The sequence below is a fragment of the uncultured Acinetobacter sp. genome (genome assembly GCF_947624825.1).
GTDB lineage: Bacteria > Pseudomonadota > Gammaproteobacteria > Pseudomonadales > Moraxellaceae > Acinetobacter.
This window is the reverse complement of sequence record NZ_CANQLZ010000002.1, coordinates 1-57,671: the sequence shown is the minus strand read 5'-3', so window position 1 is coordinate 57,671 and position 57,671 is coordinate 1. Positions and strand designations below refer to the sequence as shown.

The following is a 57,671-nucleotide window of genomic DNA, read 5'->3' as shown; positions in this document are numbered from 1 at the left end:
AATAAATATGGGGAAGATGGGCTTAAAGAAAATCTCTATACCTTGCAGCAAACTGAATCCTTCCAAATGGATATGGTCAATGTGTCCTATCAATGCATGAAGGAATAACCATGAGAACACTTGCTGGCATCATCTGCATCATTGCAGTGATTTGCTTTTTAGGTTTGCCATTTATTGGCTTCATGATCGTTATGGGACTATTTATTGCATTGGCAAAATATGCAATTGGGGGAAAGTAAATGAATTCAAATATTAAGACATGGGTGATTAGTAGCTACTTGGTGATTGGTTTTTTCTTTGCCATCTATCAACACTTTTGGGGGCAGTATAACTACAAGCCATTTACTTACAATTTGGGGCAAGGCTTAGTGTGGCCTGCGGTAATGTTTCCAGTCATCGGTAAAATTGTAGGAGGTATCTTGATCCTATTATTCATTTGGTTCGTCGTTATTCGACCTAAGTTATAACGGAGTGCAATCATGAAAAAAATACTTTTTACAGTAGCACTTTCAACTTTACTGCTCGCGTGTAGTCAAAACAATCAGCCAACTCAACAAAGTGCTACAGATCAAGCTGAACACAGCTCATCCAATACTGCTACACAAAAGGAGCAATCTAAATATGCTCCATATAGCAAGGAAGAGGTTGAAGCCAAGGTACAAGCCTTAACTCAGATTGTAGAAAATGATACCGAGTATTTGCCTGCTGCGGTCAAACAAGCTCAGTCATTTCTTGAGAGTTGGGAAAAATATCCTGAAGCGCTCAAATCCATGATGGAGTCAGATCTTGATCCAAACAATGCTGAATATAGCAATCATATTCCTATGGAAATGGAACAGCCTGCATTATCTGTTCGTGCTCAAATTACCAGTCGTGAGTCTCAATCTGCATTTAATGTACAAGGGGCAATTGAATATATTCTAGAAATTCAGTCGACCAACGATCAACCTTTTATTTTACAAGGTATGAGTATTAATCGTGGTCGTTGTGGTTATTACACCGCAGATTTCCATAGCAAGATGCCTGTGCAAATGAGCTATAGCTCTACAGTATCGTATTTACTGAAATGCCGTGGTGATCAAGTCCTTGAAGCTGAATTGACAACCGATCAAGGCAATGTGAGTTTGTCTTTTTGATGTTAGGAAATATAAAATAGAGAACATGGCATTCGCAGTGTTCTCTATTAAAAATTCAATATTTATAAACCTCTTCGGTTTTTCGAATCGATCACACCTTTACCAAAACTACGCATGTTTGACTTATCTTTTCCTCTCGGATGCTGCTGCTCTTTTTCACAATTCACTAGATAAGGGGTAGCATAATTAAGAAAGTTAAAAACTTCATGCTCAACATCACGATGAATCATACCAATGCCTAATGTTCCCATCGCTTTATATGTATCCATATAGTCGGAATGGTTACAGTTAAAAATATAACCACATCCATGTGTAATCTGCTCCCAGCACTTACCTACCCACTCCCCTAACTCATAGCCTTCTTGATGTTTATTGCCATCGTACATAAGCAATAAATGGCAGTGATAGCCTTTGCTTACTCCATGCTCTAATGCCCACGCATAACCATACAAATCACTAAAGCAAGTATCCTGATCTGCGATACGCCGATGTAATGTTTCTAGCGCTTTATTGAACACTTGGATGTTGTATAAGGCTTGATATTCTTTCTTGATAGATAAATCCACTCGAACCACCAGTGTTCTCGCATAATGATGAATGAGTGTGGATGTATAATCAAAAAGGCTATGCTGATTCTTTAATTCACGTTGTTGAAAATCTATCAGTTGTTGTTTTACACAGCCAGATAATGACTGGATGTAAGTCAAAATATGCCAGACGGTCATCTCATCCAAACAGACTATACAATCGTAGTCTGCCTGTGGCATTAGACTGAGTGTGTGATCAACGATGTTCACCACCTCAATGAATATCTGCACAGTATTGCAATAGAAAAAATTAGCGTTATAGATTGGCTTAAATGACTGAACTAATTTTTGTAGGTCTATCATAAAGTTTTGATAATATAGATCATAACTACCCAAGCATACCTCTTGAATGAAATGGTCTACTGCTGCCAATACTTCTGCTTCATGGTAAAGCTGATCATATTTAATATTCTGGTACATTTGGATTCTCTCTCGAAACATAAGGTTCATATCTAAGAGAGAGATGTAAAATTTTACTGATCATGATTCTCTAGCAGGATGTTGTGGTCATCCTGCTTAGCTGAATAGGTTCATAGACGTTGGAACATACTATAGGGTTAGTTCTGAATATTTTAACACTGTGTCATTGATACATGATGTATAGCCCATACTCAAATGGGCTATACCGAGCTAAGTGAATCACAGTACCCACCTAACTAGATAAGATATTGTTTATGTTTAATATATTATCTATATATTACTTATAGTTAATAATATATATTACCTGTTAAGCAAGTCATTCTGATCTGACTATTACACCGCAACCCCATACAGCGAGAACAACGAAAATATGGGAATGTTGCAGAAGCTAAAGTTACGCCTTAGTTTTGATTTTATTTCTAGAAATAGTAAAGTGATCTAAAGCTAGGCAGTTCTCAGGGAGCAAGCCAAAATCCTGTAGTTCTTTGAGGCTCGGTTGAATGGATTCACTAAAAAAATGATTACGCCTTTCATCCTGAAAAAGTGCTTGCTTAGATACAAATGCAAGGTTGTTATCTAAAGTAATTTTGGTAAATTGATTCGAGATTTGACTTGGAAATGGCATAAAAATACAAATATATTGTGTTTGCTTCGCATGACGAGGAACAATACAAAATTGACTGAATTGTTCTTTTAAGCCTAAATACGTTAAAAATGGATAAAGCTGATTCTTCGCGATCAAGGTCATCATCAGACCTAACATTGATAAAAGAGTACTGTTACTCCGAGCAATACGATCAGACGTTTCAAATGAATTATCTTCAGCAAATTTCAACAAAGCATTCAATTGTAAGCGACCTGACATTTTTTTCAAATCATGTAAATCTACGTAATCTCCACATCTAGATAATGCCTGAGCTCTAGAGAGATTATTGTAAATCTGGGCACACCATTGTTCTAAATGGCACTGAAGAAATCCAAATAAAGAAACCACCCCATTCAAATGTGTCTTTGAATTTTTTTGTGGAAAAAACTCAATTAAATCTCTAAGCCATTGACTGCTTTCATGAGCATTTGGCATCTCAAGAAGAAGTGACAATAGATGTATAATAAATCGATATTCAAACCGTTCATGTTCAGATATTGAAGAATCTTCCTTAACCATCTCAATCGTCAATCTCTTTGTAGCATTGATCAACTCTGGCACTCTTATGAAAAGGTTTACATAAATCTGATAAGCATCGTTAATCGTTAAAATACTTGTTAATGTAGCTTTTTTGCTCTCTAAAAATTGCAATAAACTTGCAACCTGCTGCACCTCAAAGGAGTGTGGTTCTGGATATTGAATTATAAAATACCGTCCATAGGTTGCTTCTTCCTGCCAGATTTCATGAGATAAATTCAGCATATAAAATGGATTAGATACTCTTAAAATTTTACTGGATAGCACACCATCAACTCTTACTCTGATCACCCCCTGAATCTCTAATATCTTGATGCATCTAAAAATTGCATCTTTAGACATACCTGTTTTGTGCTTTAATTCGTGTATTCCACACTTATTGGTAATTCCATATTGATTACTATTTCTAACCAATACCATAAGCACTAAAGCGGACTTAAAATCCAAGATCCCCGACAATCTAGATGATGTATGTTGCAAATGGTGCATATAAAAATCATCTAGTCTGTTTTCAACAAGATTTTGAAAAAGCCCTATAAGAGGGAAATTATCTGCTCTTGCTGTTTGACGAAACCACTGTTCTAATTTCAGTGGTTTAATTTTTTTTGCATTCATACAAGCTAAGAATAGGCTGTAATCGATATAACTCTTTTTTTCAGAAGTTAGCCCATCTTTTCCTTGGATTAAAATTCTGTGGGCTTCCAACTCAGTAATACATTCCTTAATTTTTTTTTCATTGATATGAAAGGTCGTTGCCATTTTTTTTATGGATGGAACAGCTTCTCCCAATTTCAGTTCAGCTATGAGTTTAAGTAATAGCCACCTTGCTTGAGGACTTAAAGCAATCGGTGAATAGTCATGAATCAGCAAAAAAAATGCAATCTTAGATTCAGATGAATTCATTCTATTTCCCCTAATTTTGCCCACGGCTCTAGCCAATAAAAGTCAGTACTTAAGCAAAAGACACTACTATTAATATTATATTTAATATTAACTTAAAATTTTATTTAACATTAATATAATATTAAGTTAATATCAATCAAGTCAATAATTTCCTACAGACAAGAATATGGCAAGACCCTACGAGCACCTTTCTATCTGGATTCAAAATGATCGAGAGCTTAAAGAAGAATTCATACTACAGAATAAGAATGAGTGGCTTAAAAATTATCCCAATGAATTTTATGTTTCAGTGACTCAGCACAATAATTTAGGTCCATATGCTGAAGTAGCTGTACTAAGCACAAAGGAAGTAATGACCATTTCAAAACGGTTATATGAAATCATTCGTAAAAAATTCAGAGAGTTTAAATACCGGAAAAATCACAAATCAAAGGGGCATTTGCAAGCAAGAATAAGTAAGAACACCAAATTAAAGTTAGAGAACATCAAAAGAAAGCTGGAACACGCAAATGCCTCTACAACACTTGAGCATATGATTAAAAATTTTGATGAAGACAAATTTAAACTAAAATTGCAGGTTGAAGATTTACAAGAACAACTTAAAGTGGCAAAAAGTAATGAAGCATTACTTACAAAACGGTCAGAAAATACATTAAAAATGCAGCAAGCTTATGACAACCAAATTCAAGAGTATTTATTCAACCAATGTGTGGCTATTACACTAAAACTGAAAATGCTTGATCAATACATTTCCTTTAAAGAGGATATTGATAGCATCTACGAGTCTTTTGATAAAATTGAAAAAGAAGCAGCACAAGCTGAAATTATTACTAAACTAAAATCTAGACTTGAAGATAAAATGCTCAACATCAAAGCTTCTTTGAAACCAACCTCTGATGAAGTAGTCCCACTTAATGTAAGTACCGACCTAGACTCTCATAAAAATACTACCATCTCCACTAAGCCTTCAAGTTATGCAAAAGGTTTATCAACTCACCATGACTCCCCTGTCTCTGAGAATCCACCTAAAGACCTCTCTGATACTGAGCACCCCACCATAAAAAGTAATGCTGGATCTTCACATTTACGTGAAGATCAATTGAATCCATTCAAAAAAAAATACTAAGAATTGATCAAAGTATTATTTCCGACAAGATAGTAGGCTGAGTTCGGAGCTCATGAATGATGGTTTCAGCAATGTATCCACCACTATAAGGCATCTTATACCCAAACTTTTCCATCTCTTTAGAAGGGTATTTTGCTTTCAGTATCTGATTAAGATTGTTAAGTTCGAGCTGTAATTTTTCTATTTTTTTCGCAATTGATGCTGGCTTTCTTCGCAGGCCATCAGACTGAGCTTTAGCGTACAACCGCTTACTCTCCTGCTCTAATTCACTGAGCATTTTTTGCTTAAGCACAAGTTCAGACTGAAGCCATTCAATATCGTAAACCTCAAAAGCTTTGACCAGATCATCAAGCACAAAATGAACAGCTTGATTCAAATTAACCCATTTGCCACGACTCGCCACCTGCTCTCTTAAAGTGCGATATAAAATTTCCCGTCTTGGATATAAATGCTTGTCGTAACGAGCTTTGACTGCAATAATTGCCTTTGCACTTTTGGCAATTGTACGGTTCTGAATAAACTCCACCCCACCAAGCATTTGCACATAAGCAATTAAAATATCTGAATATTGCCTTTGGAAAATTTTGGCAGGCAAGTTATTCACCTCAAGTCTTAATGTATTTATCTGCATTAAAAGCTGTGCAATCTGGAATGGCTTGAAAGGGATTGAAACCACATCCCCCATCATTTCTAAATGAAAAGCTGACTGCTCACTCAATGGGAAATCATTCTGCTGCATTCTTTTTATGATTTTTTCTTTTTGATCAATATATGATTGATTCTCCGTTTCTATTAATTCATTATCCAATTCACACTGATAGTAGTAACAAAAGTTTAACCATATATCCTGCTCAAGCTGCTCTAACCTTGATAATTTTTTGTCAATCATAATTTATTAAAATACAGATAATTGCATAGCATAATACTACTATATTTCTAGATATGCGTACTGCTCTATTTTAAACATTTTCTAAATTTTATAGTTACCCCATCAATGAACTGATCTAATAGTTTTAACATTATAGGTTGATTTCCAGCCAATATTTAAGGTTAAAAAATTAGTTCTTTTATCTAATTGCGATAATCACAAAAGGATCAAAGATATGGGCTACTTAACATCTAAAGAAATTCGCCACAAACTCAAAAATTGCTCTGCATCGACTTTATGGCGTTACCAACAACCTAATCAAAAAATGTTCGAGCAACCAATGCCTCAACCTATTAAGAAATGCGCTGGCTCTACTAGCCTTTGGGATGAAGAAACGTTTAACGAATGGCTAATCAAATATTTCAATAACAACCAAATGAGTAATCTGTCTAGCTAGACAGATTACTTAATTTTTTCCACCATTTTTTATAAGCCTTCGACATCTCTTTTTGATAATCATAATAGTCATATGTCCCCTGTTCCCCAGGCATCACATGACCAACCATCAGTTCCGCAACATCCCTACTTGTAAACGCACTGAAATTTGTCCTTGCTGTACGCCGTAAATCATGCATAGACCAATGATCCATTTCAATTTTATAATTCTTCCTTGCAAATTGCATGAAGTTATAAGGGGTATCTGTTGGCCCACTACGCCCCATTGGCTCTTTGCCATTTTCATGTGGGAAAATGTATTCAGAATTACTCAAATCCATTGCAGACTGAAGCCACGGTTTGATCTCATCAATAATAGGTCGAACAATGTCCCCTTTACTTTCTCCTGTCTTATGATTTTCATACGGTACTGTCCATGTATTTTTACTAAAATCAAAATCTGATTTCCGTGCAAGCCTCAACTCACTATATCGATTACCATAAAACAAACATAACTTGAGAAATAAAACATTCCTTAATGATGTTCTAGACTCATCACAAATTTTAAAAATTAAAGACAACTCATCATCTTGTAATACTCGAACAGTTTTATTTTTCTTAATATTTAAGTCACGCTTTCCAGTGATATGTCTTATGGGATTTTGCTCAATTAATTTTCGATTAATCCCCCAATCCAAACACTGCTTTGTATTCGTAAGAATGCGATCAGTAATTGATGGCGACTGTTTAAATTGCTCTTCTAGTAAATCTAACCACATGTGTAATGTAATTTGCTCGGCAGGGATTTCCCCCAACTTAGGAAAAACATATAGTTCAAATGATCTTAAATATTGATCTGCATTTTTTTTGTTTGGAATACTATATTTCGTATGCCACTCACGAAATAACGCTTCAAAAGTTATAGCCTCTGTGATCTTGTGAAGTTCTACTTTTTTATGAATACGTGGGTCATGTCCCTTTTCTAAAATTGCTTTCATTTTCTGCAATTCAATACGAGCTTCTTTAAGGCTCATATTTGGATAGGTTCCCAAGTCTAAACGAGCTTGCTTATCGTTATATCGAAAACGCATCTGAAAAGTGAGTTTTCCTTTTTGCGATACACGAACGCTCAATCCATCTTGATCAGACTCTGTATGTATAGCTGAACGTTCACGATCTAGATTCTTCTTAAGCCACGTATCTGTTAAAGGCATTTTACTCCACCTGTGTACATATTTTTTTTCAAATAGAAAATTCTAGAAAATGTGTACACACATATGTACACAAACATACTGACTAGACTTGAAATCTATTGAATGGGGTTGAAAGATATACCAGATAAAGAATATCAATATTTTTATATTTTTACATCACTTACAATGCTTTTATTATTATATTTGAAATAGGTTGAATGGGCTTAAATAGATATCAAATATTTGGGTGGGAAATAATCGCGAAAGTACGACGCTGAGCGACTTGTGCCGCTAATTCATCTGTAAAGCTCATGGAAATACACCTACTGCAAGATGTGCAGTGCAAAGATCAGAGTTGATCAAATAGATAAAAATTAGCGATATTGTAGCCGAATCGGTCTGCTTGTTCTATTGTCTTTTCTTGCACTTCAAACAACAGCCGATTCACACACCTCTTTTTAATCTTGCCAAGGCGTTGGACAATCGGGGAGCACTAAACTGCCTGAGGCCTCTTTACGAATATGCGTTGCAGCATCGTCTTGATCTTCATACCAACATTTTTCATTGTTATGCATAAGGGTAATTTTGCCGGTACCCACTTGTGTGGAATTGGCGGTGGGCGTTGCCACCAAAAGCCAAGTACTTGTACTACTGTTATCTTGATCTAAAGCCACACCATAGACGTCGGTTAAAGTTAAACTGTAATTAGGATTGGACGCAGGAAAATCTGCACCGCCTAATTTACTGATATTCATGTCTTTAAAACTTTGATTGACCAATTTATAACTGGCCAATTGATGCGACAACATCATTAAATGCGCTTGCACTTCAACGCGTTTAGATTTTTGCACATATGTTTGATAGTTAGGAATCGCAATGGCTGCCAAAATAGCAATCACCGCGACTGCTAAAATTAACTCAACAAGCGTAAAACCACGTACTTTCATGCTTACCATTCCTGAGGTTTTTCACCACAATCTGTGGCTGTGGCGACCAGTAAATCTAAACTTGCACACTTTTGACTCCCCGAGGTGAGTAAATAGCTCGGTGATTCACGTAAATAATGCTGTCCATCTTGATACGGTGTTGCAATGAGTTTATAGCCTTGACCAATCACAGATTGCTGTAAATCTTTATGGGTATTGCTATCTAAAATTTGCACTTTATAACGGTATTTTTCAGCCGTGGCATCTTTAGGTAAATACACCACTCCGGCTTCAGTCTCATATTCTGCAATAAATCCTGCATAATTAAGTTGGCGCCCACGGTAACTTTCTAAACGCTCCGAGAGCATTAACAGCTCAGCTTGTGCTTTGGCTTGGTAACTACGTGCAATGTAACGTTCATAGCTTGGGATAGCAATTGCAGCAAAAATTGCCACAATCACCACCACAGCCATCAGTTCAATTAAGGTAAATCCGTGCTGGGCTTTCATTCAATCACCATTCAAACCAGCGAGTCGGCTTAATCACACGGGCTTGAGAATATTGCTTTAAGCGCTGTTCGGTTAATTGAGGATTATCTTCATCACATTTACCCACACAAGCTTCTTCAGTAGCGGTAATCGGTCCAATTAAGCTTGAGGTACGATTACTGTCCCCTGTTGCACCTAAAGTCGGCCCTGTAATGCCTTGATAATCTTGCTTGACATAAGCGGCGCAATCACCAAATGGCGCACAGACGCGGTGAATAGTGGATAAACCTTGTACCCCACCACCACAGGTATTGGCCACATTATTTAAAGTGGCTTTTGGATCGTATAAGTTGATATATAAGTCACTTGCAATCAGTTGCGATTCTTCAAAAGATTTGGCAAATTTTTCTTGATTGGTATCTGCAACCGAATTGAGCTCAAATGCCCAACCACGATATTGACCTGCTACACGCCCCATATTGGCACGAATTTGGTCATTGTTCATGTTGCCACCACCCCAACTTAGACTGGTTACACCACGACCCAATAAGCCACGCGCTGCCATGTTATTTTCAGTGGCTTCAACACTTAAACCTACATCTTGTGCAAAGCTTGGTTTTTCAAGACCATTCATGGCTGCATCGTAATCAAACACGCCATACAACTTATTACGCGCTTGAGTGGTTTCAAGTGGGAAACTACGGTTACCTGAACCTGCTGTAATTAACACAAAACGTGATTGTCCTGCGTCAAACACAGCCGTGGTCAAACGATCATAAAAACGAGGTACAAAACTTGGACGATTAAGACGCTCGTTTTCGCTGTCGATGCTTGCCTCACGCAAGTTGGCAATACGCTGAACACGAATGGCTAAATTGTTTTTTTGAGTTAAACTAATTTGATTGACGTTGTTTAAGTCAACACGGAAAATTTGGCCACCAAGGTCAGCAAAATAAATCATATCTGCCAAGCCATCAGCATCGTAATCACGCACTACAGGCTGACCAACAACGCTGTATAACACTTGTGACTGCTCGGTTTTTTTATGCGCTTCACGAATACCTGTAGTATTGGCACTGGTCATCCAAATCAATTCGCCTGTTTCGGCATCAACCACATATAAAGCATTACCTTTAGTGGCTGTGGTGGTCGGTTCTACAAACTTACCTGCCTCTTCTTCATACACACTGGCGTCATAACCACCACCAAAAATGAGAACTTTACGACGTTCACCACCTACACGTAATTCAGTCACTGTCGGTTTTGACCAAATTTGTCCCATACGTGAAAATTCTGACAAGCCCGGATGCAAATGGAATAAAAGCTCTGGATTGGTTGGATTTATAATATTCAAACCATACAATGCCTCGCCGCCCATACGTAAACCACCATAAATATTTAAACGGTCAGCTTGATACTGTGCGGTGGTTTGGTTATTGGCATTTGCCACTTTTACCTTAAAGGTATTGTCGGCAGTCCACGGCGCATCTACCCCATAGGCAATACCGGTTTTGTTTTCAGCAACAATCCCTTTGGAGTATTCTTGAGCCAATGTGTCATATTGATTTTCTATAATCTCTTTAGGCACAAAAACTGATTTTTCTTCACCGGTTTTTGCATCAACAATATGCAAGCCACCTTCCATTGAGCCATAAACTACATACTCATTACGCCCATTGAGCACGGTTTTGCCATTTGGGTCGAGTTTGGCTTCTTGGGTCACCAATAATGGCGTTGAATGAACCACCCCGCCTAAATAACGATAAGGACTCTGTGGGGTTTGCGTGACTTTTTCAATATCACTTTTTGATAAAGTCAATTTAATGCCTTCAGGCAATGCCACTGGATAGCCCAAATAGTTGAGCAAAGCATAACGCTGACGGATACTTAAATCTTCAATTTCTTCGGTGAAAATCCCTTTGGTTAGGTTGTCTTTTGTAACCTGCTTAATGTCACCTTCATCCATAATAAACACACGGCGCTCAGCACTTGGTTTACTTGGGTCAGTGTCCTGGGTTTGCATAGATGGCACAGGAATTTTTTGCCACGCGCCACCACTATTCACCAATGAATGATCCACATCTGTTTGCTGCGACCATAAATCTTTGGCAGCCGGGTTAATCACTTGCTGATTATTTACAATGTTATAAATTGGGTTTTTACTGGTATCTTTTAAAGTACCATCCACAATATTGTATTTTTTAAGGTTACCCGCCCATGTACGCAGACTGCTGTCTTCTTGTGGCATGACCATTGGGAAGAAACCTGTGGTCATCAGCTGAGTTTGATCAAGTGGATCACGGGGTACAGAAATCGAACCTAAACTCGATGGGGTAAAATCAACTTTAAGTGTTTCTACAAACTCAACAATACTGTTGGCAATATCATCTGAATTAGTAGCTTGATAGAAACCACCTTCGCCATAGCCATAGCCTTTACTGCCCCACTTACAGGCATTTTTTACATCTTCGTTGCTGGTTGAGTCGCAATCATAACTGCCATCTGGTTTTCTGCTTAAACCTTCAAAGGTCGAACCAAAGCCCACCACCGCTGTTTTAATGCTTACGCCCGCAGGGTTTAACGCTTTGTTATTGAGTTTTTTGGCATACTCACCAATATATTCCCAACCGCCAGTTTCACCTGTAAATAGATTTGACTGTAATTTTGGTGATTTTAAAATATTGTTGGTTGGCTTAGTTTTAAATGCATGGGCTGAGGTCAGCGAATGGTTCATAATCGCTTGTGCCATGGCATCTTTGGTGGAGTTTGGCGCACCATCGGTTAAGAAATAAATCCCGTTGCCATCACAGCTATTTTCAGAAGCACCAGCAATATAGGTATTACTTTGATCTGATTTTTTTGCACTTGCCACTGAATAACGGAAACCACCTACCATATTGTCGGTGTACGAGGTTGCTGCGCTTTGTTCAATCAATGCAAATGGGTTGGTACGATAAGAAACCAAACCATTGGAACCACCTGCATAACCACTCCATACTGTACCCACAATCGGCTCAATATCGAGTGGCTCGTTATCCACTTTCATCCAACCGCCGTAACGCCAGCCCACAGGTAATTTTCTAAAGACATCCCATGCCTCATTAAAATCATCGGTCCATTGCATAAAGCTTTCTTGGCTTGTGACACGGCTCCACCCAGATGCTTGCGTGTTGTCTGGACGGTAAACCCCTTTATCAATGGTGCCTTTAGCGAGCGTCTTTTGACCAGAATCATAGCTTGGCCAGTTATTGACACATTGCTTCACGTTTTTATATTTTGCACCAAGTGCTGTAGTTAACTCTGGACCTAGCTCCACACAAATAAAGTAAACCTGTTCCTCCCCTTTTTGCATCACCATATAACCATCGTACATGTAGTCTATTTTAGTGAGCTTATTATGGGTGTCATCCACACCTGTGCCTGTGCCCATCATATAAGCACCAGATTCAGCATAAGCATGCGCAGTTGGTGTACCACTTGATGATTTATAGACGTTAGGATAATTAATACTTGAGAGTTTTAAATTGCTATTGGCTGTGCCATCTTCATTGCTGATGGTATCAAGTGACTTAAACTGGGCAATCGCTTTGGCCAAATCTTTACGATGTTCAGGTGTTAAAGGTGCATTAGGCACCAGAACTGTACCTGAGTGACCATCCACTAATTTATTGTTGGCTTCTGAGACATTAATTTCAGTTTTTGAAGAAAAATGCCCCAAACCCATGACAATTTTGTCGTTGAGTTTTTGACTGGCCAACAAAGGTAAAATGGCATCTTTTAGACGTGATAGACGGTCATATTGGGTAACTCCGTTTTTGGTACAGCCACGCATGTAATAAGGAATCGTTTCACCATCAATCACCACAGTTTTATAGATGGCTGTTTTGTTATACGTTGGACTACCCCATTTAGTGTCTTTTAAATTATAGGTCCACTCTTTAAAATTGGTCGTGCTCGTACGATTAGCATGATATTCCGCCACCGATGTACGGTCACATAAGGCACTATCTACATCACCTGGGCTACCAAACACATTATCCTTTGGCATCACCAAAGAGCTAATCCCCATACTACCTGAAGTATCAAGCATTAAGAAAATTGAGGTCTTACCCTGTTGATTGCCTTTATAAATACTTAAGTCACTGGCGTAAGTTGGCACAATTGCTACGGGCAGCAAGGCCATGAATTTGACAAGCGGTTTTAATTTCATGATTTTCTTCCCCAACCCGATTAGCGCTTTGTCTCAGACAAACGCACAACATACTCTGCTAACTGTGTATTAAGCGGCACGCCCAATTGATTTAAACATTCGTGTACTGTTTCCACTTTCACTTGTGAAGGATTAATCGCAGGATCAGCACGATTTTTAAGTAAAGTGTCATCCATCATTCGCTCTTGTAAGCAGACTTTAATTTCATCCATACTCACACCTGAAGCCAAAGCGGGTGCAAATGATGTGACAATAACGCGTACACGCTTGGTTTCCACATTCACGTCTTTCAAGTCACTATTTTTAGTGGTTAAATCAAAACGTCCCATTTCCACAGTTGGGTCATCTGGACTCACCACTGCCACTTGTGTAACCACCGCTTTACGACTAATTGAGAACATGGTTTCAGGGTCACATACTGCATTAATATCACCGGATAAAGCCCCACTAACACCCTTGGCTTGAGCAATATTCAAACGCTCAATAATACGAAATTCTGATAAATCAAAAAACGAGCCTTTGCCTGCATTATTGCCCACTTGTGTAGGTTTAAAGCAAAACTGTAATTCTCGACCTTGGTTACCTGCCAATAAAACTTGGCCCACAGGGGTACTGGCTAAACTATTGGCCTCATTTGATTTAAAGTTTTTTTCAAAATGATCCAACGCCACGTCGGAAGTTTGCATTAACAAAGTTTGTACCTGCGCATTGGTGGCAAGTTTTAAGCTAAAAATACTTTGTTGAATGGCATACACCCCAATCACACTAATCAGCAGCAATAAAATCAACACCATAACAAGGGTGGCACCATGTTGTTTATTCATTGAATGACATCCCCCAAACCACCATTACGCAGTGCAATTGTGGTGCTATAAATTTGTCGCATAAACTTATCATCAGGTACAGCAAGGTTTTTATCTAAAACTTGATACTGACGTTGTGTTGAACTTGGTACTTTTTCAGATGAACGCACCAACCACGCTAAATTCACCCCAATAATCGCAGGTCGTGCAGTTTGATTTTCATTCAAAGCTAAAGCGTTATACGCTGCTACATCTAGTGTGCCTGTACGTTGATTTTGATGACGAACCATGAGTTGCACACGCATATATTCAACATGTCTGGCAATCAAATGTCCTTCACTTGAGCCATAATCGCCCATTAAAGTTTCGGTGTTTTCAATACTAAAAGAATCTTCTTGGTCATCAAGCAGACGTTGTGGTGTGCTTTCACCTTGAGCAATAAAGACGCTATCAGAACAGTATAAATCAGCGCTTTGATCAGCATTTTTCTTTACATAATACTTTTCAATCACATACCAACCTTTTTTAAGCTCAGTTAAGCTACGGTTGGGGCCGCGCACTTGCCGACCAGTACAGGTACGCATGTCCATAGGCGCTTGATACATCACCACCAATTGATCACTATTGAGCGACCCAAAAGCACTTGGCGTAGTTGCACTACCCGAAACGTAATTTTGCCCTTCAATTGCTGTCTCTTGTACCTTCAAGCCATGTAAATTGCCTTGTAGTGTTTTGGTCACATCAACATATTGGTCTGATAAAACAATCCCACCATATAGGCTTTGATCATTCATGGCACCCCCATTACCATGATTGGCCAAACGAATATTTTTAGTGACATTGTTTAAACCAAATACCCCACTGTCTTGCACGGTGGACGCGGCTTGCTGAATCTGATAATTCACCTGAGCACTTATAAATAATTGCACCGCAACCGCCACTAACAATAAACCAATCGTCAAAGACACCATCAGCTCAATCAGGGTAAAACCTTGTTGCTTAATCATTAGTATGCCTCCAACACTAAACAGTCTGGATCATTGGCATAACGACCTGCATCTAGTGCTACTGCATTGTCTGAACCATTATCATTTAAGCAACGATGCTCAACACTACGCGCTGCAATTACAGGCTGAGTTTCATTCCAAGCAGCAATTAGACATAAACGCTGTTGTTGCGCTGAGGTATTAGGACAAAAATCCACCCCTATTTGAATAGTTTTACTGTTGGCGACTTGCTGCTGTTGATACAAATCTAATTGTGCTTGTTGATCTACATTACAATCTTGTGTGGTCGCGCAACTTGGTAAAGCAGTGGGAATACTCACACGATAGTTGCCACTACTGTTCACCCGAATTTTTTCAGCCAAACCATTGAGTAAAATTAAGGCATCAGAGCGCTTTAAAGCTTCTTCTGTGGCCACAGTGGCACGAACTTGTAACGCCACAAAACCTAAAATGGCCACCGATAAAATCAACATGGCAACCAACACTTCAATTAAACCAACCCCTCGTTGCGCATGTAGATTCATGTACATGCTCCGGCTTGACTTACATCAACATGACCTGGCATATAAACCGTAATGGCATAAGAGCGCTCACCTGCACATAAGGTCAAGGTTTGTTGAGTGGTATAGCCTTGTGAACTAAATAAAAACTCAGTAGAACTGCCTGGCTTTACATAAACTTTTTCATCAAGCTGCAAAGCGTCAATTCTTTGTTGTTTTTGATTGTCATTGAATTGTGCATAACCCTTTAAGCTTTTACCGCACTCAGCTACAGACTCACCCATTTTTGCAATACATAATGCACGTTCACTGTTGGTTAATACCGACTGACTACGTAAATCTTGCAATGCCACTTTGACATCAATCGCCGCTTGTTTGAGTTTTTGATTTTCTAAAGCACTGGCTAACGATGGCGTCGCAATTAAGGTAATGATGGCTAAAATACTGAGCGTTACCATTAATTCAATCAGTGTAAAACCACGTATGTGCTGTGTTGTAAAAATCGCCTTGCTCAATGGTGCCTACCTCAAAGTGCTGCTGCTGGGAGAGAGTTTTTCAGCGCAAGATTATCACAACTCTGATAGTGGCAATACTCGCCATTTTTAAGAGATTGACGCACTGCTTCACATATTTAAAAAATATTGCTATCTGCATAAAATAAAATCATCCTATTTTGCCGATAAATGGTATAAGGAGGCAGATAAAAAACCCGATACAAACACTCTGATTTGTTTTAAATATTTGTTTTTATTTATTATAATCCAAACTAATTTAGTCAACTTTAATATATAAAATATCTAAAGATATAGCTTTAAACGATGCGTGCAAATATTGCTCAATTAGATTAAAAAGTTCAATCGGGCCGAAAAATAGATTGGCATAATTTGCCAATTTATCCCCAAAAAAATATTGTCAAGCAATTGTATAGGATTTTACGAGGGTAGTTTTGGCAATGACATCTGTTCTAATTCTTCAATTGGCATAGGCATACCAAACAAATAGCCTTGTAGCTGCTGTGAACCTAAACGTCTTAAAATATCGGCTTGCTCTTGCTGCTCAACCCCTTCTACAGTCACAATCAAGCCAAGTTTGATCACCAAGCGAATAATACTTTCTAAAATCATTTCTTCTTTGGAGTTTGCTTTTAGATCTAAAAGAAATGCACGATCAATTTTAAGCTCATTAACCGGCAACTTTTTTAAATACAAAAAGCTTGAATGACCTGTACCAAAGTCATCAATAGACAATTGAATGCCCATGCTACGCAACCTTTGGAAGGTTTCAATCGTTGTATCAATGTGATGCATGGCTGTGGTTTCAGTCACTTCAAGCATTAAATGTGCAGGATTGACAGGATATTTTTCAAAAAGCTGCTCTAAGGTGCTCAATAAGTTCTTATGCTCAAATTGAACAGCTGATAAATTCACTGCAATAGGGAAATACTGACGTCCTGCTTGTTCCCAAATTTGAATTTGCTTGAGTGCTTCTTCAATGACCCAATAGCCCATTTGAATGATTAAACCTGTTTGTTCAGCACCACGGATAAACAAATTCGGACCAAGTAAACCCAATTGTGGATGTTGCCAACGAATTAAAGCCTCAACCCCACACACTTGATAGTCGCTGCAGGTAAATTTAGGCTGATAAAATAAGATAAACTGGTGTTCTTCAACCGCTTTATACAATTCATTGACCAAGCGACTTTGGCTTTTAATTTCTTCTGATTGTACGCAATAATTGTAAATAGAATAGGTATTACGCCCTTGAAATTTAGAGGTCAGCATTGCAGCATCGGCGTTCATGAGTAGATCTTGTAGGTTTTGTCCATGTTCAGGATACATGGCAATCCCCATACTGGCAGAAATATGAACCTCTTTCCAAGCAATTAAGAAACGCTCTTGGATGGTTAATAAAATTTGCTCAGCCAAATCAATGGTATGTTCTAAGGTGGCACGTTCTACAATCAGTAAAAACTCATCTCCACCAATACGCAGTAATTTTTCATTGGGTGAGAGTTTGCGGTGAATACGTGCTGTCATCTGAACTAAGAGCTGATCTCCTACATGATGCCCAAAACCATCATTCACAGTCTTAAACTGATCAAGATCAATATAAATAAAGGCAAGCTTATGATGATGATATTGGTGATGACTAAACAAAGTATCGGCATATTCAGTTAAAAAAGAACGATTTGGCAACTTGGTTAAGCTATCTTTTAAAGCTTGACTGACCAATTCTTGATTCAGTTTAAACAGTTGTCGGCTACGCTCTTCTAAACGCTGATCCATGATCGCCACCACAAAAGCAGCCATTAAAATCAAGCTGGTGACAAAGATGACACTAAACAATAAAATGCCTTCTTCTGAGGCGACCACTCCTTCAAATAAGGCATGATCACCAAGATCCCATCGCACGGCTGCCATGCCGGTATAATGCATACCAATAATGGACAATGCCATCATCAAAGCAATTGCAGCTTTAAACAGCAATTTACGCTTAACATTATGTTTGTATTTAAATGACAGCCAAAAGGTTAAACCTGTTCCACTCACTGCAATAAAAATGGAACATAACACCAATAACACGTTGTAACGCGGTTTATAACCTTCAACGATTAACCCCATCATACCGGTATAGTGCATACCTGTAATGGCCAATCCCATGAGGAATGAACCCAATACTAAACGTACTAGAGATAAGCTTGGGCGATTGTTTAACCAAATTGCAAAAGTCGAGGCAACAAAGGCAATAAAGTAAGACAAAATGGTGAGTGGATAATCAAAAGAATAAGGCGCAGGAAAATCGCAGGCGAGCATACCCATAAAGTGCATACACCAAATTGCAGCACCTAAGGTTGCTCCGCTTCCGAGCAAAACAATTTTTTCTAACTCTTTGCGTAAGCCTTTAAATAATAGTTGTTGGATCGAGACGGCAAAATAACAAACGACTAATGCTACAGCCACTGATCCTGCAACCAGACTCAGCTCATAATGGAGATGTACCATCATTGACTTCCATAAGCTTGATTCGTCTAGTCTGCAGTAAAATGCTGCACAAAAAATTTTCCCCAAATGTAGTCAATACTACAAACTTTTTGTTAGACGAATAAGTGTGACTAGAATCTAACACTTCAACGGTGAGGTCAAGTAGCAGCCAACTTGTTATATTCAGGTAATTGTGGTTTTTAAAAGGATATTTTGAGTAATCTATCACAACTATTTAACAAAATTAAAAAAAGTCGACTAAAGTCGACTTTTTAAAAATACATAAATACCACAAATTGGTAATTGATTGTTTATTTTTTCTTCAAACCAACATAGTCTAACAATACATGCGCCGACTCAATCACAAATGCCTCTTCTTCAGGCAGTGCTGGACGTTGGGCTGCCTTCATTTTGGCACGTTGTTCCGATAAGGCATCAATAGACGCTTGATAAGTTTCCCAGTTGGCATACGGTTTTTGACCTGTGGCAACACGGCGGGCATTTTCAGCCGCCAAGGTTTTTTGCTCAAGTTCCAATAATTCAGCACGGCGTTGGTCTAAATCAAGCACGACACTTTTTTTCTCTTCAGCTTTTTTAACCAAGGCTTTACGTTGCTCTAAATACTTAAACTGTGGATCTAGGCTGACGCGTACTTGTGAACTTTTTGCTAGCTGTGCCACATATGGGCGCACCGACCCTTCACGTTTAAACGGTGCTGTACTAATGGTGTCCCATTCAAGTGCATTTTTAGCTTTACGTTCGCCAAATTCTTCACTGTAAATATCCACCAATTGAATATCTGGAATCACGCCTTTATTTTGGGTACTGCCACCGGTAATGCGATAGAACTTACGCTGTGTAAGTGTTGCTTGACCATAAGCTAAGCTATCAAGCTGCACTTGTGCTGTGCCTTTACCTGTGGTTGGGCTACCAATCACAATTCCACGCTCATAATCTTGAATGGCTGCTGAATAAATCTCGCTGGCAGATGCCGAAGCTAAGTTAATCATCACCGCCAAAGGTCCAGCATAGGTTTGGGCACCACCATCGTTGTCTTCAAACACACTGACATTGCCATTACCATCACGAATTTGCACCACAGGTCCAGATTGAACCACTTGACCCAACATACGTGCTACTTCTTCTAATGAACCACCCGGATTATTACGTAAGTCCACAATAATACCGTCAACCTTTTGTGCCGCTAAGGCTTTTAATGCATTGTTAGTATCTTCTGAAACCGAACGATATTGATCACCGGCACGGCGCGCACGATAGTTTAAATAAAACGATGGAATCTCAATCACCCCTAAGGTGTGTTGCTTGCCATCGCGGCTAATGTTCACGGTACGACTACGCACACCGGCATCTTCTTCTTGAATTACATCACGGCTTAGCGTCACCACACGCGCTTGACTTAACGATGCACCCGGACCAAGTAAACGTAAATGGACTTTGGTACCACGTTTACCACGAATTAAGCCCACCACTTCTTTACTTGGCCAGCCAATCACATCCACGATTTTCTCGCCATCTTGACCCACACCAATAATACGATCACCCGATTTGACCTGACCTGATTTGCTGGCAGGACCACCCTCAACAATGGTTTCAATCTTGGTGTAATCTTCGTTGCTACGATCAGGGCGAATGGAGACCCCAATACCTTCTAATTGCAATGAACTTTGACGATTAAGTTCAATCGCATCAAGTGGTGGGAAATAACTACTATGTGGATCATAGCTTAAGGTCATGGCATTTAAGGCTTTGTCTAGCACATCATCGCTTTTTAGACGGCTAATCCGCTCTAACTGACGGGTATAACGCTTGGTTAAGGTCTGCTCAGGCGTTAAATCTTCAGGGCCTGATAAATCTTGCCCATTGGCTAAACTTGGATTCTCTTTTAAGGCTTTTTGTTTGGCCTGTTCTTCTTCACGGTTTAAGGTGAGATTAATTAATTGCGACACCAACATTTTGCGCCAATACGTTTGTTGCTCTGCTTTGGTTTTAAAGAACGGGGCTTTTTCACGGTCAGTATCAATAAAAACATTCTTTTGCTTTAAGTTTTGCGGTTTTTTCAGCTCATCAAGCATAAACTGATAAAACTCAGTTAAACGCTCACGATACAGCGCATGAATGGCATAAGGTGCTGTTAAATCACCTGCCTTTAATGCCATGCCTAAAGTTGCGCCATATTGTTTTTGGTATTTTTCAACTTCTGAGCTTAAAAACAAAGAATGGTCGGCATCTAAACTATCAATATAAAAATCTAAGATACGTTTTGACATTTGGCTGTCTAAACGCTGATTTAAATAATGTTGACGATCCACCAAGGTTGCCAATTGACGCGTCACTAAGGCTTGTTCTTGAGTCGGCTGAATTTGACCTGCGGCCTGAGCGACCGTGGTTGCGTCATTGGCTGCAATTGCTTCACTCACCACATGAGTAAAGAAGAATCCACCCGTTGCAACAGCAACGGCACACGCGATGGTTTGAAGTTTCATAATGTCTAAATTTTTCCTTCTATTGAATCTGGCAAGACCGCAGTGAACTACAACTCATGCTACTTTGTTCAATCTGTGTTTATCGTGTAGTTTTATCATAATGTCTGCTGACAAACTGTAGCAAATCATTGCACAATGCAGCTCTCTTTCCTTGAAAATTCTAACACGGACATCGCTATGATCGGCGCTTTGATGCTTGATATTGCAGGCACCACTTTAAATCTAGAAGATATTCAACTGTTACAACACCCACAGGTGGGTGGCGTGATTTTATTTGGTCGTAATATTCAATCACCCGCTCAAGTTCGTGCCTTAACCGATCATATGCGTCAAATTCGTGCCGATATTTTAATTGCGGTCGATCAAGAAGGCGGTCGTGTCCAACGCCTAAGACAAGGCTTTACTTTGTTGCCTGCCATGGGGCGTTTTGGTGAACTCTACCAAAGCGAACCTGAGCGTGCCTTGAGCCTTTGTGAAGAATGTGGATGGCTCATGGCTACTGAAGTTTTAGCCGTGGGGATTGATTTTAGCTTTGCCCCAGTTTTGGATATTAATGATATTAGTGATGTGATTGGGGATCGTGGTTTTGCCAAAAATCCACAAGCTATTATTGCCCTTGCTCAAGCCTTTTTAAGTGGTATGCAGCGTGCAGGTATGGCAAGCACAGGCAAACATTTTCCCGGTCATGGCTCAGTTAAAGCCGATTCACATGTGGCAGCAGCGATTGATCTGCGTAGTTTAGCCGAGATTAAAGCACACGATATGCAGACCTTTGTGCAGTTAAAAGACCAACTTGATGCTTTAATGCCAGCCCATGTGATTTATCCACAAGTTGATCCAAATCCGGCCGGTTTTTCTGAATTTTGGTTACAACGCATTTTACGTGAACAACTGCAATTTGATGGTGTGCTGTTCTCAGATGATTTAAGCATGCAAGCAGCTTGCGTGGCAGGTGGTGCCGATGCCCGTATTTTAGCGGCACTAAAAGCCGGCTGTGATATGGGTTTGGTGTGTAATGATCGTGCAGCGCAATTACTGGCTTTAGATGCCATTCAAGATTTACCATTGCCCAATCAAGCACGTTTAGAGCGTATGCGTGGCAACATTCCAAGCCTTGAGATTGGTGAAGAACTTAATTTAGGTGAAACGTGGCGTGAAGTACGCGATCGCATCAGTGCATTTAAACAATCATAAGCCAAGCTTTAAACCTGAGCATAGCATGACTATGCTTGGGTTTAATTTAACTGAATGTGTTGCAATAATTTTTTAAGAAACACTTCAATCTCAATCGCTAGACCTGCTACTATCAAAGCGTATTTTTTAACTGATCAAACCGCTATGCAAGATTCTATTGAACATTATATGCAAACGGTAGGACAACAAGCACGCCAAGCATCACGCATGTTAGCGAGTGCGTCTACCCAAAGCAAAAACGCTGCGTTATCCGCAATTTACACGGCGCTTCAAAATGACCAAGCTGCCATTTTAGCAGCCAACCAAATTGACATGACCAAAGCGCGTAACAATAACTTAGATAGTGCTTTACTTGATCGTTTAGAACTTACCCCCGCACGCTTTGATGGCATGTTGCAGGGTTTAAAAGATGTCATTGGCTTAAAAGACCCAATTGGTGAAATCACCGATTTAGCCTATCGTCCATCCGGTATTCAGCTCGGTAAAATGCGCGTACCTTTAGGCGTGGTGGGCATGATTTATGAATCACGTCCTAACGTGACTTTAGAAGCAGCTTCATTGGCGTTAAAATCAAGTAATGCGATTATTTTACGTGGTGGTTCAGAAGCACTTGAATCTAATCAAGCGATTGCCAAAGCCGTGCAACATGGTTTAAAAGCTGCCGGTTTACCTGAGCATGCCGTGCAAGTGATTAATACCACCGACCGTGCTGCGGTGGGTCAATTAATCACCATGAACGAATATGTGGATGTGATTGTACCGCGTGGGGGTAAAGGCTTAATTGAACGTATTACCAATGATGCCCGTATTCCAGTCATTAAACATTTAGATGGCAACTGCCATGTTTTTGTTGAAGCACAAGCCGATTTACAAAAAGCATTACCAATTGCCTTAAATGCCAAAACGCATCGTTATGGCGTATGTAATGCCATGGAAACTTTGTTGGTAGATACCAAAGTAGCTGACGTTTTTTTACCAAGCGTGGCTGAACTGTATGCCCAAAAGCAAGTTGAACTCCGTGGCTGTGCCCAAACGCGTCGCATTTTAGGTGACAGCGTTGTTGCTGCCACAGAAGAAGATTGGTACGAAGAATACCTAGGTCCAATTTTGGCCGTTAAAGTGGTTTCAGGTGTTGATGAAGCGATTGATCACATTAATCAATATGGTTCACATCACACCGATTCAATTATCACTGAAAACTTTAGCACTGCACGTCAATTCTTAGCGCGTGTCGATTCAAGCTCGGTGATGATTAATGCCTCAACGCGTTTTGCCGATGGTTTTGAATATGGCTTAGGTGCTGAAATTGGCATTTCAACCGATAAAATTCATGCCCGTGGTCCTGTCGGTTTAGAGGGTTTAACCTCACAAAAATGGGTGGTGTTTGGCGACGGTCAAATTCGCCAATAAGCCTTAAAAAGAGCCTGCTGTATGCAGGCTTTTTTATGCCTTAAACCGAGGAGATGCTTATGTTTTACAGTTTGGTATTGGTCACTTTTGCTTTGGCACTTGGTTTGTCTTATCTCGTTATGCGTCTGTTTTCGCCATCTATTTACGCGATCTTGGCACGAATTATTCAAGAACCTATTCATGCTGCTTGGGGCAAATACACCTTTTTTGCAGGCTTAGTGGTGGGTACATCCTCAGGCATTCGTATTTATGATATGGAAGCCCCATACATTACGATCGCCAAAGCGAGCAACCCATGATTATTCAACTGACTCAAGAACGTTGGGTACTCGAAATTTACCGTACAGTGGTGGAAACTTTACAAGGTTTAGCATGGATGATGTTGGTGTTTTTTATGGTCGCGTTGTTGGCTTATGTACTGATTAAACGCAATGAGGCGACTCAAAAATAAATTTTTAGTTGGTTTTTGCTTAAAAATAAAACAAATTATAACAATTAAGTCGCTTCACATTTTTTAAAAAAATGGAAAGCTTTAACTAATAAATAATAATTATGATTAGCCAAGGCGTCGATCATCCTTAAGTCTAATCACCTAAAGTCTATCTATGAGTATAAAAACAGCCGTGATACAAATACTCACACGATCAAGAAAGCAGCATTTTTTTGATCATTGGGATGACAACAAGCTAATACTAAAATCGCCAGTCAAGGAATACGCCATGTCCAACGTTCTTATTATCAATTGCGGATCTTCTTCAATTAAATTTGCCTTATTATTAAAAGAGCAAAATTTCCGAATCCATGGCCTTGCTGAAAATTTAGGTACACCTGAAGCACGTATTAAAGGCGTGACCTTAGGCAACCAACCTGTTGACATTAAAATCCCAAATGCAGATCACAAAGAAGCATTAGAAGTGGGTTTATCGCGTCTTGCTAATCACAAACCAGATGCAATTGGTCACCGTATTGTACACGGTGGCACACTTACGCAAGCTGAACTGATCACCGATGATATTGTAAACGTGATTCGTCAAGCAACGCCGCTTGCACCTTTACATAACCCTGCACATTTGGTGGGTATTGAAGCCACTCAACGCTTATTCCCAGATTTGCCACAAGTCGCTGTATTTGATACTGCTTTCCATCAAACCATGCCGGCTCATGCCTATCGCTATGCTGTGCCAAAATTTTTATACACCGAACATAACGTGCGTCGTTATGGTTTCCACGGTACTAGCCATGCTTATGTTTCTGAACGTGGTTCGGAACTTGCAGGCAGCTTTAAACAAGGTGGTTGGTTAACAGCGCACTTAGGTAACGGTAGCTCAACCTGTGCTATTTGGAATGGTGAATCTGTAGATACTTCAATGGGCTTAACGCCACTTGAAGGTTTGGTAATGGGTACGCGTAGTGGCGATGTAGATCCAAGCTTACACCGTTTCTTAGAAGCCAACCTAGGTTGGGATATCTACAAAATTGACAAAATGCTCAACAGCCAATCAGGTTTACTGGGTTTATCAAACTTATCCAATGACATGCGTACTTTGATTGAAGCTTCAGAACAAGGCAATGAAGATGCAACTTTAGCCATTGAAGTATTCTGCTACCGTTTAGCAAAATCTTTAGCTGCTTTAAGCTGTGGTTTACCACGTTTAGACGGTTTATTCTTCACAGGTGGTATTGGCGAAAACTCGGCGTATATCCGTGAAAAAACTTTAGGCTACTTACCACATTTTGGCTTTAACTTAAGCGTTGATGCCAACAACAACTTAAAACGTGGTACTGAAGGCCGTATTGATGCCGGTACAGGCCCACAAATTTGGGTCGTTCCAACCGATGAAGAAGGTCGCATTGCCCAAGAAACTGAAAATGTTGTGAATGGAATCTACACAACAAAAAAGACTGAACAAGATGCAGTAGTGGCTTAAGCCCTACTGTGTCTCGTCACAACCGCAAAGATTGATGATATAACTATGAAAACAATTCTTCTTGTTCCAACCGCTGAAGGTGTAGGTCTTACCTCAGCCTGCTTAGGTTTAGTTTATGCTTTAGAGTGCCAAGGCATTAAAGCTGGTTTTTTAAAAGCCTTTTCTCAAGATGTTACTGCGCAAAATGACAGTAGCACAGCACTTTATCGCCATATTAGCCAAAACCAAACTGTAGAACCCATTGCTTATGCGACCCTCACTTCACGTTTAGCATTGGGTCAAAGCGATGAATTACTGGAAGATGCGGTGAGCTTACATCGTGAAATTGCTAAAAAACACGACATCATTATTGCTGAAGGTTTAGTGCCAAATGGCCGTGATGCTTTTGCGGCACAATTTAATGCGCAATTGGCACAAGCCCTAGATGCCAAAGTGGTGATTGTGTCTAATGCCGATTTAAATCAAGCCAAAGCGACAGCTGAGCAAGTACAAAGCCAACTACGTCATTACGCACTTGAACGTGCTGCAGGCGTATTGTTTATGCGTACCAAAGGTTTAAGTGATGCACAGATTCCTGTGACCTTAGACGCAAGCTTACGTTTAGTCAATGAAACAGCGCAATTTACCCAAGCTTTGCAAAAGACCCATACCCACATAGGTGGTAAAAATCTACCAATTATTGGTTTAGTACCATTTAGTAATACTTTAAGCGTGCCACGTTTATCTGACCTTGCCCAACATATTCAAGCCACATGGCTTAACGCAGGTGAAAACCAACGTCGCGTCTTACATAGCAGTTTAGTGGGTGGCAACATTGGCAATGAACTCAATAAATTTGTGGCAGGTGAATTGATCGTAACAGCGGCTGACCGTGTGGATGTATTATTGGCAAGCCAATTGAGCAATCAAAATGGTACACCACTTGCAGGTATTGTGTTAACAGAACAACAAGCACCAAGCAGCGAGGTCTTAAACTTCTGTCAAAGCCATAAATCAGGTTTACCTATTTTGCATACTGGCTTAACGGCCTATGACACGCTGCAAAAGATTCAGAATTTCTGTAATGAAATTCCACAAGATGACACCACGCGCGCTGAACAAGTCACGCATTTTGTCGGCAGCCATTTAGATCCAGAGTGGATCAATCAATTGGTCAGCAATACGCATAAGCCGCGTTTGTCTCCTTCTGCGTTCCGTCATGAATTGGTACAAAAATCAATTCATGCCAAAAAACGTATTGTACTGCCTGAAGGTGATGAGCCACGTACCATTGAAGCGGCTGCTATTTGTCAATCACGCGGCATTGCCCAATGTGTGTTATTGGCAAAACCTGAACATGTTGCTGAAGTGGCCAAAGCGCGTGGCGTCGAATTACCTGCAGGCTTAGAAATCATTGATCCAGATAGTATTCGTGCAGATTACATCGAGCCAATGGTGGCATTACGTAAAGGCAAATTAGATGCTATTCAGGCCAATGAACAATTACAAGATACCGTGGTGTTAGGCACCATGATGCTTGCACTTGATCATGTCGATGGTTTGGTCTCAGGTGCAGTACATACCACAGCCAATACCGTACGCCCTGCATTCCAGCTGATTAAAACTGCGCCTGAGTATTCACTTGTGTCGTCAGTGTTCTTTATGCTGTTGCCTGATGAAGTGTATGTGTATGGTGACTGTGCGATTAACCCTGCACCAAATGCTGAACAACTGGCTGAAATTGCCATTCAATCGGCTGATTCTGCTAAAGCTTTTGGCATTGAGCCACGTATTGCCATGATTTCATATTCAACCGGTACCTCAGGTGCAGGTGCAGATGTTGAAAAAGTAGCAGAAGCAACACGTATTGCCCAACAACGTCGTCCTGATTTACTCATTGATGGTCCATTGCAATATGATGCAGCATCGGTTGAAAGCGTAGGTCGTTCTAAAGCACCAAATTCAGACGTTGCAGGTCGTGCCAATGTATTTATCTTCCCTGATTTAAATACAGGGAATACCACCTATAAAGCAGTGCAACGCTCAGCCAATGTGGTGAGTGTTGGTCCAATGTTACAAGGTTTAAATAAACCTGTGAATGACTTATCACGTGGTGCTTTGGTGGATGATATTGTGTTTACTATTGCCTTAACTGCGATTCAAGCTGAACAACAAGCAGCGCCGGTTGAAGCATTAGCTGCTGTTTAATCAACATATTTTCTGCATACAACCATCCTATATATGTATAGGGTGGTTTTTTTATTTAATACGTGGGTGGAATGCAATCCGCTAAAGGTGCACAGGGCTGAACGGGAATCGGTGGGGGTTGTGGCGAGGGTGGCGGTTGTTGAGCATACAACGAAACCGTACATAGCAACATTGATATAACAAACAAAAAATTGCGCATCACATCACCTCATCAAGCGAGTTTGCTTAAGATCAGCATAGCGTAAAATGTGGAGAATATAAAAACAAAGGCGATAAAAGAAAATAATTTTTATTATAAAAAAAAGAAGATAAAGCGGGGGCTTAATCTTCTTTTTGACCGTACATCCAAGTTGCAGCGATATAAACACTAAAACCAACAACCATAAGCGCACTAGTAATCATCGAGAATTCAACCATTGATTTGATGGCGCTATTATCTGAAAGTTTTATGACAGTTATATGACAATCAAAAATTAGGGCTTAAAAATAATTCATGATTAAAAACAAAAACTTATTAAAAATCTGATTATTTTTTTGAAGTTTTATGACAAAAACGTGACTTAAATATGACAAAAGACCATACTTTTTAGTTTAAATTTTCATCAATTTTGAGTTTTTAAATCCTGTCATTAAACTTTCGCCCAAAGCCTTGCCAAAATACCCACAGCTTGAAGTTTTTGTCTTATAATTTAGTCCGCTAGCTAACAGCCCGCTCAAGAGATATTTGATATGACAACTATTATCAAGCAAGATGACTTGATCACATCGGTTAAAGATGCGCTTCAGTTTATTTCTTACTATCATCCACAAGACTTCATTCAAGCGATGAGCCGTGCGTATGACCGCGAAGAAAACAAAGCTGCTAAAGATGCAATTGCACAAATCTTAATTAACTCTCGTATGTGTGCAGAAGGCCACCGCCCAATCTGCCAAGATACTGGTATCGTCAACGTATTCGTTGAAGTGGGCATGGACGTTAAATTTGATTTAACCATGAGCCTAGACGATGCAATTAACGAAGGTGTACGTCAAGGTTACCTAGAGAACTCAAACGTATTACGTGCCTCTGTACTTGCTGACCCTGCATTTGGTCGTAAAAATACCAAAGATAACACCCCTGCTGTGATCTACCACAAACTTGTTCCGGGTAACAAAGTCGATATCACTGTAGCAGCAAAAGGTGGTGGTTCAGAAAACAAATCTAAACTTGCCATGCTGAATCCATCTGACTCAATCGTGGATTGGGTATTAAAAACTGTACCAACTATGGGTGCAGGCTGGTGTCCACCAGGTATGTTGGGTATTGGTATTGGTGGTACTGCTGAAAAAGCCATGATGCTTGCTAAAGAAGCATTGATGGAAGAGATCAACATGGACGAGTTACTTCGTCGTGGTCCACAAAGTAAAATGGAAGAGCTTCGTATTGAAATCTTCGAAAAAGTCAACGCGCTTGGTATTGGTGCTCAAGGTCTTGGTGGTTTAACCACAGTTCTTGATATTAAAATCAAAGACTACCCATGTCACGCTGCGGGCAAACCAGTCGGTATGATTCCAAACTGTGCTGCAACGCGTCATGCACACTTCACGCTTGATGGTTCAGGTGTTGCAAATATCATTGCACCAAAACTTGAAGACTATCCTGAAGTGACTTGGGATTCTTCAACATCTAAGCGTGTTGATTTAGACAATATTACCCAAGAAGAAATGAACGCTTGGCAACCAGGCGATACATTATTGCTTAACGGTACCATCTATACAGGTCGTGACGCGGCTCACAAACGTATGGTGGATATGTTAAACAACGGTGAAGAACTTCCTGTAGATCTTAAAGGTAAGTTCATTTACTACGTAGGCCCTGTTGATCCAGTCGGTGACGAAGTTGTAGGTCCTGCAGGCCCAACCACTGCAACACGTATGGATAAATTCACGCGTCAAGTATTAGAAGCGACTGGTCTTTACGGTATGATTGGTAAAGCTGAACGTGGTCCTTCTGCAATCGAAGCAATTAAAGACACGCAAACAACCTATTTAATGGCTGTTGGTGGCGCTGCATACTTAGTATCAAAAGCCATCCGTGAAGCTGAAGTGGTTGCCTTTGCTGATTTAGGTATGGAAGCGATCTACAAGTTTGTTGTAAAAGACATGCCTGTATCTGTGGCGGTTGACGTAAATGGTACATCTGTACACGCAACTGCACCAAAAATTTGGCAAGCTAAAATTGGTAAGATTCCAGTAGTTGATGCTGCTGCGCAATAATTTGCCAAAATAATCAAAAGCACCCTATAGTGAGGGTGCTTTTTTTATTTAAGTCTAATTCACATGAAAAAAATTATTCTAATCTCTACCCTACTGTTGAGCAGTCATTTCACTTTTGCAGCATCTGCAACACCACAACAAGTTGAAAAACTATTTACAGTAACACAAGTAGAATCTTTAACATCACAAACCTTGCGACAGCTTAAACCTCAGTTACAACAACAAGCAGAGATTGCTATCCAATATCGTTTGCAAAAATCACAGCTTAATCCACAAGAACAAGCTGTAGCTCGCCAACTTGCTGAACAAATGTATCAAACCAGCCTTCACAGTATGTCATGGTCAACTTTAAAACCGTTGTATATTCAAGCTTATCAAGACACCTTTAGCACTCAAGAAATTCAAGCCCAAATTAAGTTTTATGAAAGTGAAGTTGGACAATCTATTTTAAATAAAAGTCCCGCATTGGCATTGCGTATGAGTCAAATCACCAATCAGCGTTTAGCTGAATTACTCAAGCAAGCTGGACAAGATTTTGCCCCAATTGAACAACAACTAAAGCAACTTGAGAAAAAATAGCCAAAAAAAACGTGCCAAATGGCACGTTTTTTTCACTGTTGAATTAAGCCGTTTTATTGACCAATTTAAGATCAGTTTTTGCTTCTTCAACAATATCTGCTTTGGCTTGACGCTCTGCTTTAAATTCAGGTTTAGCACCTTCATTAATTACAGCCGCCGTCACCACAACTGTACCTACACCGTCTTGGCTTGGTAAGTCGTACATGGTTTCAAGTAGTACGTTTTCTAAAATAGAACGTAAACCACGAGCACCTGTATTACGCTCTAAGGCTTTTTTGGCCACTGCACGTAACGCATCTTCATCAAAGACTAAATCGACATCTTCCATCTCGAATAAATATTCGTATTGACGGGTCAAGGCATTTTTAGGCTCAGTCAAAATTTGCAATAAAGCATCTAAATCTAATTCATCTAAGGTTGCAATGACTGGCAAACGACCAATGAACTCTGGAATAAGACCAAATTTCACTAAGTCAGTTGCTTCAACTTGACGGAACAAATCAGACAGCTTTTTGGTTTCATCTTTTTTACGCACTTCTGCAGTAAAGCCAATGCCACCTTTTTCTTGACGCTGCTGTACAATTTTCTCAAGACCTGAGAACGCACCACCACAAATAAATAAGATGTTTGAGGTATCTACCTGAATAAACTCTTGTTGTGGATGTTTACGCCCACCTTGTGGTGGAATTGAAGCCACTGTACCTTCAATCATTTTTAACAGGGCTTGCTGTACGCCCTCACCAGACACATCACGAGTGATAGAAGGATTTTCTGATTTACGGGTAATTTTGTCGATTTCATCGATGTAGATAATGCCTTTTTCAGCTTTTTCTACATCATAATCGGCTTTTTGTAACAGCTTTTGCACGATGTTTTCAACATCTTCACCCACATAACCAGCTTCGGTTAAGGTGGTGGCATCTGCCATTGCAAAGGGTACATCCAGTAAACGCGCTAAGGTTTGTGCCAGCAAGGTTTTACCTGAACCAGTCGGTCCTACAAGCAAGATATTACTTTTGGCAATTTCTACCCCATCTTGACGTTTTTGACCGTTATGGGTCACTTTTAAACGCTTGTAATGGTTGTATACCGCAACAGATAAAGTTTTCTTGGCTACATCTTGCCCAATCACATATTGATCAAGCGCCGCACGAATTTCATGTGGTTTTGGTAACGGTTTTGCCGCCCAATCCCCAGCATCCACTTGTTGGCTGGTTTGTACGAGGTCTAAGCATACGTCGACACATTCATTACAGATGTATGCGTCCTCGCCTGCAATCAGTTTCCCGACTTCAGACTGCGTTTTACCGCAAAATGAACAATGCTTTTGTCCTTGAGGATGTTCGGACATATTCACTCCAATATCTAAAAGGGAAAAACTTAAGGACGTTTAGATAATACTGCGTCCACTAAGCCGTATTCTTTCGCTTGCTCAGCTGTCATAAAGTTATCACGATCGGTGTCGCGTGCAACTTTTTCATAGTCTTGACCGCTGTGTTCCGCCATTAAGCGGTTTAAGCGTTCTTTAATAAATAAAATTTCACGGGCATGAATTTCAATATCAGATGCTTGACCACGGAAACCACCCAATGGTTGATGAATCATCACACGGGCATTTTCTAAGCAATAACGCTTACCCTTCGCACCTGCATTGAGTAAAAATGCACCCATAGATGCAGCTTGACCCATACAATAGGTGACCACATCAGGCTTGATAAATTGCATGGTGTCGTAAATTGCCATACCTGCAGTCACTGAACCGCCCGGAGAGTTGATATATAAATGAATATCTTTGTCTGGGTTTTCAGCTTCTAAAAACAACATTTGCGCCACAATTAAGTTCGCCATATTGTCTTCAACTTCACCGGTCATAAAAATGACACGCTCACGTAATAAACGTGAATAAATATCAAAAGAACGTTCACCACGCGATGACTGTTCTACCACCATTGGGACTAAGGCGTTATCAATAGTTGGAACGTACATAAGTTTAATTATTCCTAAAATTTTTTGTGACTGCACTCATAGTCACAATATGAGGGATAATTCATTAAATTGCAAAAGATTCACAAATAAATCATTGCGGTTTTTTGCATAAGTTTTGTGAAGAACACAAAGCCTCGAAATATAAAAAAAAAGGCGCTATCAGCGCCTTTTTTCTTGATCTAGCAATTAGCCTTGTTGACGAGCTTGCTGCTCTTTTAACAAGTCTTCATAGCTTACAGTTGTTTCAGTCACTTGAGCCGCAGCTAAAATGTAATCTACAACTTGATCTTCTAAAACAACAGCTTCGATTTGCGCGCGTTGTTGTTTGTCGTTGTTGAAGTATTCAATCACTTCAGTTGGATCTTCGTAAGAAGATGCCATGTCAGCGATATACGCTTCTACACGAGCAGGATCAACTTCAATTTTCGCATCAGCCAATACTTTGCTGACTAATACGCCAAGTTTCACTGATTTTTCAGCTTGCTCTTTGAAAAGGTCATCCGGAAGCATGCTTGAATCAAATGCTTTCGCGCCTTGAGCACCAAACTGTTGTGTGAACTGTTGGATCATTTGTTGACGTTGACGCTCGATTTCTTGCGTTAACATTGCTTCTGGAACTTCGATTTCGTTAGCTGCAACAAGTGCATCAAAAGTTGCACCTTTCACTTGGTTACGAAGACCGTTTGTTACTTCGCGTTCCATGTTTTTACGCACGTCAGCTTTAAGTTTTTCAACGCCTTCTTCTTCAGATACGCCAAATACTTTTAAGAATTCAGCATCAATTTCTGGAAGCTTTTGTTTTTCAACTTGCTTTAAAGTAATTTTGAACTGTGCAGTTTTACCTGCAAGGTTTGCAGCTTGGTAGTCTTCAGGGAAAGTAACATCAATTACTTTCTCTTCGCCTTTCTTCATACCAACGATGCCGTCTTCGAAGCCCGGGATCATACGACCTGAACCTAAAACTAGTTTGAAGTCTTCAGAAGAACCGCCTTCAAATTTTTCGCCGTCGATTGAACCTTCAAAGTCAAACGTCACTTGCATGTCTTTTTTCGCCATGCCTTTAGTGTCTGCCCAACCTGCGCGTTGCTTTTGTAGGTTTTCGATCATTTGATCAACGTCTTTGTCGTTTACAGTTGTCGCTTTACGCTCAACCGCTAAACCTTCGAACTTCACCTCAACTTCTGGGTAAACTTCAACTGTTGCTTCGTATACAAGCGCGTCGTCTTTCATTTCAGTTTTTTCAATGTTTGGCATACCAACAGCATTGATTTTTTCTTGCTGAATCGCTTCAAACACGGTGTCACGGATAATGTCGTTTACGACTTCTTGGTAGATACCCGCGCCATATTCACGACGTACAACGTTTACAGGCACTTTACCTTGACGGAAGCCGTTGATCTTTACAGTTTTGGCAGTGCGTTTCAAGCGAGCTTCAAATTGCTCGTTAATACGGCTCGTCGGTACAGATACATTTAAACGACGGGCAACGCCCGAAACCGCTTCAGAAGTTACTTGCATGGCTTCCTCGATATTTTAGTGAAAGGTTTAAAAAAAGTGCCATATTATATGACAACAATTCAATATATACAAAACCACATTTTTCAGGGGTAATTTTTCTTTTTTATTGGGGTAATTTATCTATATTCAAGTCAACGCTGTTATTTAATCTTGATATTTTTGTGTATTATTTATTGCAAATGATAATTATTATTAATAGTATTAGCACCAATATTTGATACCACGTACTCAAAACTATTCTAATACAGCCATAAATACGGAAATTGAGAGCTATGCATCCCTTCAGATTACGCCCGCTAAGTCTTGCGCTTTTGACCATCAGCACATCTGTGTTTGTGCATGCTTCACCCACCCAACTTGACACCATCGTGGTGTCTGCTGCCGGTTATGAACAAAAAATTACCGATGCCCCTGCTAGTATTTCAGTCATCACCCAAGAGCAGCTGACCAAAAAGCCATACATGACTTTATTAGATGCGGTACGCGAATTAGAAGGGGTTGATATTGGGGAAACCAATGACAAAACCGGTCAAGGCTCAATTTCAATGCGTGGTATGGGCAGTGACTACACCTTAATTTTGGTAGATGGCAAACGCCAAAATAACCACGGCGATATTTATCCCAACAGTTTTAGCGGTAATCAGTTTAACCATATTCCACCACTTGATGCCATTGAACGGATTGAAGTGATTCGTGGGCCTGCCTCAACGCTTTATGGTGCCGATGCCATGGGTGGTGTGATTAATATTATTACCAAAAAAGTCACTGACACATGGACAGGCTCGGTGACCCATAGCCGTACTTTTGAAGAAAATGATGCATTTGGTGAAGATCAAACCATCGACTTTAATGTGATGGGACCTTTAATTAAGGATAAATTAGGCTTAACTGTACGTGGTAGCCTGTATGAACGTGATGAATCCAATCCAAGTTATGCCCCTGTAACTGATCCTAGTGGTGTCGTGCATACACGTGGCTTAGGTTTTGGCGGTGGTGGACGTACCGTAAACAATGACAATATGTCTTATGGTGCACGTTTGTCATGGAACATTAACCCCAATCAAAGCCTATGGGCTGATATAGATCGCTCGCGCCAAGAATATGACAACGACCAAGCACAATTGGGAACCTTAGATAGTATTGACAGCATTTGGCGTCAAAAATGTAGTCTTGATAAACCTTGTGATCGTGCCGATCCACGCGTAGGTTATCAAGCCGAACAACGCTTCACACGTGACACATGGTCTTTAACTCATGAAGGTGATTGGGATATTGGCAAAAGCTTTGTGTCTTTAGCCCATGTTAAAACCAATAATCATGGTCGTACCCTGCCGTTTACTGTAGCAGAACGTCAGCATTTATTAGACATGCTCAATGCCACCAATGATTATGCAGGTTTAAGCGAAGAACAACGTAAAACCATTGCAGCCGCGACATTCCTGCCGCGTCCTGAACGCACCTTACAAAGTGAGCAATACACCCTAGATGCCAACATTAAACTACCTTTTCAATGGGCAGGTGAACACAATGTCATTTTAGGTACACAAGTGATTCAAGGTGAACTCACCGATGGTGTATTTGGGATGGAATCAGGAAAACCAACACAATCACAAGAGCATAATATGTGGTCTTTATTTGCCGAAGACACTTGGCAAATCACGCAGCCATTTGCCTTAACCACAGGCTTACGCTATGACAATCACGAAATCTTTGGTGATCAACTCAGTCCGCGCTTATATGGCGTTTATGACATCAATGATGCCTTAACCATTAAAGGTGGTGTGAGTACCGGCTATAAAACACCTAAAACCACGCAACTGTATGAAGGAGTTGTCGGTTTTGGTGGACAAGGCACTACACCAAACTTTGGTAACCCCGATTTAAAACCTGAAACCAGTATCAGTTCAGAATTAGCAGCCTACTGGCAGCATCCAGCCGGTCATCATTTGAATGCCACGATTTTCCATAATATTTTTGAAGATAAAATTAGCTCGCAACCGTGTGGTGGTACATCAGGTCTAGTCTGTGCCAATACAGGTGAATACGCAGAGCTTGGTTATTCTTCAGCCAACCGCACCACCAATATTGATGAAGTCATTATTCAAGGGGTTGAGGTTGCCGGCAAGTGGCAAATGCTTGATCAAGTGTCTTTACGTGCCAACTATACTTATACTGACAGCGAGCAAAAAAGTGGCGTGAATAAGGGCCGTCCTTATGGTAATGCAGCCAAGCACATGGCCAATGCCACTTTAGATTGGATTGCCAATGATGCTGTCAATTTATTCTTAACCACAGAATATCGTGGTGATCGTTTCCGTCAAATGGATACCACCACCAATCAAGCCTTATATTATAAAAATGCAACCGTGCTGCATTTAGGAGGTTCATATAAAATCAATGATACTTTTACCCTGAATGCACGGGTAAATAACCTATTGGATGAAGACTTTACCAGCTACAGCACCACCTTTAAGCCCAATAACGATGGCAGCTATACACCAAGCTATCTTGATGACTATAACAACAAAGAAAAATCACGCAGTTATTGGTTAAGTTTAAATACCAAATTCTAAAACTTAAATAAAAAACCTAGCCCTCAACTTAGAGGGCTAGATACAAATATTGCAAATCATTTCAAAGGATTGTTAAGTATAAAATAGATAAAATTCAGATTCATAACTCAAAAAAATCACTCACGATCGTTTTTTTAAACTCAAAATCAGATTGTAGTTGAGAACTTTAATCATTATTATTCCACATAACGCTGTTAGGCTGTCCATGTTTGGAATTTCATATGAGTCAATTTACATTAAAACCACTCACTCTTGCCGTGTTGGCAGTTGCCTCAGGTACTGCTTTTGCCAATACCGCAGATGCTCCACATCAACTGTCTACCATTGTGGTGTCAGCAGCAGGTTTTGAACAAGATATTAAAAATGCCCCTGCTTCTATTAGTGTCATCACTCAAGAAGATATTGAAAAGAAAAATGCGACCAGCATTGCTGATCTCTTGGCTGATGTTCCGGGAATTGATGTTAGAAATGGCGTGGGTAAGACCGGTGGTTTAAATGTCAGCATTCGTGGTATGGATGCTGCTGATACCCTGATTTTAATTGATGGACGTCGCCAAACCACAGCAAGTGATGCCATTATGCCTAATGGTTTTTCAGAAGCTGCAACCAGCTTTATGCCACCGTTATCGGCGATTGAACGTATTGAAGTGATTCGTGGTCCAATGTCTACCCTTTATGGTTCAGATGCAATGGGTGGTGTCATTAACATCATCACTAAAAAAGTATCTGACACATGGAATGGTAACATTACCGTAAGTGGTAATGTCATGGACAGCGGAGCTGAAGCTGATTCTTGGAAAACTAGCTTTTTACTCAATGGTCCATTAATTGACGATAAATTAGGGGTACAACTGCGTGGTAGCTACTACGATCGTGGTGAATCTGAGCGTATTGGCAAAGGTACTGCACGCGATCCACGCCCAACCAGCGCCGAAAACTATGATGTCGGTGCCAAACTCACCTATAAAATAGACAACCAAAACTCACTTTGGGTCGATGGTTTCCAGTCGGTACAAAATTACGATAACTCTGACAACCGTTTAGGCAGTCAAGATACAGCAAAAAAAGCAAACGGTTATGCCGATGAACTTGAATTCTCGCGTGACCAAATTGCCGTAGGTCATGAAGGTGACTATGACTTTGGACGTTGGAAAACCTACTTAAGCCATTCACAAACACAAACTCAAGGACGTACTTTACCAACAGAGGCCTTTCCTGTAGGCAGTACCGATCCGCTTATTGGTAGCAAGCGTGTCCTTAAAAGCACAGATTTAGTCTTAGACAGCCAAATTGTTTCACAAATTGCCAATCATAAAGTGACCGGTGGTTTTGAGTTTAAAAAGCAAGAAATTGAAGACAATATTGCCCAACACATCACCAATAAAGACAGCTTTGATAAAGATTCATGGTCAATCTATGCTGAAGATGAATGGCGTCTATTAGATACTCTCAGCCTCACTTTTGGTGGTCGTTATGAAGATCATGCAGGCTTTGGTGGTCACTTTAGTCCACGTGCTTATTTAGTTTGGAATACCAATGACATATTAACTGTAAAAGGCGGTATCACCACAGGCTACAAAGCACCATCAGCCAAAGCGCTCGAAAATGGTTTGATTGACATGAGTGGTCAGGGGGAAACTTATGTGTTTGGTAACCCAAACCTGAAACCTGAAAAGTCAACCAACTATGAGCTTGGTTTTAACTTACAACCAACCGATCAACTCAACTTCTCGGCCACTGCATTTTATAACCAAATTGAAGATGCAATTGTCAACACTGACATTTCAGGTCAATCCACTTGCCCTGTAGAAGAATGCTCACAAGACATGAACGCCAATGAAGCCAAAGTTTATGGTGCAGAAGCGGCATTACAGTATACAATTTTGCCAGAGTGGGATCTTAAAGCTGCATACACTTACACAAAAAGTGAAATTACCGATGGCAACAATGAAGGGTTGTACTACAACAACAATCCAAGAGATGCTTTTAATTTAACATCTACTTGGCATGTTAATCCTGCTATGGATATTTGGTTACAGCATGAATATAAGTCAAGCCGCACGCGCTTTACCAGCACTCCAACTGCAGGCGACAACCTAGAAGTCTATAAACTGTATGGCAACAAATTTGCTGGCTACAACTTATTTAATCTAGGTTCAAGTTATTCAGTCAATGATCAATTACGTTTTAATATGGCAATCAACAACCTATTAGATAAAGACTTTACTGAAAATAAAACCTCAAATGGTGTGGTGGGTTATAAATATCTATCAACAGGTCGTAGCACCTCAGGTACATATTTAGCGGGTCGTAACTATTGGTTGTCTGTGTCTTATGACTTCTAATTTTAACTGACTTAAAAAAACCTGATTTCGATCAGGTTTTTTTATATGCTTTACATATAAGCAGTATCTATGACAAATTAACCCAAGATTATAGGTATAATACAGCCACCACTGTTGATGCTTGATTGACTACGAACAAAAACTCAATACTGAAATAAAAATGGTTTTTTTGATGATCTTGCAAAAATTAATCATTATTTAAACAAGATCATGAAAATATTTTCCAAATTAAGTCTTATATAAGAAAATCTTTTTTAACATAAGACTAAAATCCATAGAAAAAGCAAAAACTTTTCGGTTTAACTCGATTAAACTTTAAGTTATAGATTTATAAGGCATAAAAAAGGCAAGTGCCCCAAGTAAAGTCAACTCAATACTTTACTTGACAGGTTAAGCCTTGCACTTGTAACCAAGACCAATAGACACAATCTATATTCTAAAGCCCATTACATTTTAAGCAGCGTAATGGAACTTGTACGAGGAGTTATCTCATGATGTTGGCTGATCCAAGTAAAAAATACCGTCGCATGTATCAACGTGTTGATCTACCTGACCGTCAATGGCCAAATAACGAAATTACACAAGCGCCAATTTGGATGAGCACCGACTTACGTGACGGCAACCAAGCGATCTTTGAGCCAATGGACATTGAAAAGAAATTTAAAATGTTCCAAATGTTGGTGAAAATTGGCTTTAAACATATTGAGATTGGCTTTCCCTCGGCATCACAAATTGACTTTGACTTCACACGTAAATTAATTGAAGAAGGTCATATTCCAGATGACGTGTATATTGAAGTGTTGGTACAAGCGCGTGACCATTTGATTCAACGCACTTTTGAAGCATTACAGGGTGCTAAACGTGCCATTGTGCATATTTATAACTCAAACTCACCGACCTTCCGTCAAAAAGTATTGAATGTAGATATTGCCGGTGCAAAAAATCTAGCCATTAATGCTGCAACTAAAGTCAAAGAATATGCAGCCAAACAGCCTGAAACTGAGTTTATCTTCCAATATTCACCGGAATGTTTTTCTGCAACTGAATTAGAAGTTGCCAAAGACGTGTGTGATGCAGTGACTGAAATTTGGGGAGCAAGCCCTGAAAATAAAGTGATCTTAAACTTACCAGCAACTGTGGAAGTATCAGGTCCAAACGTATATGCCGACCAAGTTGAATGGATGCATCGTAATTTACAACGTCGTGATGGCGTGATTATTTCGGTACATTGTCATAACGACCGTGGCTGTGGTATTGCAGCGTCTGAACTTGCCATTATGGCAGGTGCTGACCGTGTAGAAGGTTGTGTGTTTGGTAATGGCGAGCGTACCGGTAACGTGGATGTTGCAGCCATTGCTTTAAACATGTATACCCAAGGTGTAGCGCCAAAGCTTGATTTTTCCAATATCAATGAAATTATTGCAACCGTTGAAGAATGTACTGGATTACCTGTACACCCTCGTCATCCGTATGCGGGCGATTTAGTCTTTACTGCATTTTCTGGCTCACACCAAGATGCCATTAAAAAAGGCTTTGAGTTACAAAAGAATGAAGAAATTTGGGATATGCCTTATTTGCCAATCGACCCGAAAGATTTAGGTCGTGACTATGATGCGGTGATTCGTGTCAACTCTCAATCGGGTAAAGGCGGTATTGCATACTTGTTAGAAGCCAATTACAACGTGACCTTGCCACGTCGTTTGCAAATTGAATTCTCGCAAGTGGTGCAACAAGTTGCTGATGACGAAGGCATTGAAGTCAGCGCGCAACAGATTTGGAATTTATTTCAAAAGACCTATGTGGCGACTAAAGATGCGCATTATTCAGCCAAGAATTACCGTTTGCATGATGAAAATGGCAAACAAGTCATTGAGCTTGATATTGAGGTTAATGGTCAAACGCAGCAAATTCGTGGTGAAGGCAATGGTCCAATCTCTGCCATTTTAAATGCTCTTCAATTGCCAATTGATGTTTTAAACTACGAAGAGCGCAGTATTAGTGCAGGTGCAGATGCCAAAGCTTTAGCATTGGTTGAATTACAAGTACAAGGTACGGGTAAATCTGCTTTTGGTGCAGGTGTGCATGACAATATTGTCACTTCATCAATTGAAGCGATTATTGCTTGTACCAATCGTTTGATTGAACAAGGTGTGTTAAGCACTGATCAAGTGATTGCTGCTGCGGTTTAAAAGCACAATAACAAAGCACTTTATACAAGGATACCCTCGGTGGTATCCTTTTCTACGTTTACTCCAAAGATTTAAGGCGAATTATTCCCGTGTCTTTCCCAGCTGACTCCGTGGGTCTTGTGATTCCACAAAAGTTCTCTTTTGACGAGCCGTTAGAGCTTGAATGTGGTCGAGTATTGCCGCGTTTTGATTTAATGGTCGAAACCTATGGCACACTCAATGCCGATCAATCGAATGCTATTTTGATCTGTCATGCCTTATCTGGGCATCACCATGCAGCGGGTTATCATCACGAAGATGACAAAAAGCCGGGCTGGTGGGATGCTTGTATTGGGCCCAATAAAGCCATTGATACCAATGAATTCTTTGTGGTGGCGCTTAATAATATTGGTGGCTGTCATGGCTCAACTGGGCCTACATCCCCCAACCCTGAAAATGACAATCGCCCTTATGGCCCTGATTTTCCATTGGTCACAGTACGTGATTGGGTGAAAACTCAAGCCATGCTTTCTGACCGCTTAGGTATTGCTCAGTGGTACGCGATTATTGGCGGCTCTTTAGGTGGCATGCAGGCGCTACAATGGAGCGTGGATTACCCAGATCGTCTGCAAAAATGCGTGATTATTGCCAGTGCGCCAAAACTATCGGCACAAAATATTGCCTTTAACGAAGTGGCACGTCAGTCGATTTTATCTGACCCTGACTTTTATGATGGGCGCTATTTAGAAAATGATAGTTACCCAAAACGTGGCTTAATTTTAGCGCGTATGGTTGGTCATATTACCTATTTGTCTGAAGAAGCCATGAAACAAAAATTTGGCCGTGACTTAAAGTCGGGCAAATTTATGTATGGTTTTGATGTGGAATTCCAAGTCGAAAGTTATTTACGCTATCAAGGCGAGCAATTTAGCCGTAATTTTGATGCCAATACCTATTTAATTATGACCAAAGCCTTAGATTACTTTGATCCTGCGCGTGAATATGAGCAATCTTTAGTCAAAGCCATGGCTGAACCAAAATGTCAGTTTTTGTTGGTCTCGTTTACCACCGATTGGCGCTTTACTCCTGCACGTTCACAAGAAATTGTTGATGCTTTAATTTGCAATAACAAACCGGTGAGCTATTTAGATATTGATGCCGAACAAGGTCACGACTCATTCTTGTTCCCAATTCCTTTGTACGTCAAATCATTACGGGCGTTTTTAGGTGGTAAAGAACATCTTCAAGCAACCAAGGAGAGCGTGTAATGCGTATTGATCAACAGCTTGCCGAAAAGTGGATTAAACCCGGCTCACGCGTTTTAGATTTAGGTTGTGGTGAAGGTGAATTACTCGAGCATATGAGCAAAAAACACAATATCCGCGCTTATGGTCTCGAAATTGATCAAGAAAAGATTGCAATTGCCATCAGTCGTGGCTTAAATATTATTCAGCAAGATTTAAATCTTGGTTTAAGTCGGTTTGCAGATCAATCTTTTGATTACGTGGTCATGGCACAGGCTTTGCAAGCAGTAGATGCACCAGATGTTTTATTGCGTGACATGGTACGGGTAGGTAAACAAGCCATTATTACCTTTCCCAACTTTGCCCATTGGAAGACCCGTTCTTTCTTGGCCTTAAAAGGGAAAATGCCGGTTTCTGATGCACTGCCATACATGTGGTACAACACACCAAACATTCACTTATGTACCTTCCGTGACTTTGAAGCGTTGTGTGAAGAAAATAATATTCGAATTATCAATCGACTCGCCGTAAATGGGGATCAACAAGGTAGTTTACTCAGTAAACATATCCCAAACTTGTTTGGTGAAGTCGCAATTTATCGGGTGAGCGCTCTATGAAAAAAATATTAATTAGTGGTTTATTTTTAGGATTATTTAGTCTGCAAGTACAAGCTGACTATGTTGCACCAAATAACTCAATTTCCAATCAAGCTGCACGTTATTCAGTCATGGATATTCAAAACTTAAGCCAAGCTGCCAAATCAGGTCAAGCTGGTGCACAGTTTTATTTAGGCACTAAATATGAATATGGCAAAGATGTAAAGCAAGATGTAAAACAAGCCTTTAGTTGGTACAAACTTGCTGCAGATCAAGGTTTAGCATCAGCGCAACTTAATGTAGGACGTATGTTGATTGATGGTCAAGGTACCTCAAGAAATGAAGCTTTAGGTCGTCAGTATTTAGAAAAAGCTGCAAGCCGCGGCGATAACCGTGCCAGTTTTAATTTAGCCCTGTTAGATGAAAAAAAGCGTAACTTTGTTGGGGCTTATCAGTGGTATGAACTCTCAACCCGTGACGGTATGCTTGATAATAAAGTCATTAGCCTCTCAGAAGGTAAAAAGACAGCACTTGCTGCTAACTTAACCCAAGAGCAAATTCGTCAAGCACGCGATCGTGCTGATCAATGGATTCAGGGTTTATAAAACACAAGCACCTTCGGGTGCTTTTTTATTGCTGAGATAAAATCAGTTACACTAGGAAAAATCTAAATTCTATGAGTAACTTTATGTCTAACAATGCATGGCTATCACAAAGCACTTTGGTTTTAGCCAGTAACAATAAAGGCAAAATTGCTGAGTTTGAAAATATGTTTCACCAACTCAACTTGCCTGTAGAAGTGGTGCCACAAGGTCAGCTTAATATTGAAGATGCGATTGAAGATGGTTTAAGTTTTGTCGAAAATGCCATTATTAAGGCGCGTCATGCGGCACGTATTTCAGGCAAACCTGCTATTGCTGATGACTCAGGGCTATGTGTACCGATATTAGGCGGTGCACCGGGCATTTACTCAGCACGCTATGCAGGCGCACACGGCGATGATACAGCCAACAATACCAAGCTTTTAGCCGATCTTGTGCCCTTACGCCAACCCAATCAGCCTATTCAAGGTATGTTTGTTTGTGTTTTAGCTTTGGTTGAACATGCTGATGATCCATTACCTAAAATTTTCCAAGGGCTTTGGCATGGCGAAATTTTAGAACAAGCTCGTGGTGACAATGGTTTTGGCTATGATCCGCTCTTTTGGTTGCCTGAACTTGGCTGCTCAAGTGCCGATTTATCCAAAATAGACAAAAATAAAATCAGCCATCGTGGTCAAGCCATGCAATTATTACGCGAATCGCTACGCTAATATTTTAGGCTGTGCTATTCAGAGTGCAGCCTAATTTCTTTTCTTAATAACAATTTTAAGCTTATTTTTTTATTTGTGTATTGAACACCATTAACCTGCACAGGCTTATGCCCTGACTCAAAACTGCAATATAAACGTCACCACCTTGTCATATAGAACTGTTGATATAGGCAACATTACAAACGAAGAGAAAAAAGATGGCTGGTTTATCAATTTGGCATGTCCTTATTTTTGCGATTGTGGTGTTGTTATTGTTTGGCACATCAAAACTTAAAAACCTCGGTAAAGATGTGGGTGGTGCTGTCAAAGATTTTAAAAAATCAATTCGTGAAGATGAGAAAACTCAAACTCAACTTAGCGAACCACGCACCTTAGAACATAGCGCCCAAAATTTAGATTCTATTCATAAAAATTAATTTGGATGTCTTGTCATGCTCAATATTGGAATGGCGGAGTTGCTGCTATTCGGCATCATTGCATTATTGGTGCTCGGGCCAGATAAATTACCGCAAGCTGCGCGTTTTGCTGGTAAAACTTACGCCAAAATTAAACGTTTAATCAGTAATGTACAAAACGATATTGATCGTGAGTTACGTTTATCTGAGCTGCGTGAACAAATGCAGCAAGAGATGAAAAAAATTCAGGAACTTGAAGCGAAAATGCAGATACAAATGCAGACGCTTGAACAACAAAAGGTCAATCTTATTGAGCCTGAAGTCGCTGTGCTAGAAAAACAGTCACCAGCTACCGCTTATGTACCTTACGAAAAACCAATACTCGCTGTACCGCTGCAAACTAAAAAGCTCGCTAGCCCTGTCTACAAGGTGGCCGTATGAACACACACTCACAGCCACTTAAAGATGCTGAACAACTTCAAGAAATGCCGATTACTAAACACTTAATTGTGCTACGTCGGCATTTATTTAAAATTGTGGGTCTGTTGTTGGTATTGTTTTTTTGCTTATTGCCCTTTGCTAATGAAACGTATCAACTCATGTCTGAGCCACTGCGTGCGCAAATGCCCACCACATCATCAATGATTGCAACCGATGTGACGGCTACCTTTATGGCACCATTCAAGCTCAATTTCTTTGTAGCACTGATGCTTGCTATGCCATTTATCATTTATCAGTTATGGGACTTTGTACGCCCAGCACTTTATGCTAAAGAAAAGCGCTTAGCGTTGCCTTTGTTGGTCAGTAGTATTGTGCTGTTTTATAGTGGTATTGCCTTTGCTTATTTTGTAGCACTGCCTTCAATCTTGCATTTTTTTATGAGTGTGGCGCCCGAAACAGTCGCACCTATGACCGATATTAATAGCTACTTGAGTTTCTGTTTAAAGCTATTTTTAGTCTTTGGCTTAACCTTTGAAATTCCAATTGTCACCTTAATTTTAATTTTAATTGGTGTAGTCACCACCGAACAATTGGCAGCCAATCGACGCTTTATTATTGTGGGTTGTTTTTTTGTGGCGATGTTTGCAACACCACCTGATGCCCTCTCTATGATTATGCTTGCCATTCCAATGTGGATGTTGTTTGAGTTGGGTTTACTGGCCGGAAAAATATTAGAAAAACGTAATTAAAACAAAAATTTAATAAATTAAAGAGCAGTTTTATCTGCTCTTTTTTTATTTCATCAGATTGCAATAAACCCTTCAATATTTTGTCATATTCGCACTTTAATGTGGTGCTCAACCATTCAAATACCGACGCACTTAATCGCTAGGAAAATAATATGTCTGAACAAATGCCTTTTAATGATGATTACGACAGCAATACTTCAGGAAATGCTGAATTTTTAGATCTGTTTAATAAAAAGATCAGTCGCCGTGAACTCATTACTAAAACTGCAGGTGGTGCTGTTGCCATCACTTTAGCAACAACATTAACAGGCTGTAGTGATGACAATGATTCAGCATCAATTGTTGATGATTCTGTTTTTGATGAAAGTAAACTACCATCATCATTACAGTTTAAAGCTGTAGATAAAAACACTTTAAATGCATTTAGCGTACCTGAAGGCTATGAAGCGCGTGTGCTTTACGCAATGGGCGACCCAATTGCACCAAACTTAGCAGAATGGGACGACAACAATGTTCCATCGGGCGCGTCATTTACCAAACGTTCGGGCGAATGCCATGATGGCATGACTTTCTTTGGTATGAAAAACGAGCGCTATGATGCCAATGAATCGACTGAAGGTTTATTGGTGATGAACCATGAATACATCAGCAATGCACGTTTAATACATCCTGCAAATAATACGGTAGGTCAACCAATCCGTGGCGAAGATGATGTAATCCGTGAAATCAACGCACATGGCGTATCTATTGTACATATTGTGAAAAATCCAACCACACAAGTGGTGGAAATTAACCGTAATTCACCGTTTAACCGTCGTATTACTGCTGCAACGCCAATTAATTTTGCAGGTCCAGTTAAGGGTAATGATTTAGTTAAAACAGCAACAAGCCCTGAAGGTCTGTTTTCATTAGGTACGATTAACAACTGTGGTAATGGTTATACGCCTTGGGGCACTTACCTGACCACAGAAGAAAACTTCAACCAATACTTCTCACGTGAAGATGCAGACCGTACTGACGCTGAATTGTTATCTTTAAGCCGTTATAAGATTCCAACTAAGAGCAATTATGCATGGCATACGGTTGAAAACCGCGTTGCAGACACAGAATACCAATACGACCGTTGGTTAACACGTAAAGAAGTGGATTTAACGGCTGAAGAAGATTTCCGTAACTCAACCAACACCTTTGGTTGGATTGTTGAAATTGATCCATTTGCAACCTCTGAGCGTCCTGTAAAACGTACTGCGCTTGGTCGTTTTGCCCACGAAGATTGCCGTGCTAGCCGTGCTATTAGCGGTCAAAACCTTGCATTTTATATGGGTGATGACTCAACAGGCGAGTACATCTACAAATTTGTTTCAGACACTCAGTGGAATCCTAAAGATGTTAACGGCGGCTATGCTGCTGGTGACAAATATATGGACCACGGTAAGCTTTATGTGGCGAAATTTGACTTTAATGAAGCAACGCAAAGCGCAACTGGTGAATGGATTGAGCTTTCAATCAATAACCCATTAATTGCCAATTACGATAAATATCGCTTTGCTGACCAAGCGGATGTGCTTATTAATACACGTTTGGCAGGTGATGCTGTTGGCGCGACCAAAATGGATCGCCCTGAATGGGTCGCAGTCAATCCAAAAAATGGTGAAGTATACGTTACATTAACCAACAATAGTAATCGTGGTCGTAACTATGACACTGATGCAGCTAACCCACGTAACTACTTCGACAACGACAGTGGTTCAACTTCATTACGCGGTAATATCAACGGTCATATTATCCGTTTACGTGAAAATGGCGACACGACAACTGCATTAGACTTTGTGTGGGACATCTTCTTATTTGGTGCCGAAGCTGACTCGCTTGAGAATGTTAACCTTTCAGGTTTAACTGATGCCAACGACTTCTCAAGCCCAGATGGTATGTGGTTTGACCCACGCGGTATTCTTTGGATTCAAACCGATGATGGCGCTTATACCGATGAAACCAACTGTATGATGTTGGCAGCATTACCAGGTCAAGTGGGCGATGGTAAAATTGCTGAAGCCAAATCAGGTGATGCGACACGATTAACACCGACTGGTGCAGTTTTAGATGACTCAAAACTACGTCGTTTCTTAACTGGTCCAAGTGGTTGTGAAATTACGGGTGTGACCATGACACCTGATTACAAAGCAATCTTTGTGAACGTACAGCACCCAGGCGGTACATGGCCAAGCAACCACCCAGCAGCGCTTAATTTAAGTGGTGGTCGTGGTACACGTCCACGTTCTGCAACGGTGGTCATTACCCGTAAAGATGGCGGTATCATTGCAGGCGAAGGTTTTGAGCAAGCAGCGACTCAACCTGCTTAAATCAGCATTGTAAAAAATCCCTCAACTTGAGGGATTTTTTTATGTCAGTACTTGCTGTATAGGCACGATTTTTCCTGTTTGATCTTTCTCAAGCCAATGCCAAGTTTGCTGTTTTAAAGTCAAAAAATTACAACAACGCGTACCATAGTGTGCACTTTCAATAAAAGTCGAAGACAGTAGTTGTTCCATTTGACTAGAAATTCCGGTATTAGGCAGCAAATCCACTGGCACTTTACGTTGATCTTGCAAAATATCCCATACTGCATCTTCAATCTCAGATTGCTCAGTCTGTTGTAACAATGGCAATAACTCTTGGGTAAAACGTTTGCGTAAATACCGAGTTTTCTCCCAAGGCTCATGCATTAAAGCATTGGAAACTACATACACCCCATGTGCAAGCACTTGTGGGGCTTCACCCCGATTGCTCATATAGACCGCTTGCGTTTGATCACCCATAAAGATATTAAAACCAGCATAATCACATTGCTTGGCTTCTAAGAATTTTGCAAAGCGAATTGGGGCTAAATCTGACTGTAAAAAATCACTAACCAAATGCCCGCGTGAAGTCGGATAGTGTTTTTGGTCTTGTCCATCACGAAAATTGGTAATCACCGCCCAACGTCCGGTTTTGGTCACGCCCATCCATGTGCCACCTTGTTCAAGATCTTGTCCGGCAATGATATTGCTCTTGTCCCAAGCTTTGAGCGCTTGAGTTGGGCGCTGATAATATTCATCCCGATTGGAAATTAAGCATAAGGGCATTCCATCAATGACCTGCCATGCCAAAGCCACAATACACATGTTGTACTCCCTGATCTTTACACATTGAATGTACAACATTTTTCATAACTTTCAGCTAGAATCTATACAAAACAAGATCAAGGAATTTAAATGCTGACCTATCCAAATATTGACCCCGTTGCGATTGCAATTGGGCCACTGCAAGTGCATTGGTATGGACTAATGTATTTATTGGCGTTTTTATTTGCATGGGGCTTGGCCACTTACCGCGCAAAACAACGTCAAGGTTGGACGGCAGATATGGTTTCTGACCTGATTTTCTATGGCGCTTTAGGCGTCGTGATTGGCGGTCGTGTTGGATATGTGTTCTTTTACGGCTTTGAACAATTCTTGGCAGATCCATTATGGTTATTCCAAGTTTGGACCGGTGGTATGAGCTTTCACGGCGGTTTTTTAGGTGTGGTTTTAGCCATGCTGCTGTGGTGTAAGAAATACCAAATGTCATGGTTCCAAACTTTAGATTTTATTGCCCCTTGCGTACCCACAGGTCTAATGTTTGGGCGTATAGGTAACTTTATTGGTGGTGAATTATATGGTCGTTCCGTCACCAATCCTGATTTTGCGCTAGGCATGATTTTCCCAACCGACCCTCTACAATTGGTGCGTCATCCATCGCAGCTTTATCAAGCATTTGCTGAAGGTTTATTGTTATTTATTCTGCTGTGGTGGTTTAGCGCTAAGCCTCGTCCACGCATGGCGGTGTCGGCCGTATTTTTGATGGGTTATGGTGTGGCGCGTTTTGTCATGGAATTCTTCCGTGAACCCGACAACAGCCAACTGTTCATTGCATGGATGAGTAAAGGACAGTTCTTAAGTCTACCGATGATTTTGGTGGGCGCATGGATGCTATGGTACGCCTACAAGAAAAATGTTTATGATTGGGGTCCTCAAAAACTCAATTAAAGCCTGCAAGGTGGAGCAATCGCTTCACCTTTTTTTATGCCAATTTGCTACATTAAGCCTCCTATTTTATTTAGCCTTGTGCCGATGCTTGAGTTTTGGTTTGACCCGAATGTGCCTGTAGGTCGTAAATTTAGCTTGTTTGGAATATTGGTATTCGTGACAGCGGTGTTGTATTGGCTGAATCCTTTAAGCTTAATGGCGATTTTAATGTGTTTAGGGACAGGCATTATTTTTTTAATGTGTCGTTACTGCAAACTACATTTTGCTCCAACTCAAAGTATATTTGCGCGCGTATTACATTGGATTCCTATTGCTTTAATCATTGCGATTATTTTTATGCAGCTTAAACATGGCGATATCTTAATCTTAGGTGCTCAAGGCATTGGTTTTATGGCATTGGCCATTTGCTTATTTTCACCTTTTTCTTTGCTCAAAGCTCAGGATCAATAATGTTAGATTTTTGGTATTCAGCGCGCTGTAATCGACAAGTCAAACTTGCCTTATGTGTGGCGGTTTGTTTAATGATTTATGCATGTGCCAAAGTGGCAGAGCTGAGTTTAGCCTTTAGTCTGCTGAGCTTAGGCTTAGGTGCACTTGTGCATGTATTACGCGTAATTAAGCTCAAATTACAAAGCCAACAGCGTTATAACAACATGTTTGATGCACTGTTTTTTCTGCTGCCAATCGTGTATTGGTTGGGCTTAATGCTGTTACTACCCTCGCAGCATGTGTGGGCCTTAATGCTACAAGCGATTGGCTTTAGTGTGCTCAGTTTATTTATTGTGTCAATTTACAGCAACCGCGCACCACGTTTTAATTAAAATGCCAAGCGATAGTATTCATATTTGACGTTTTTATTTTTATATACCGCATGACTACGCTGTTTAAAATCCGACACCCATGCTTGACCTGAATATGCCGCAATATGTCCATAACGATTGCTTGCAGTGCGATCAATAATATAAATATCACCCTTTTGTGGTCGGTCAAAAGCCAAATTAATTTTGCGATAACCAATTTGGGTTAAGGTTGAACCCCAATCTGCTGCTGCAACAGGATGACTTTTAAAACGAGCACCCGCAGCTTGCAGTGCTAAACGGACGCTACGCGCACACTTACGCGTGGTGGTTTGACGGGTAATCCCTTGCAAATATTGGGTCATTTTATTGACATCAATGCGCTGACCATTAAATTTCATGCTGTTTTTTTCAGGTTTAGCAATAGACTTAGGCGGCTTTTGCGTCGCTTGCGCACGACGTAACACATTGGCTTGAACAGGGGCAGTTACAGCACTCACATTCACGCTTTGAACATCAACCATAATTTTTACACCATCCTCAGCAGACCCAACTGCATATTTTAAGAAGACGGCATACTAAACAGATTAATCGTTTTTTTCACTGTTTAAAATGTAAGAAAAGGTTAATAATTAGGCTAAAATTAACCACCAAAATAACATTATTTTTTATATTAACTTAAGTATCAATCAGCTATACAAATACACCTAACAGCTTTTTGAGTAAAACTATTGTAAAACAGATACCGCAATTAATCGCTTTTAAGACTTAAAATATTGCTTTTAACACTTAAAAATCCACTTATTTTTGACTGTAGATGTTTAGATCTATATGGCGTACATGCAGTTGACCAAGAGCCAAACAGCATAGTTTAAGTTAAGTATATGTCCTCAAGTTTAGCTTAAATCTGAGCGCATAGGCTTTTTAACAAAAAATCTGTATGATTGGCACATTCCCCATTTTAATTTAACTTCAGTCAAAGCGACTAAAATGATTTGAGAGTTCTATGCGTCAATATTTAGACCTTTTACAACACATCCTCGACAATGGTGGCGACAAAGGCGACCGTACAGGCACAGGAACACGTTCTGTATTTGGTCATCAAATGCGCTTTGATCTTTCCAAAGGTTTTCCCTTATTAACCACAAAAAAGGTTCACTTTCGCTCGATTGTGATTGAACTGTTGTGGTTTTTAAAAGGCGATACCAACGTTCAATATTTAAAAGATCATAAGGTCAGCATTTGGGATGAATGGTCAACGGCTGAACAAACCGCTCGTTTTGGTCGTCCTGAAGGTGAGTTAGGTCCGGTTTATGGTCACCAATGGCGTAATTTTGGTGCGACCAAAAATACAGACAATAGCTATAATGCTGATGGCTTTGACCAAATCAAATGGTTGATTAACGAAATCAAAACCAACCCAAATTCACGTCGTTTAATCGTGTCGGGTTGGAATCCAAACGAAGCCAGTCAAGTGGCGCTACCGCCTTGCCATACATTGTTCCAATTCTTTGTGCATAACGGAAAATTGTCGTGTCAGTTGTACCAACGTAGCGCCGATGTATTTCTAGGTGTACCGTTTAATATTGCCAGCTATGCGCTATTAACACATATGATTGCGCAAGTATGTGATTTAGAGGTTGGTGATTTTGTCTGGACAGGTGGCGATACACATTTATATGCCAACCATTTTGAACAAGCACAATTACAACTCAGCCGCGAGCCTTTGGCTTTATGCCAATTACAGCTGAATCCACAAATCAAAGATTTATTTGATTTTAAGTTTGAAGATATTGAAATAGTCGGCTATGAGTCACACCCTGCTATTAAAGCACCGGTCGCCGTTTAAGTTAAATATTTGCTCGATCTACAATATCCCCCTTTCTTATAGGGGGATTTTGCATTTTAATAGGCATAAATTTTGATTCTTTTATTTGGATATTTTGGGCATGGCATTTCAAGATTTAGAAGTGGTACACGTGGTGGCAATGGATCAGCAGCGCTGTATTGGTCAAGGAAACGACTTGCCATGGCATATTTCTGCCGACCTCAAACACTTTAAAGCAATCACCCAAGGTGGTGTGGTGGTGATGGGACGCAAAACCTTAGAATCTATGGGGCGTACCTTACCCAAACGTGTCAATTGGGTAATTACCCGTGATCAAAATTGGGCATTTGTAGGCACTAAGGTTGCGTATTCTATTGAAGATGCCTTAAGCCAAGCTGTTGCTGATGTCAAAGCATCAGAGAAACCAAACAGCATTTTTATTATTGGCGGCGGTGAAATCTTTACACAAACCTTAGCGATTGCCGATCGTTTAGAGCTCACTCATGTTGAATTAGATGTACAAGGTGACGCGCATTACCCTGCCATTCCGGCTGAATTTAAAAAAGTTGCCGCTGAGCAACATGTCGACGACAAAACAGGGATTGCATTTGAGTTTGCAACCTATCAAAAATAAGCTTTTGGCTTAGATCATGATGATGACAGCATCTTTAAAACGCATCTTACATGCTTTGTTGCATATAGGCTTTAGCTTAAGCGTGGTGCTGTCTTCATTGTGGTTATGTATGGCAATCTGGATACAGCAACCTTTAGGTCATGTTGCGTCTTATGCCTTCATTATAATATGGATTGCCTTTGCCTTAAGTGTACTTGGCATATATGCCACGCATTGGTTAGGCCGTAAGAAAGATGTATTGCTGTATATGCTTGGCTTATTGCTGGGTTTAACTTGGTATTTTTCATTATCACCTGAGCAAAATCGCCAATGGAATCCTGAAGTTGCACGTTTACTCAACTATGAACAACACGGCAATTTGGTCACCTTACACAATGTGCGAAATTTTGCTTGGCAAGCCGATGGTAGCTATGTTGAGCGTTGGGAAAGCCGCACAGTTGATTTAAGCCAAATTTCAGGGGTGAATATGATCACCTCTTATTGGATGGGACCCCAAATCGCGCATACCTTGGTCAGCTTTGATTTTTATAACAGTGCCCCCATTACGTTTTCCATTGAAATTCGCAAAGAACAACATGAAGATTTTTCTGCCTTAGGTGGCTTTTTTCGTAAATTTGAACTCAGCCTTATAGCAGCCGATGAAAAAGACATTATTTACACACGCAGCAATGTGCGCGGTGAACAGGTGTATTTTTTCCCTATTAAAATGCAAGCTCAGCAGCAACGGGCATTATTTGAACAATATCTAAGTAAAGCCAAGCAATTACAAAACACCCCAAAGTGGTATAACACGTTAACCAGTAATTGCACCACGTTGGTGTTTGATATGGTACAAGCCGCGACTAATCAAAGCTTACCTCGCGATTATCGTTTAATAGCTTCGGGCTATTTGCCCAATTATTTACATGATTTAGGGGTGCTAGACCCCCAAATTGATATGGCAACCTGGTACAAGCTGGCGCACGTGAATCCTAAACGCCATGCGCCAGTGCTTAGTAGCCAAGAATATTCATCTTTATTGCGCCAAGACCTTACATCACCTTAATTTTTGTAAATTATGCTTACAGTCAGCAATTTTTTGCATAAGATAAGATGAACTTAATGACAATAAGAGTCTCACTCATGCTAAAAAAATTATGTACTGTTGCCCTATTGGGTGCAAGCCTTGCGATCACTGCGTGTTCAACTACACCTGTACAACCAGGTCCATCTGAAACCATCACCCAAAGCAATTTAATGCAATTGCAGCATGGCACATGGATTTTAACACACATTGGTACCATGCAAGTCACCACCAAGCCAAGCACCAACAACATTCCAAGTCTACAATTTTCTAAAGATGGTCGTGTATCAGGTGCAGATGGTTGTAATCGTATTATGGGTGGCTATGCCGCAGGTCGTGAAACCTTAAGCTTGTCACAATTGGCTAGCACTAAAATGGCGTGTATGGACAAAACCTACGTGCCACAAAAGTATGTAGAGGCTTTGGGTAAAGTGACTCATTATGTGGTGTACAACAAAACTTTAAAACTCACCGACAAGAATGGCAATGTGTTATTACAATTTAGTAGTGCAGTGCAACCACGCTAAGCGTTAAAAATTGTTAAAAAAAGCCTGCAATAGCAGGCTTTTTATGCATTTAGACTCAAGCGACGTTGTAGTTTTTAGCTTTAGCTTTATATTAAAGTTTATAAATGCAAAAAACTTAGGGAATACAATATGCAACAGGCTCTATTTGGCGGTGGTTGTTTTTGGTGTGTAGAAGCCGTGTTTTTACGCTTAAACGGTGTTACCAAAGTCACCAGTGGTTATGCTGGCGGTGATATGCCAAATCCAAGCTATGAACAAGTTTGCACAGGTGAAACCAACCATGCCGAAGTATTGTTGGTAGACTTTGATGAAACTCAAATCAGCTATGCACAATTACTTGATGTATTTTTTGCAACTCATGATCCAACCACATTAAACCGTCAAGGTGGTGACGTCGGTACACAATATCGCTCGGTGATTTATTATTTTAATGATCAACAAAAGCAATTATCAAAAGCAATGATTGCTGAACTGTGCGCTGAAGGCTTAAATATTGTCACAGAGCTCAGTCCTGTACCCACTTTCTACCCTGCCGAAGACTATCACCAAAATTACTTTGCCAAAAACCCAACCCAAGGCTATTGTAACTTTGCCATTCCACCTAAACTATTAAAACTACATAGCAAGTTTGCGCATTTAATGCGTGACTAACCAAAAAAGGACTGCCAAGCAGTCCTTTTTTTATTTACAAGTTTAAGCTTTAACGTAAGTGCGCCACACAAAATCTTGGCTTTGACCTTTGAGCGTCATATTAAGTTGATCATTGGCTTGTAATGCCCCTACACCTGCAGGTGTACCTGTCATAACCACATCACCTGGTTGTAAGCTAAAGCTTTGGTTAATTTCAATCAATAGCTCTGCAATACTAAAAATTAACAAACTCGTATCACCCACTTGACGCACTTGTTGGTTAATTTCAAGCTGATACTGCACCTGATCCCAAGCCTTAATTTCGCTTACACCTACCCAATCACCAAGCAAGCAGGCACCATCAAAGGCTTTAGCACGCTCCCAAGGATGCCCCTTGGTCTTCAATTGATCTTGTAAATCACGTAATGTTAAATCTAAACCTAAAGTAATTGCTCCAATTGCAGCTAAAGCCTGCTCAGGATTGGTCACTTGACTTAAAGGCTGATCAATACGCAAACATAATTCACATTCATAATGACAGCTGCCTAAAGCTTGGTTCCAAGCAATACCATCAGCCAAAGGCGTTAAGCTGCTCGGTGGCTTTAAAAACAGCACAGGCTGATCAGGAATGGCATTGCCAAGTTCGGCGGCATGCGCCGCATAACTGCGCCCTACACAAACAATCTTGGATGGTGATAAAGACATACATAAACCCTTTTTTATTTTTTATTAAAACTATTGCTAAATAATGCATGCTCATGAGCATCACGCAAAGCACGTTTTGGCACAATCACCACCATACGGCTTTTTAGCTCTAGCATATAGGTGAGTTTACCTTCGGCAAAATTTGCGACTTCGTGATAATGCAAAGTTTTAGTGCCGCCATTGGCAAAAATTTCTGCATAATCTTGATAAAGATCTAAACCTTGCTCACTTTTACCAAATTGATATTTGACAAACTGACGCTTAAACATCATGGGTAAAAACCAATAACGCATTAACAGTTGTAACACCAAGAAGAAGGCACCAAGCGCCACATAATAACGCCCAACCCCATCTACGCCTAAATATAAGCCCCACACTAAAATTGCCACACAGACCAATGGGGTAATAAAACGGGTAATTTGCTTTTTACCAAAGGTTGCCAAAGCAAATCCATCTTGGGATTCTTCTAAAGTTAAATAATAACGAAGTGAGAGACTCGATTTGCTGTCAGACATAAGCCCATGAACACATAATGAAATAGCACAAATCTTACACCATATTGCATGGCTTGTTGATGCTTGTCGTGTATAGAACATACACACGTAAAAAAACCGCATCTATGTGCGGTTTTTTTAGGAATTCTTATCAAGATTGGTGCGCTCAGAGAGATTCGAACTCCCGACCCCTTAGTTCGTAGCCAAGTGCTCTATCCAGCTGAGCTATGAGCGCGACGTCTTGATGAAGTGCATTATATATAAATTTTTAACTTTGTTAAGCCCTTTTGCACAAAACTGCGTTTAACTGAACATATAACACTCAAATTGAGTTTTTTAAGCTAAAGTTTGAACAATTGGTTGTAATTGTTGCTTACAGCCACCACATAAACTGACTTTTTCACCCAAACTTAAATGGATAAAATCATCCACGACGCCTTCTAAATTTTCTTGGCAGCTAAAACAGGCTTTGTCAGATAAATAAATCACCAGATCAAGATGTTGATAAACATACTCACCATCGCTGTAACACACTACGCTTGAATTTTTTTTCGGAAACATTCCTTGCCCCCTATTTTATTCTAATGATCATCAATGCTATTGCTTTAGCACTATATCTGACCACCTACAACACAAACATGTTTAAATCATAAAAAATACAAATTTCAGACACAAAAAAACCGCTATAAAAGCGGTTCATTGTTCAAGTTGGTGCGCTCAGAGAGATTCGAACTCCCGACCCCTTAGTTCGTAGCCAAGTGCTCTATCCAGCTGA

The 57,671-nt window shown here is 40.2% G+C and carries 53 protein-coding genes, 1 tRNA gene and 1 pseudogene (1 of these 55 running past the window's edge); 33 read left to right on the top strand and 22 right to left on the bottom strand.

All coding sequences use genetic code 11. The annotated features are described in order from the left end of the window. The 4 genes in view from Q0017_RS01190 to Q0017_RS01175 are tightly spaced (at most 12 nt apart) and all read left to right on the top strand, a layout consistent with a single transcriptional unit that may run on beyond the window. A protein-coding gene (locus tag Q0017_RS01190) for a hypothetical protein (protein WP_050041754.1) crosses the window boundary here: on the top strand, nucleotides 1-108 show its end. The gene continues 147 nt to the left of window position 1, outside the view; 108 of the gene's 255 nt are visible here — the last part of the coding sequence; its start codon lies beyond the left edge, outside the window; the stop codon is at nucleotides 106-108. Between the two features lie 2 nt (nucleotides 109-110). Continuing rightward, nucleotides 111-239, top strand: coding sequence for a hypothetical protein (locus Q0017_RS01185; protein ID WP_005146783.1), 129 nt, complete (start codon nucleotides 111-113; stop codon nucleotides 237-239). Beyond that, nucleotides 240-467 (top strand): hypothetical protein, encoded by a 228-nt coding sequence (locus tag Q0017_RS01180; protein ID WP_002045549.1) that lies wholly within the window; start codon nucleotides 240-242, stop codon nucleotides 465-467. Nucleotides 468-479: 12 nt separating this feature from the next. Further along, nucleotides 480-1,136, top strand: coding sequence for a hypothetical protein (locus Q0017_RS01175; RefSeq protein WP_298141825.1), 657 nt, complete (start codon nucleotides 480-482; stop codon nucleotides 1,134-1,136). Between the two features lie 62 nt (nucleotides 1,137-1,198). On the opposite strand, the gene Q0017_RS01170 is transcribed toward Q0017_RS01175, so the two are convergent. Both Q0017_RS01170 and Q0017_RS01165 read right to left on the bottom strand, forming a co-directional pair. Further along, nucleotides 1,199-2,143, bottom strand: coding sequence for an inovirus-type Gp2 protein (locus Q0017_RS01170; RefSeq protein WP_298141824.1), 945 nt, complete (start codon nucleotides 2,141-2,143; stop codon nucleotides 1,199-1,201). A 394-nt stretch (nucleotides 2,144-2,537) separates the two neighbouring features. Continuing rightward, nucleotides 2,538-4,229, bottom strand: coding sequence for a hypothetical protein (locus Q0017_RS01165; protein WP_298141823.1), 1,692 nt, complete (start codon nucleotides 4,227-4,229; stop codon nucleotides 2,538-2,540). A 166-nt stretch (nucleotides 4,230-4,395) separates the two neighbouring features. On the opposite strand from Q0017_RS01165, the gene Q0017_RS01160 reads away from it, so the two are divergent. Further along, a complete protein-coding gene (locus tag Q0017_RS01160; RefSeq protein WP_298141822.1) occupies nucleotides 4,396-5,355 on the top strand; it encodes an amino acid ABC transporter substrate-binding protein in 960 nt (319 codons plus the stop codon). Nucleotides 5,356-5,362: 7 nt separating this feature from the next. Here the strand turns inward: Q0017_RS01160 and Q0017_RS01155 are convergent, their stop codons facing one another. Next, the gene (locus tag Q0017_RS01155) at nucleotides 5,363-6,244 is read right to left on the bottom strand and encodes a hypothetical protein (RefSeq protein WP_298141821.1); all 882 of its coding nucleotides are present in this window, start codon (nucleotides 6,242-6,244) and stop codon (nucleotides 5,363-5,365) included. A gap of 214 nt (nucleotides 6,245-6,458) precedes the next feature. Between Q0017_RS01155 and Q0017_RS01150 the strand changes: the two genes are divergently transcribed. After that, on the top strand, nucleotides 6,459-6,680 hold the full coding sequence (locus tag Q0017_RS01150; RefSeq protein ID WP_000541018.1) for a hypothetical protein: 222 nt from the start codon (nucleotides 6,459-6,461) through the stop codon (nucleotides 6,678-6,680). Here Q0017_RS01150 and Q0017_RS01145 read toward each other — a convergent pair. From Q0017_RS01145 to Q0017_RS01100, 10 genes are all read right to left on the bottom strand, one after another. After that, nucleotides 6,673-7,872: an integrase arm-type DNA-binding domain-containing protein gene (locus Q0017_RS01145; protein WP_264718098.1), complete on the bottom strand. Its 1,200-nt coding sequence runs from the start codon at nucleotides 7,870-7,872 to the stop codon at nucleotides 6,673-6,675. The genes Q0017_RS01150 and Q0017_RS01145 overlap by 8 nt on opposite strands. A gap of 437 nt (nucleotides 7,873-8,309) precedes the next feature. Next, nucleotides 8,310-8,798 carry a type IV pilin protein gene (locus Q0017_RS01140; protein WP_298141816.1) on the bottom strand — a complete coding sequence of 163 codons (489 nt, stop codon included), beginning with the start codon at nucleotides 8,796-8,798 and terminating at the stop codon, nucleotides 8,310-8,312. A gap of 2 nt (nucleotides 8,799-8,800) precedes the next feature. Beyond that, complete coding sequence (locus tag Q0017_RS01135; protein ID WP_298141814.1) at nucleotides 8,801-9,286, bottom strand: type IV pilin protein; 486 nt, start codon at nucleotides 9,284-9,286, stop codon at nucleotides 8,801-8,803. Between the two features lie 4 nt (nucleotides 9,287-9,290). Then, nucleotides 9,291-13,475 carry a PilC/PilY family type IV pilus protein gene (locus Q0017_RS01130; RefSeq protein WP_298141812.1) on the bottom strand — a complete coding sequence of 1,395 codons (4,185 nt, stop codon included), beginning with the start codon at nucleotides 13,473-13,475 and terminating at the stop codon, nucleotides 9,291-9,293. Nucleotides 13,476-13,495: 20 nt separating this feature from the next. After that, nucleotides 13,496-14,299, bottom strand: a complete 804-nt coding sequence (locus Q0017_RS01125; protein ID WP_298141810.1) for a PilX N-terminal domain-containing pilus assembly protein — start codon at nucleotides 14,297-14,299, stop codon at nucleotides 13,496-13,498. Further along, nucleotides 14,296-15,285, bottom strand: coding sequence for a PilW family protein (locus Q0017_RS01120; RefSeq protein ID WP_298141808.1), 990 nt, complete (start codon nucleotides 15,283-15,285; stop codon nucleotides 14,296-14,298). The genes Q0017_RS01125 and Q0017_RS01120 overlap by 4 nt, the downstream gene beginning before the upstream one ends. Next, on the bottom strand, nucleotides 15,285-15,809 hold the full coding sequence (gene pilV / locus Q0017_RS01115) for a type IV pilus modification protein PilV (protein ID WP_298141805.1): 525 nt from the start codon (nucleotides 15,807-15,809) through the stop codon (nucleotides 15,285-15,287). Before pilV ends, Q0017_RS01120 begins: the two co-directional genes overlap by 1 nt. Then, a complete protein-coding gene (locus tag Q0017_RS01110; protein WP_298141803.1) occupies nucleotides 15,806-16,300 on the bottom strand; it encodes a GspH/FimT family pseudopilin in 495 nt (164 codons plus the stop codon). The genes pilV and Q0017_RS01110 overlap by 4 nt, the downstream gene beginning before the upstream one ends. 417 nt (nucleotides 16,301-16,717) lie before the next feature. Beyond that, nucleotides 16,718-18,790 carry an EAL domain-containing protein gene (locus tag Q0017_RS01105; protein ID WP_298141801.1) on the bottom strand — a complete coding sequence of 691 codons (2,073 nt, stop codon included), beginning with the start codon at nucleotides 18,788-18,790 and terminating at the stop codon, nucleotides 16,718-16,720. A gap of 290 nt (nucleotides 18,791-19,080) precedes the next feature. Beyond that, nucleotides 19,081-21,273, bottom strand: coding sequence for a carboxy terminal-processing peptidase (locus Q0017_RS01100; RefSeq protein WP_298141799.1), 2,193 nt, complete (start codon nucleotides 21,271-21,273; stop codon nucleotides 19,081-19,083). 177 nt (nucleotides 21,274-21,450) lie between these two features. Between Q0017_RS01100 and nagZ the strand changes: the two genes are divergently transcribed. The 8 genes from nagZ to Q0017_RS01060 all read left to right on the top strand — a co-directional run bounded on the left by nagZ (nucleotide 21,451) and on the right by Q0017_RS01060 (nucleotide 30,827). After that, nucleotides 21,451-22,467 (top strand): beta-N-acetylhexosaminidase, encoded by a 1,017-nt coding sequence (gene nagZ, locus Q0017_RS01095; protein ID WP_298141797.1) that lies wholly within the window; start codon nucleotides 21,451-21,453, stop codon nucleotides 22,465-22,467. Between the two features lie 144 nt (nucleotides 22,468-22,611). After that, on the top strand, nucleotides 22,612-23,877 hold the full coding sequence (locus Q0017_RS01090; RefSeq protein ID WP_298141795.1) for a glutamate-5-semialdehyde dehydrogenase: 1,266 nt from the start codon (nucleotides 22,612-22,614) through the stop codon (nucleotides 23,875-23,877). Between the two features lie 59 nt (nucleotides 23,878-23,936). Beyond that, nucleotides 23,937-24,176 (top strand): hypothetical protein, encoded by a 240-nt coding sequence (locus Q0017_RS01085; RefSeq protein WP_298141792.1) that lies wholly within the window; start codon nucleotides 23,937-23,939, stop codon nucleotides 24,174-24,176. Continuing rightward, the gene (locus Q0017_RS01080; protein WP_298141789.1) at nucleotides 24,173-24,328 is read left to right on the top strand and encodes a hypothetical protein; all 156 of its coding nucleotides are present in this window, start codon (nucleotides 24,173-24,175) and stop codon (nucleotides 24,326-24,328) included. The genes Q0017_RS01085 and Q0017_RS01080 overlap by 4 nt, the downstream gene beginning before the upstream one ends. 268 nt (nucleotides 24,329-24,596) lie before the next feature. Next, on the top strand, nucleotides 24,597-25,805 hold the full coding sequence (locus Q0017_RS01075) for an acetate/propionate family kinase (RefSeq protein WP_298141786.1): 1,209 nt from the start codon (nucleotides 24,597-24,599) through the stop codon (nucleotides 25,803-25,805). 45 nt (nucleotides 25,806-25,850) lie between these two features. Further along, nucleotides 25,851-27,992 (top strand): phosphate acetyltransferase, encoded by a 2,142-nt coding sequence (gene pta / locus Q0017_RS01070; RefSeq protein WP_298141783.1) that lies wholly within the window; start codon nucleotides 25,851-25,853, stop codon nucleotides 27,990-27,992. 729 nt (nucleotides 27,993-28,721) lie between these two features. After that, a complete protein-coding gene (locus Q0017_RS01065) occupies nucleotides 28,722-30,248 on the top strand; it encodes a fumarate hydratase (protein ID WP_298141778.1) in 1,527 nt (508 codons plus the stop codon). Nucleotides 30,249-30,311: 63 nt separating this feature from the next. After that, nucleotides 30,312-30,827, top strand: coding sequence for a DUF2059 domain-containing protein (locus tag Q0017_RS01060; RefSeq protein WP_298141775.1), 516 nt, complete (start codon nucleotides 30,312-30,314; stop codon nucleotides 30,825-30,827). A 43-nt stretch (nucleotides 30,828-30,870) separates the two neighbouring features. Here the strand turns inward: Q0017_RS01060 and clpX are convergent, their stop codons facing one another. From clpX to tig, 3 genes are all read right to left on the bottom strand, one after another. Further along, the gene (clpX, locus tag Q0017_RS01055; RefSeq protein WP_298141772.1) at nucleotides 30,871-32,178 is read right to left on the bottom strand and encodes an ATP-dependent protease ATP-binding subunit ClpX; all 1,308 of its coding nucleotides are present in this window, start codon (nucleotides 32,176-32,178) and stop codon (nucleotides 30,871-30,873) included. A gap of 29 nt (nucleotides 32,179-32,207) precedes the next feature. After that, nucleotides 32,208-32,813: an ATP-dependent Clp endopeptidase proteolytic subunit ClpP gene (gene clpP / locus Q0017_RS01050; protein ID WP_297423824.1), complete on the bottom strand. Its 606-nt coding sequence runs from the start codon at nucleotides 32,811-32,813 to the stop codon at nucleotides 32,208-32,210. Nucleotides 32,814-32,999: 186 nt separating this feature from the next. Continuing rightward, a complete protein-coding gene (tig, locus tag Q0017_RS01045; protein ID WP_298141769.1) occupies nucleotides 33,000-34,331 on the bottom strand; it encodes a trigger factor in 1,332 nt (443 codons plus the stop codon). 272 nt (nucleotides 34,332-34,603) lie between these two features. Between tig and Q0017_RS01040 the strand changes: the two genes are divergently transcribed. The 11 genes and pseudogenes from Q0017_RS01040 to Q0017_RS00990 all read left to right on the top strand — a co-directional run bounded on the left by Q0017_RS01040 (nucleotide 34,604) and on the right by Q0017_RS00990 (nucleotide 48,514). Beyond that, a complete protein-coding gene (locus Q0017_RS01040) occupies nucleotides 34,604-36,904 on the top strand; it encodes a TonB-dependent receptor (protein WP_298141766.1) in 2,301 nt (766 codons plus the stop codon). A 221-nt stretch (nucleotides 36,905-37,125) separates the two neighbouring features. Continuing rightward, nucleotides 37,126-39,249, top strand: a complete 2,124-nt coding sequence (locus tag Q0017_RS01035; protein ID WP_298141763.1) for a TonB-dependent receptor — start codon at nucleotides 37,126-37,128, stop codon at nucleotides 39,247-39,249. Between the two features lie 491 nt (nucleotides 39,250-39,740). Beyond that, entirely contained in the window at nucleotides 39,741-41,438 is a 1,698-nt protein-coding gene (leuA, locus tag Q0017_RS01030; protein ID WP_298141760.1) for a 2-isopropylmalate synthase, read from the top strand. A gap of 89 nt (nucleotides 41,439-41,527) precedes the next feature. Further along, nucleotides 41,528-42,685 carry a homoserine O-acetyltransferase gene (locus Q0017_RS01025; RefSeq protein WP_298141757.1) on the top strand — a complete coding sequence of 386 codons (1,158 nt, stop codon included), beginning with the start codon at nucleotides 41,528-41,530 and terminating at the stop codon, nucleotides 42,683-42,685. Beyond that, nucleotides 42,685-43,278, top strand: a complete 594-nt coding sequence (gene metW / locus Q0017_RS01020) for a methionine biosynthesis protein MetW (protein WP_122899985.1) — start codon at nucleotides 42,685-42,687, stop codon at nucleotides 43,276-43,278. The genes Q0017_RS01025 and metW overlap by 1 nt, the downstream gene beginning before the upstream one ends. Continuing rightward, nucleotides 43,275-43,862, top strand: a complete 588-nt coding sequence (locus Q0017_RS01015; protein WP_298141753.1) for a tetratricopeptide repeat protein — start codon at nucleotides 43,275-43,277, stop codon at nucleotides 43,860-43,862. Before metW ends, Q0017_RS01015 begins: the two co-directional genes overlap by 4 nt. Before the next feature lie 83 nt (nucleotides 43,863-43,945). Further along, nucleotides 43,946-44,569, top strand: a complete 624-nt coding sequence (gene rdgB, locus Q0017_RS01010) for an RdgB/HAM1 family non-canonical purine NTP pyrophosphatase (RefSeq protein WP_298141751.1) — start codon at nucleotides 43,946-43,948, stop codon at nucleotides 44,567-44,569. A gap of 197 nt (nucleotides 44,570-44,766) precedes the next feature. Next, nucleotides 44,767-44,985 (top strand): Sec-independent protein translocase subunit TatA, encoded by a 219-nt coding sequence (locus Q0017_RS01005; RefSeq protein WP_298141748.1) that lies wholly within the window; start codon nucleotides 44,767-44,769, stop codon nucleotides 44,983-44,985. A 15-nt stretch (nucleotides 44,986-45,000) separates the two neighbouring features. Beyond that, nucleotides 45,001-45,267, top strand: a pseudogene (tatB, locus tag Q0017_RS01000) (Sec-independent protein translocase protein TatB); the annotation flags it as partial. Between the two features lie 134 nt (nucleotides 45,268-45,401). Then, nucleotides 45,402-46,154: a twin-arginine translocase subunit TatC gene (tatC, locus tag Q0017_RS00995; RefSeq protein ID WP_298141742.1), complete on the top strand. Its 753-nt coding sequence runs from the start codon at nucleotides 45,402-45,404 to the stop codon at nucleotides 46,152-46,154. A 152-nt stretch (nucleotides 46,155-46,306) separates the two neighbouring features. Beyond that, nucleotides 46,307-48,514 (top strand): PhoX family phosphatase, encoded by a 2,208-nt coding sequence (locus tag Q0017_RS00990; RefSeq protein ID WP_298141739.1) that lies wholly within the window; start codon nucleotides 46,307-46,309, stop codon nucleotides 48,512-48,514. Nucleotides 48,515-48,553: 39 nt separating this feature from the next. Here Q0017_RS00990 and Q0017_RS00985 read toward each other — a convergent pair whose 3' ends face one another. Then, nucleotides 48,554-49,315 carry an NRDE family protein gene (locus tag Q0017_RS00985; protein ID WP_298141735.1) on the bottom strand — a complete coding sequence of 254 codons (762 nt, stop codon included), beginning with the start codon at nucleotides 49,313-49,315 and terminating at the stop codon, nucleotides 48,554-48,556. 90 nt (nucleotides 49,316-49,405) lie between these two features. Between Q0017_RS00985 and lgt the strand changes: the two genes are divergently transcribed. The 3 genes from lgt (at nucleotide 49,406) to Q0017_RS00970 (ending at nucleotide 51,039) form a co-directional block, all read left to right on the top strand. Continuing rightward, entirely contained in the window at nucleotides 49,406-50,218 is an 813-nt protein-coding gene (gene lgt, locus Q0017_RS00980; RefSeq protein ID WP_298141732.1) for a prolipoprotein diacylglyceryl transferase, read from the top strand. Nucleotides 50,219-50,302: 84 nt separating this feature from the next. After that, nucleotides 50,303-50,668: a hypothetical protein gene (locus tag Q0017_RS00975; RefSeq protein WP_298141729.1), complete on the top strand. Its 366-nt coding sequence runs from the start codon at nucleotides 50,303-50,305 to the stop codon at nucleotides 50,666-50,668. Continuing rightward, nucleotides 50,668-51,039, top strand: a complete 372-nt coding sequence (locus tag Q0017_RS00970) for a hypothetical protein (protein WP_298141726.1) — start codon at nucleotides 50,668-50,670, stop codon at nucleotides 51,037-51,039. The genes Q0017_RS00975 and Q0017_RS00970 overlap by 1 nt, the downstream gene beginning before the upstream one ends. On the opposite strand, the gene Q0017_RS00965 is transcribed toward Q0017_RS00970, so the two are convergent. Further along, nucleotides 51,036-51,539, bottom strand: a complete 504-nt coding sequence (locus Q0017_RS00965; RefSeq protein WP_298141723.1) for a CHAP domain-containing protein — start codon at nucleotides 51,537-51,539, stop codon at nucleotides 51,036-51,038. The genes Q0017_RS00970 and Q0017_RS00965 overlap by 4 nt on opposite strands. A gap of 482 nt (nucleotides 51,540-52,021) precedes the next feature. Between Q0017_RS00965 and thyA the strand changes: the two genes are divergently transcribed. From thyA to msrA, 5 genes are all read left to right on the top strand, one after another. Beyond that, entirely contained in the window at nucleotides 52,022-52,864 is an 843-nt protein-coding gene (gene thyA / locus Q0017_RS00960) for a thymidylate synthase (RefSeq protein ID WP_298141720.1), read from the top strand. Between the two features lie 100 nt (nucleotides 52,865-52,964). Beyond that, the gene (locus Q0017_RS00955) at nucleotides 52,965-53,477 is read left to right on the top strand and encodes a dihydrofolate reductase (RefSeq protein WP_298141717.1); all 513 of its coding nucleotides are present in this window, start codon (nucleotides 52,965-52,967) and stop codon (nucleotides 53,475-53,477) included. A 16-nt stretch (nucleotides 53,478-53,493) separates the two neighbouring features. Further along, nucleotides 53,494-54,522, top strand: coding sequence for a DUF4105 domain-containing protein (locus tag Q0017_RS00950; protein WP_298141714.1), 1,029 nt, complete (start codon nucleotides 53,494-53,496; stop codon nucleotides 54,520-54,522). 77 nt (nucleotides 54,523-54,599) lie between these two features. After that, nucleotides 54,600-55,067, top strand: a complete 468-nt coding sequence (locus Q0017_RS00945) for an META domain-containing protein (RefSeq protein ID WP_298141711.1) — start codon at nucleotides 54,600-54,602, stop codon at nucleotides 55,065-55,067. 129 nt (nucleotides 55,068-55,196) lie between these two features. After that, entirely contained in the window at nucleotides 55,197-55,718 is a 522-nt protein-coding gene (gene msrA / locus Q0017_RS00940; RefSeq protein ID WP_298141708.1) for a peptide-methionine (S)-S-oxide reductase MsrA, read from the top strand. Nucleotides 55,719-55,760: 42 nt separating this feature from the next. Here the strand turns inward: msrA and Q0017_RS00935 are convergent, their stop codons facing one another. The 4 genes from Q0017_RS00935 to Q0017_RS00920 form a co-directional block, all read right to left on the bottom strand. Then, nucleotides 55,761-56,402, bottom strand: coding sequence for a fumarylacetoacetate hydrolase family protein (locus tag Q0017_RS00935; protein ID WP_298141705.1), 642 nt, complete (start codon nucleotides 56,400-56,402; stop codon nucleotides 55,761-55,763). A 14-nt stretch (nucleotides 56,403-56,416) separates the two neighbouring features. Continuing rightward, nucleotides 56,417-56,917, bottom strand: a complete 501-nt coding sequence (locus Q0017_RS00930; protein WP_298141702.1) for a YcxB family protein — start codon at nucleotides 56,915-56,917, stop codon at nucleotides 56,417-56,419. A 137-nt stretch (nucleotides 56,918-57,054) separates the two neighbouring features. Then, nucleotides 57,055-57,131: transfer RNA gene (locus tag Q0017_RS00925), tRNA-Arg, on the bottom strand. A gap of 101 nt (nucleotides 57,132-57,232) precedes the next feature. After that, nucleotides 57,233-57,457, bottom strand: a complete 225-nt coding sequence (locus Q0017_RS00920) for a hypothetical protein (protein ID WP_298141699.1) — start codon at nucleotides 57,455-57,457, stop codon at nucleotides 57,233-57,235. Nucleotides 57,458-57,671 lie beyond the last annotated feature (214 nt).

What these genes read in the sequence shown, in the direction of transcription:
- Q0017_RS01185 (WP_005146783.1), top strand. Translation starts at nt 111, where the DNA reads ATGAGAACACTTGCTGGCATCATCTGCATCATTGCAGTGATTTGCTTT.
- Q0017_RS01180 (WP_002045549.1), top strand. Translation starts at nt 240, where the DNA reads ATGAATTCAAATATTAAGACATGGGTGATTAGTAGCTACTTGGTGATT.
- Q0017_RS01175 (WP_298141825.1), top strand. Translation starts at nt 480, where the DNA reads ATGAAAAAAATACTTTTTACAGTAGCACTTTCAACTTTACTGCTCGCG.
- Q0017_RS01170 (WP_298141824.1), bottom strand. Translation starts at nt 2,143, where the DNA reads ATGTACCAGAATATTAAATATGATCAGCTTTACCATGAAGCAGAAGTA.
- Q0017_RS01165 (WP_298141823.1), bottom strand. Translation starts at nt 4,229, where the DNA reads ATGAATTCATCTGAATCTAAGATTGCATTTTTTTTGCTGATTCATGAC.
- Q0017_RS01160 (WP_298141822.1), top strand. Translation starts at nt 4,396, where the DNA reads ATGGCAAGACCCTACGAGCACCTTTCTATCTGGATTCAAAATGATCGA.
- Q0017_RS01155 (WP_298141821.1), bottom strand. Translation starts at nt 6,244, where the DNA reads ATGATTGACAAAAAATTATCAAGGTTAGAGCAGCTTGAGCAGGATATA.
- Q0017_RS01150 (WP_000541018.1), top strand. Translation starts at nt 6,459, where the DNA reads ATGGGCTACTTAACATCTAAAGAAATTCGCCACAAACTCAAAAATTGC.
- Q0017_RS01145 (WP_264718098.1), bottom strand. Translation starts at nt 7,872, where the DNA reads ATGCCTTTAACAGATACGTGGCTTAAGAAGAATCTAGATCGTGAACGT.
- Q0017_RS01140 (WP_298141816.1), bottom strand. Translation starts at nt 8,798, where the DNA reads ATGAAAGTACGTGGTTTTACGCTTGTTGAGTTAATTTTAGCAGTCGCG.
- Q0017_RS01135 (WP_298141814.1), bottom strand. Translation starts at nt 9,286, where the DNA reads ATGAAAGCCCAGCACGGATTTACCTTAATTGAACTGATGGCTGTGGTG.
- Q0017_RS01130 (WP_298141812.1), bottom strand. Translation starts at nt 13,475, where the DNA reads ATGAAATTAAAACCGCTTGTCAAATTCATGGCCTTGCTGCCCGTAGCA.
- Q0017_RS01125 (WP_298141810.1), bottom strand. Translation starts at nt 14,299, where the DNA reads ATGAATAAACAACATGGTGCCACCCTTGTTATGGTGTTGATTTTATTG.
- Q0017_RS01120 (WP_298141808.1), bottom strand. Translation starts at nt 15,285, where the DNA reads ATGATTAAGCAACAAGGTTTTACCCTGATTGAGCTGATGGTGTCTTTG.
- pilV (WP_298141805.1), bottom strand. Translation starts at nt 15,809, where the DNA reads ATGAATCTACATGCGCAACGAGGGGTTGGTTTAATTGAAGTGTTGGTT.
- Q0017_RS01105 (WP_298141801.1), bottom strand. Translation starts at nt 18,790, where the DNA reads ATGGTACATCTCCATTATGAGCTGAGTCTGGTTGCAGGATCAGTGGCT.
- Q0017_RS01100 (WP_298141799.1), bottom strand. Translation starts at nt 21,273, where the DNA reads ATGAAACTTCAAACCATCGCGTGTGCCGTTGCTGTTGCAACGGGTGGA.
- nagZ (WP_298141797.1), top strand. Translation starts at nt 21,451, where the DNA reads ATGATCGGCGCTTTGATGCTTGATATTGCAGGCACCACTTTAAATCTA.
- Q0017_RS01090 (WP_298141795.1), top strand. Translation starts at nt 22,612, where the DNA reads ATGCAAGATTCTATTGAACATTATATGCAAACGGTAGGACAACAAGCA.
- Q0017_RS01085 (WP_298141792.1), top strand. Translation starts at nt 23,937, where the DNA reads ATGTTTTACAGTTTGGTATTGGTCACTTTTGCTTTGGCACTTGGTTTG.
- Q0017_RS01080 (WP_298141789.1), top strand. Translation starts at nt 24,173, where the DNA reads ATGATTATTCAACTGACTCAAGAACGTTGGGTACTCGAAATTTACCGT.
- Q0017_RS01075 (WP_298141786.1), top strand. Translation starts at nt 24,597, where the DNA reads ATGTCCAACGTTCTTATTATCAATTGCGGATCTTCTTCAATTAAATTT.
- pta (WP_298141783.1), top strand. Translation starts at nt 25,851, where the DNA reads ATGAAAACAATTCTTCTTGTTCCAACCGCTGAAGGTGTAGGTCTTACC.
- Q0017_RS01065 (WP_298141778.1), top strand. Translation starts at nt 28,722, where the DNA reads ATGACAACTATTATCAAGCAAGATGACTTGATCACATCGGTTAAAGAT.
- Q0017_RS01060 (WP_298141775.1), top strand. Translation starts at nt 30,312, where the DNA reads ATGAAAAAAATTATTCTAATCTCTACCCTACTGTTGAGCAGTCATTTC.
- clpX (WP_298141772.1), bottom strand. Translation starts at nt 32,178, where the DNA reads ATGTCCGAACATCCTCAAGGACAAAAGCATTGTTCATTTTGCGGTAAA.
- clpP (WP_297423824.1), bottom strand. Translation starts at nt 32,813, where the DNA reads ATGTACGTTCCAACTATTGATAACGCCTTAGTCCCAATGGTGGTAGAA.
- tig (WP_298141769.1), bottom strand. Translation starts at nt 34,331, where the DNA reads ATGCAAGTAACTTCTGAAGCGGTTTCGGGCGTTGCCCGTCGTTTAAAT.
- Q0017_RS01040 (WP_298141766.1), top strand. Translation starts at nt 34,604, where the DNA reads ATGCATCCCTTCAGATTACGCCCGCTAAGTCTTGCGCTTTTGACCATC.
- Q0017_RS01035 (WP_298141763.1), top strand. Translation starts at nt 37,126, where the DNA reads ATGAGTCAATTTACATTAAAACCACTCACTCTTGCCGTGTTGGCAGTT.
- leuA (WP_298141760.1), top strand. Translation starts at nt 39,741, where the DNA reads ATGATGTTGGCTGATCCAAGTAAAAAATACCGTCGCATGTATCAACGT.
- metW (WP_122899985.1), top strand. Translation starts at nt 42,685, where the DNA reads ATGCGTATTGATCAACAGCTTGCCGAAAAGTGGATTAAACCCGGCTCA.
- Q0017_RS01015 (WP_298141753.1), top strand. Translation starts at nt 43,275, where the DNA reads ATGAAAAAAATATTAATTAGTGGTTTATTTTTAGGATTATTTAGTCTG.
- rdgB (WP_298141751.1), top strand. Translation starts at nt 43,946, where the DNA reads ATGTCTAACAATGCATGGCTATCACAAAGCACTTTGGTTTTAGCCAGT.
- Q0017_RS01005 (WP_298141748.1), top strand. Translation starts at nt 44,767, where the DNA reads ATGGCTGGTTTATCAATTTGGCATGTCCTTATTTTTGCGATTGTGGTG.
- tatC (WP_298141742.1), top strand. Translation starts at nt 45,402, where the DNA reads ATGAACACACACTCACAGCCACTTAAAGATGCTGAACAACTTCAAGAA.
- Q0017_RS00990 (WP_298141739.1), top strand. Translation starts at nt 46,307, where the DNA reads ATGTCTGAACAAATGCCTTTTAATGATGATTACGACAGCAATACTTCA.
- Q0017_RS00985 (WP_298141735.1), bottom strand. Translation starts at nt 49,315, where the DNA reads ATGTGTATTGTGGCTTTGGCATGGCAGGTCATTGATGGAATGCCCTTA.
- lgt (WP_298141732.1), top strand. Translation starts at nt 49,406, where the DNA reads ATGCTGACCTATCCAAATATTGACCCCGTTGCGATTGCAATTGGGCCA.
- Q0017_RS00975 (WP_298141729.1), top strand. Translation starts at nt 50,303, where the DNA reads ATGCTTGAGTTTTGGTTTGACCCGAATGTGCCTGTAGGTCGTAAATTT.
- Q0017_RS00970 (WP_298141726.1), top strand. Translation starts at nt 50,668, where the DNA reads ATGTTAGATTTTTGGTATTCAGCGCGCTGTAATCGACAAGTCAAACTT.
- Q0017_RS00965 (WP_298141723.1), bottom strand. Translation starts at nt 51,539, where the DNA reads ATGGTTGATGTTCAAAGCGTGAATGTGAGTGCTGTAACTGCCCCTGTT.
- thyA (WP_298141720.1), top strand. Translation starts at nt 52,022, where the DNA reads ATGCGTCAATATTTAGACCTTTTACAACACATCCTCGACAATGGTGGC.
- Q0017_RS00955 (WP_298141717.1), top strand. Translation starts at nt 52,965, where the DNA reads ATGGCATTTCAAGATTTAGAAGTGGTACACGTGGTGGCAATGGATCAG.
- Q0017_RS00950 (WP_298141714.1), top strand. Translation starts at nt 53,494, where the DNA reads ATGATGATGACAGCATCTTTAAAACGCATCTTACATGCTTTGTTGCAT.
- Q0017_RS00945 (WP_298141711.1), top strand. Translation starts at nt 54,600, where the DNA reads ATGCTAAAAAAATTATGTACTGTTGCCCTATTGGGTGCAAGCCTTGCG.
- msrA (WP_298141708.1), top strand. Translation starts at nt 55,197, where the DNA reads ATGCAACAGGCTCTATTTGGCGGTGGTTGTTTTTGGTGTGTAGAAGCC.
- Q0017_RS00935 (WP_298141705.1), bottom strand. Translation starts at nt 56,402, where the DNA reads ATGTCTTTATCACCATCCAAGATTGTTTGTGTAGGGCGCAGTTATGCG.
- Q0017_RS00930 (WP_298141702.1), bottom strand. Translation starts at nt 56,917, where the DNA reads ATGTCTGACAGCAAATCGAGTCTCTCACTTCGTTATTATTTAACTTTA.
- Q0017_RS00920 (WP_298141699.1), bottom strand. Translation starts at nt 57,457, where the DNA reads ATGTTTCCGAAAAAAAATTCAAGCGTAGTGTGTTACAGCGATGGTGAG.